This window comes from Pseudomonas sp. N040 (genome assembly GCF_015637705.1).
In the GTDB taxonomy this organism is placed as follows: domain Bacteria; phylum Pseudomonadota; class Gammaproteobacteria; order Pseudomonadales; family Pseudomonadaceae; genus Aquipseudomonas.
The window spans coordinates 457,287-512,321 of the sequence record NZ_JADOBE010000002.1; the positions used below are offsets into that span (position 1 = coordinate 457,287).

Consider the following 55,035-nt stretch of genomic DNA (forward strand, 5'->3'; position numbering starts at 1 on the left):
CAGCCGACGATGAGGATCCACGAACCCAGCGCGAGGAATGGAATGTTCGATGGCGCGAAGGCCACCAGGCGCCCTTCGCGGTAACGGCCATCGCGCCGGCCGAGCAGGATCACCGCGCCCAGCGCCAGCCAGCCGCCCATCGCATGCACCACCACCGAGCCGGCGAAGTCATGGAAGGCAAAGCCGAAACGCCCGGTCAGCCAGGCCTGGAAGCCGAAGTTGCCGTTCCAGATCAGCCCCTCGAAGAACGGGTAGACGAACGCCACCAGCAACAGCGTGGCGCAGACTTGCGGACCGAAGCGTGCACGCTCGGCAATCCCGCCGGAAATGATCGCCGGGATCGCCGCGGCAAAGGTCAGCAGGAAGAAGAACTTGACCAGCGCATAGCCATTGCCGGCGGTCAGCACCGCCGCCGGTTCGAGGAAGGTCACCCCGTAGGCGATCCAGTAGCCGATGAAGAAATACGCCAGGGTCGAGACGGCGAAGTCGGTCAGAATCTTTGACAGCGCATTGACCTGATTCTTGTGACGCACCGTACCCACTTCAAGGAAGGCAAACCCGGCATGCATGGCCAGCACCATGATGGCGCCGAGCAGGATAAACAGGGTATTGGAGCTGTGGACCAGGGTTTCCACGGCACTATTGAGGTTTTCCATCGCTATGCAGGACTCCGGCTGTCTGGAAATGCACCAAATTTGATCGCGACTCAAGCGAAACGCACCAACGAGAAGCATGAAGGTCGCGAATGAGCAGATTGCATGCGGTATCAAACGCAGCCAAAGCACTGCGAGCAATCCGAACAACAAAATAACCGCTTTATTATCAAATACTTAAGCAACAACGGTGGTTACTGTTTGCGCTGCCGACGCCCCAAATCAGGGCGGCCGGCACGCAAACGCACCACGACACTGCAAGCCCCGTACCAGTCCGCCCGGCCGCGGCCCTGTCTGCCGTGCCCCGGCTGTGTTCCAATCGGCAGTACTGGCCAACCTGCTGACGAGAGCCCCACCCTTGGACTGGCAAACCCTGCTTACCCGCGAACGCCTCGGCAAATCCGTGCACAGCCCGGAAGAGCTGGGCCGCAGCCCGTTCCACAAGGATCACGACCGGATCATCTTCTCCGGCGCCTTCCGCCGCTTGGGGCGCAAGACCCAGGTGCATCCGGTGTCGAGCAACGACCACATCCACACGCGCCTGACCCACTCGCTGGAGGTCAGCTGTGTCGGCCGCTCGCTGGGCATGCGGGTTGGCGAAACCCTGCGCGACGACCTGCCGGACTGGTGCAGCTCGGCCGACCTAGGGGTGATCGTGCAGTCGGCCTGCCTGGCCCACGACATCGGCAACCCGCCGTTCGGCCATTCCGGCGAGGATGCCATCCGCCACTGGTTCACGCAGGCCGCCGACAAGGGCTGGCTGGATGACATGAGTGACGCCGAACGCGGCGACTTTCTCAGCTTCGAGGGCAATGCCCAGGGCTTTCGCGTGCTCACCCAGCTGGAATACCACCAGTTCGATGGCGGCACCCGGCTGACCTACGCGACCCTCGGCACCTACCTGAAATACCCCTGGACCGCCCGCCACGCCGACGCGCTGGGCTACAAGAAGCACAAGTTCGGCTGCTACCAGAGCGAACTGCCGCTGCTCGAGCAGATCGCCCGCAAGCTGCAACTGCCGCTGCTCGAGGCGCAACGCTGGGCGCGCCATCCGCTGGTGTACCTGATGGAGGCGGCGGACGACATCTGCTACGGCCTGATCGACCTGGAGGACGGCCTGGAAATGGAGCTGCTCGACTACCCCGAGGTCGAGGCCCTGCTGCTCGACCTGGTCGGAGACGACCTGCCCGAGACCTATCGCCAGCTCGGCCCGCAGGACTCGCGCCGGCGCAAGCTGGCAATCCTGCGCGGCAAGGCCATCGAGCACCTGACCAATGCCGCCGCCGAAGCCTTCGTCGAGCAGCAGGCCAGCCTGTTGCGCGGCGACCTGCGCGGCGACCTGGTCGAGCACATGCACGGCCCGGCGCAGCGCTGCGTGCAGCAGGCCAAGGGCCTGGCGCGGGAAAAGATCTTCCAGGACAAGCGCAAGACCCTGCACGAGATCGGCGCCTACACCACCCTGGAAATCCTGCTGAACAACTTCTGCGGTGCGGCGCTGGAGCAGCACGGCGGGCGCACCCCCTCGTTCAAGAACCAGCGCATCCTCGACCTGCTCGGCAACAGCGCACCGGACCCGCAGTGGCCGCTGTACCGCTCCTTCCTGCGCATGATCGACTTCATCGCCGGCATGACCGACAGCTACGCCACCGAGATGGCCCGCGAAATGACCGGGCGTTCGAGTCCGGTGTGAGCCAGCCCGGCCTGCATGCAAAAAGGCCCGAACTCGCACGAGTCCGGGCCTTTTTTGCGGCGCAGCCATTCAGCTGCAGCGGATGCTGCGACCGCGAATCAGGCCTGGTTGATGGCGTTGTCCGGGTACCAGACGTCCATCAGCGGACTGATTTCGAAGCTGCTCAGCTCGCTGCGGCCTTTCAGCCAGGCCTCGACGGCGGCGCGCTGTTCGGCGCTGACCGAGCCGCGCTTGCCCAGGCAAACGAAACCGTAGTCATCGCCACCCACGTAGCCCAGGCCGTTGTCGGCGACCATGTCGATGAACTGGTCGAGGAACTCTTCGATGGCCTCATCACTCAGATCATCGGGATAGTTGAGGTTGAGCTCGAAGCCCAGCTCCTGGAATTCATCGACACAGAGTTTCTTGCGCAGACGGCGGGAGCGATTGGTAGCCATGGAAATTTCCTCTTGGATGCTGGATTCAACGATCAGGCCGGCACTTTACCAGCTTCGCTGCCCGCCTGCCCGCCGCGCTTGCCGCTAAATGTGTAGACGACAGGCAGGCCAGCCCGGAAGTCTTGGGGCATAATGCGCGCCTTTTATTGAACCACCCAGCGGGAATCCATCCTCGTGAACAGCCTTTTCAACCTCTCCAGCCTTGCCCGCCCCCTGCGCCATCTGGCCCTGGTCTGCCTGCTGCTGCCCCTTGCCCTGCCGGCCAGCGCCAAGGAAAGCAGCACCCTGCCCGCCAGCGTGCAGAAGGCCTTGAGCGCCAACAAGATTGGCCGCGACTCGCTGGGCGTGATGCTGGTACCCATGAACGGCGGCGCCACCTCGACCGTGATCAACCCCGACACGCCGATGAACCCGGCCTCGACCATGAAACTGATCACCACCTGGGCGGCGCTGGAACTGCTCGGCCCGACCTATCAGTGGAAAACCGAGTTCTACAGCGACGGCGTACTGCGCGACGGCGTGCTCAACGGCAACCTGTACCTGAAGGGTGGCGGCGATCCCAAGCTGAACATGGAAAAACTCTGGCTGCTGATGCGCGACCTGCGGGCCAACGGCGTGCACCAGATCACCGGCGACCTGGTGCTGGATCGCAGCTACCTGATCCAGCCCGTCCAGCCCGAGTTCAAGGACGATGGCGGCGACAAGAACAAAACCTTCCTGGTCGGCCCGGATTCGCTGCTGGTCAATCTGAAGGCGGTGCGTTTCATTGCCCGTGCCGATTCGGGCAAGGTCGAGGTGGCGGTCGAGCCGCCGATTGCCAATATCCGCATCGACAACCGCGTCAAGCTGCTGAAGGCGGCCAAGTGCCCGGGCTGGCCGGACGTGCGCTACAACCCGGTCAGCGAGTTCGACGGCATCACGGTGATCGTCAGCGGCAAGCTGAATGCCGGCTGCAGCTCGCAGACCTATATCTCGTTGTTCGATCATCCCGCTTATGCCGCCGGTGCGGTACGCGCGATCTGGCAGGAACTGGGCGGCAAGATCCTCGGCAAGGATCGCCTCGGCGAGGTGCCGAAGCAGGCGCGCCTGCTGGTCCGCGCCTATTCGCCGGACCTGGTCGAGATCATTCGCGACATCAACAAGTACAGCAACAACACCATGGCCCAGCAGCTGTTCCTCAGCATCGGCGCGCAATTTCGCAGCGGCGCCGACCGCGACGACGCCCAGGCGGCGCAGCGGGTGATCAAGCAGCTCATGACGCGCAAGGGCATCACGCCCTCGGCGCTGGTGATGGAAAACGGCTCCGGCCTGTCGCGCAACGAACGCATCTCGGCGCGCGAGATGTCGCAGGTGCTGCAGGCGGCCTGGAACGGCCCCTACGCAGCGGAGTTCGCTTCCTCCCTGCCGCTGGTGGGGATGGACGGCACCATGCGCAAGCGCCTGCGCAATACCGCCCTGCGCGGCCAGGCGCATATCAAGACCGGCACCCTGAATACCGTGCGCGCGATTGCCGGCTTCAGCCGTGACCGCAAGGGCCAGACCTGGGCCGTGGTGGCGCTGCTCAACGACCCGCGACCGTGGGGCGCCTCGGCGATTCTCGACCAGTTCCTGATCGACCTGTACAACCAGCCGAAGTAGCCGTGGGCTGGCGGGGCGGCTTTCGCAACATCTCTGGATAACGACGGGTGTTGTTGAGCTGGCTCCGAGCAAGCGTGCCGCGCTTTCTCGGCACGGAACACAGTTTTTCACCCCGCCGGGCGCAACCAATACGCTGAGCCAACCGCGATAAGCAGCCCGGCACTGGCCAATTTAACGGAAGCGGATTGCCAATCCCTGGCTAACGAACCCTCTCTACCCGCAACTCAGCCCTTGGCCGCCTTCTCGCGCATGCGCGTGGCCATCTGCGCCATCTCGTCGTACAGCGCCTGCGGATTCTGCTGCTTGAGCTTCCAGGCCATACGCCCCTGCTCGTGCGGCAGGATCATGAACTCGCCGGCCGCCACCTGCTGGAAAATGTAATCGGCAATGAACTCGGCATTGATCGGCGAGGACTCCAGCAGCTTGCCGACCTGCGCTTTCATCTGCTGGTTCGGCCCGTGGAAGGAATCCATCAGGTTGGTCTGGAAGAATGACGGGCAGACCACATGCACGCCAATCTGCTCCTGGCGCAGCTCCGCCAGCAGGCTTTCCGAGAGGGCCACCACCCCGGCCTTGGCCACGTTGTAGTTGCTCATTGCCGGGCCCTGCATCAGCGCGGCCATCGAGGCGATGTTGATGATCTTGCCGTGGCTCTTCTGCAACAGCGGCAGGAAGGCCTTGCAGCCCTTGACCACGCCCATCAGGTTGATCGAGATCTGCCAGTCCCAGTCTTCCAGGGTCAGGTCGCTGAAGAAGCCACCGGAGGCGACACCGGCATTGTTGACGATCACGTCGATACCGCCCAGACGCTCTTCACAGGCCTGGGCAAAGGCGGTCAGCTGGCTGTAGTCGCGCACATCGCAGCGCAGGGTGAAACCGTCGCCGCCGACTTCACGCACCAGCCTGAGGGTTTCCGCCAGCCCGGCATCGTTGACATCCGACAGCGCCAGCTGCCAGCCCTCGCGCGCCCAGCGCAAGGCAATTTCGCGGCCCAGGCCGGAGCCTGCGCCTGTGATCATGATGCGGTTTTGCATGGTGGTTCTGCCTCGGGTCACGGAATGATGGGCAGAGTGTAATCAAGGACGGTGGCGCACCGAGGGATCATCAGGCTGCTGAATGCCCGCGGCTAAGCCATGGGTACCAGGATGTGCTGGGCGGCTAGTGCATTGCCTGCGTCCATTAGCGCAGCCGCTGACACTGGTCTACTGTAGAGCGGCCACCTCCCCGCACCTCAATGACGCCAGACAAGTTGCACACTTTGCGTGGGCAACTGCTAAAGGAGCAAACAATGAACGACGCCGACCGGGTCAAATACCTGCGCATCGCCCTGATTGCCGTAGGGCTTACCTTCACGTTCGGCATCTGGCCGCTGACCATCATCTGGCCCTCAGGCTGGTCGTGGCATGCCGAAGGGCGGTCGTACTACCTCGAGATGATTCTCGCCGTGTACGCCACCCTGGGAATTTTCCTGCTGCTCGCCGCCCGCAACCCTCTGGCCAACCGCAGCCTGATCTGGTTTACCGTCTGGTCAAGCATTGTCCACGCCGCCGTCATGACGGTGCAATCGTTCGACGGCGGCCACAATATGGGACATCTATGGGGTGACGTGCTGGCGCTGTTCGGCGTGGCGGCGGTGCTTGCACTGCTGATGCCGCGCGCCAACCCGGCGACGTAACTGACTGCACCATCAGTCCGGCGTGTAGTCGAACTTCTGTCCGCCGATCGAGGCTTCGTACATCAGGCCACCCTTGGCCAGGGTGAACACCACCATGTCGTTGACCCAGCGCGCCACGCCCTTGGTCTCTCCCGCACCGGCCGAAGCACCCGTCGTGCCGGCTCCGGCGCTGGCACCGTAGGTCAGGGCGACAGCGGTGGCGTCGGCGCCGAACTCGAAGCCACCCTTGGTGAAGGTGTCGTAGGCAGCCTTGGTCTTGAACAGGATCAACTGGCTGTAGACCTGGCCGCCAAGTTGCAGGCCGATGGTCACCTGGCCCATGTCGACGCTGCCCTTGCGCGCGCCGCCGGCATACACGCAACCTTCGCCATAGGCGCCGCCCAGGCCGATGCCGGCCTTGCCAATCGTTGGCAGTACGGCCATGCCATAGGACTCGGCGATGAATTTGCTGGTATCACCCAGGCCCTTGAACTGCTTGAGGGTGGCCTGGCACTCCTCGTTGCTGGCGGCAAAACCCGCCGAGGCAAACGTGACGGCGAGCAGCAACCCGCAGATGTGGATGAATTGCTTGAGCATGACAACCTCCTGCAAGGACTGGACGAATGATCACCGCAGCGATCGACGGTGAGCTTCTGGCTGCAGCAGCACTTGCCAGAAAAGGATAGCAGAGGCAGCTCTGGCGCAACTGCAGTGGCGGCAGACTGCGCCGGACTTTGTGGCAACCCCGGGGCTCGGCCCCGGACCGTCTGCCCAGCAGGCGCTGCCCGGAGCAGGTGCCATCCCGCGCGGTTGGCGCCTTACTTCAACAAGCGTGTGTCGAGTACTGCCGAACTGCGCCCCAGGATATTTTCACTGATGTCGATGAAATCCTTGGTACTGGCTGTTTCCAGGCGCATCAGGCCGCGGGTGACATCGTCCAGCGAGCGCTGGTTGCCGGTCTGCTCGCGGATCTCCTGGTCGAGTTCCTGCAGCAGCAGGACAGCGCGGGCGGTGACTGGCCCGGAGGAGCTGGATCCACGCAGCGTTTTGACGCCCTTGGACCAGGTCTGCAGCTTGCTGCGGATCGCCTGATAGCGGTATTCGCTCATGCCCCCGGCGCGGCGCACCAGTTCGATGGCATAGAACTCGGCGAGGCCTTCGCTGATCCAGTCACTGTTGTCACGGTCACGGATCCGGGTAAACACGTGGGTCAGCTCGTGCACCAGCGAACTGGTGCCGTTCTCGCTGACCAGCGGGCGGGCGGCATGCATGAACAGGGAGTTGGGCGCGGACAGGCCGCCACGCCACATCGGATCATTGGCGCCGACCACCAGCAGCTTGGCCGGTTGGCGCTGAAACGCCTCCTGCGCCTGCGGCCAGACGAAGCTCAGCAGGGTGAGGATATCCATGCGCCGCATGCCTTCGCCGATCGGTGCGGCAACGCTGACACTGGCATCACCCAGCTGGTCGCGGCGACTGCCGATCTTGCCGGCGATGATCCAGCCGGTCGGACGGTCGAACTTGCGTGACGGGTTGTTGATGCGGAAGCGGTTCTTGCCTACCCGCGGCCAGCCGGTTTCCACGCTTTTCCAGGTGGGCGGCAGTTCAAATTGCAGGTAGGTCTGCAGTTCGATGGTGCTTTCATGAACCACTTTCGCACTGGGAATCAGGTCGTCGCCGCGCAACAGCGCCCAGTCGGGAGTGATGCGCGCGTCGAAGCGGCCATTGTCGCGCGGATGATCGATCTTCACCCGGTAGCTCAACGCACCCTTGCCCGTGCCCTTGCCCGGGGTCCACAACATCTGGCCGGCCTGTTCGCTGAGCGTGCCGGTGCCTTTGAAATCGCTGTAGTAACCCTTGTCACCGAGATCGAACAGCAGGCTGATGAGCGCCGCGTTCTCGGCCAGGCGCAGGCTTACTGCCGCCTCGCCGCTTTGCGGCAGGAAACTCACCTGGTACTCCAGGGTGACGCGCTGCTTCTTCTCGGCCAGGGCCGGATTGGCGAGGACGCTCAGGGCGAGCAGCAGCAGGGTCAGGCTTCGGAACAAAGGCATGGGCACGGCCTCAGGCAGAAAAATTCAAGTGGGCTGGATGATACGCCGTCAGGCAACATTCAGCCGGCGCGGAAGATCAGATGTTCTTCCCAGTCATCCTCGGCCACGCTGTCCTCGCTGAGCATGCGCCCGGCCTGGGAAATGCCGGCAGCGTGCACCGCCTGGCGGTCGCCGCAAACCAGATGGTGCCAGGGCGGCAGGTCAACGCCCTCGCTGACCAGCCGGTAGGCGCAGGTCGGCGGCAGCCAGCGGAACTCTTCGGCCTGCCCCGGACTGAGCTGGATGCAGTCCGGCACGAACTGCCGCCGGTCCGGGTAGTTGGTGCAGCGACAGGTCTCGCGATCCAGCAGTTTGCAGGCAATCCGCGTGTAGTAGACGCTGCCGTCATCCTCGTCCTCGAGCTTCTGCAGGCAGCACAGGCCGCAGCCGTCGCACAGCGACTCCCACTCGTCCTGATCCAGCTCGGCGAGGGTCTTGCGCTTCCAGAAGGGTTCGACCTTGGCGGCCATGGTTGCTTACCTCGTTAGCGGCGGGGGCTCACAATTCGCATTGTCCAGCAGGTGCCCGCCCTACAGCGGGTCGTTGCGGCGCAGCAGTTCTTCCGGCAGGTGCTCGATGTACTCGTCCTCGGCCGGCGGCATCTGCAGGTGGTAGCCCTGGGCCTCGAGGTTTTCCAGGACCTTGTGGATGTCTTCCTGAGCCAGCTTGCGCTGCGGGCTGAGGACCAGGTCAAAGGCATGCCGGGGCGTGCCAAACACCGTCAGCAGCGCTTCCGGCACCCGCTTGAGGGCATCTTCCTTGAGCACATACAGGTACATGCCGTTCTTGCGCGAGCTGTGATAGATCGAACAGATTCGTTTCATTGTGCCTCTCCCGCCAGTGCGCCCAGCAGCGCCTGGCCCATCAGTTCCCTCCGCCAGCCGCGCAAGCCCTCAGGCAAGCGATAGGGGCCATGCGGATAGCCGCTTTTGAGCAATTGCTCCAGGTGTTTCTTGCGCAGCATCAGCTCGACCACCATGCCCTGCCGCTCGGCTTCCGCCTGGCCCACCGCACGCAGTTTCTTCAGCAGGTTGCTGGCATCCGCCGGCAAGGGTTCGGGCAGCGGCTCTGGCCAGTCTGCCACCGGAATCTGCCCGGCCGCCTTGATCAGCCGCAGCAGGGTTTCGCCATCCTGGCGCACCGTCCGCGGATGCATGTCCTCGATCTTCGCCAGGTCGGCCAGGTTGTCCGGCTGGGTGCGCGCCAGCGGCCACAGCGAGTGTTCGCGGATCACCCGGTTGCGCGCCTGGTTGCGCTGGCGCGCCTGGCGCTCGCGCCAGGCATACAGTTCGCGCAGCACGGCGAGCTGCTGGCGGGACAGCTTCCAGCCCAGCTTGGACTCGCGATACAGCTCTTCGGGCACGACTTCACGGCGCAGGTTGACGATCTGCTCGGCGCCATCCTCCAGCAGCCAGGCCAGCTTGCGCGCGTCGAGCCTGGGCGCCAGAGCGCGGTAAACCTCGGCCAGGTGGATGACATCGGCGGCGGCATACTGCACCTGCAGCTCGCTCAGCGGACGCTGCAGCCAGTCGGAGCGGGTAGCGTCCTTGGGCAGGTCGATGTTCAGCAGCGCCATCACCAGGCGCGAGTAGCCCATGGAAAACCCGAGGTTCAGGTAACCGGCGGCCAGCTGGGTATCGAACAGCGGCGCCGGCAGGCTGCCGGTGAGGTGCTGGAACACTTCGAGGTCTTCGCTGCAGGCGTGCAGCACCTTGACCACGGCCGGGTCTTGCAGCAGTGCGGCAAACGGCGCCCAGTCGGAAATTTCCAGCGGGTCGATCAGGAAGGCACGCTCACCGTCACCGATCTGGATCAGGCCGGCGATCGGGTAGAAGGTGTCGACCCGGGTGAACTCGGTATCCACCGCGACGAACGGCAATTGCCGCCAGGCCGCGCAGTGCCGGGCCAGACTGTCGTTGTCAAGGATCCAGTGTATGTCGATCGGCAAGGGGCTCTCCTCAAAGTGGCCGGCAGTATATCGCGCCCGAGGCCATTGCCGGGCATTGCGGCCTGTCGACTTGTCGGCAGGTACGTGCCGCTCTTATGCTGCCGCCACACCATTGCCATCCTCGAGGAACTCCATGAAAAAGCTGCTGGGTCTGCTGCTGGTCCTGTTTGCCGGCGTTGCCGCGTTTCTTGCACTGACACCCAGCCGGATCGATCCGCTGGCCTGGGATGCGCCCAAGGCCCCGGCGCTGACCGGCGTGATGGAACCCAACGACACGCTGATGAAGGCCGAACTGCTCGGCAAGGGCCAGTTGCATGGCCCGGAAGACACCGCGGTGGATGCCCGGGGCCGGGTCTACGGCAGCCAGCAGGACGGGCGCATCGCGCGCATTGCCGCCGACGGCAGCGTAGAGACTTTCGCCGACACCGGGGGTCGCCCGCTGGGCATGGACTTCGATGCCAGCGGCAACCTGATCGTCGCCGATGCCTCCAAGGGCCTGCTGAGCATCGACCCGCAAGGCCAGATCCGCGTGCTCAGCACGCAAGCCGGCGGTGTGCCGTTCAAGTTCACCGATGACCTGGACATCGCCAGCGACGGGCGCATCTATTTCTCCGATGCCTCGGACAAGTTCGACCAGCCGGACTACATGCTCGACCTGCTCGAGGCACGCCCGCATGGCCGCCTGTTGCGCTATGACCCGGCCAGCGGCCAGACCGAGGTGCTGCTCGACGACCTCTACTTCGCCAATGGCGTGGCGCTGTCGCAGCACGAGGACTTCGTGCTGGTCAACGAGACCTACCGCTACCGCATCACCCGCTACTGGCTCAAGGGCGAGCGCGCCGGCAGCCACGAAGTGTTCATCGACAATCTGCCGGGGATGCCGGACAACCTGCAGGGCGACCGCGCCGGCACCTTCTGGGTGGCCCTGCCCTCGCCGCGCAAGGATGACGCCGACCTGCTGCACCGCTACCCCTGGCTGAAGGCGCAGATCAGCAAGCTGCCACGCGCGTTCTGGCCAAAGGCGACGCCCTACGGGCTGGTGATTGCCATCGACGAGAACGGCCGGATCATCCGCAGCCTGCATGACAGCAGCGCCACCCACCTGCGCATGATCACCTCGGCCAAACCGGTGGGCGAGTACCTCTACCTGGGCAGCCTGGAAAACGACCGCATCGGCAAGTTGAAGATCCACTGAGGCCGCACCTGGCGGCTCATGCAAGCTGGCAGGCAGCTTCCAGCAGGGCCATGAAGCGCACCGCGGCGGGACTCTGGGTGCGACCGGCGGGTCGCGCCAGGCCCCACTGGCTCAATATCGCCAGGCTGTCGGCGAGCTCCGCCGGCAACAGCGGCTTGAGGTCCACCAGCAGGCCCTGCTCCACCTCGCGGGCCACCGCAATCACCAGGTTGATCAGGATCAGGTCGGATTCCAGGGTCAACCGGCGCAGCATGCCCATGCTGTTGCACTCGATGGCCAGCAGGTTTTCCCGCTGCCGGACGGGGTCGATCAGGCTCGCCATCTGCGGGGCAATCCGGGTCGGCAGTGGCGGGCCGGCGAATTCAAAGGCAGCCAGCCGCTCCCGGCTTACCGGACCCTGCAGCAGCGGGTGACCCGCCCGGCAGAACAACGAGCCTTCACGCGGCAGCAAGCGGGTGATTTCCAGCCCAGGCTGGGCATCCAGCTCCGACACATCGGAGATCAGGAAATCGATGCGCTCGTGCAGCAGGTCATCCACCAGCGAACTCCAGTGACCAACCTGGAAAGTCAACTTCACCTGCGGGTACTGCCGGTGAAAGGCCTGGGCGACATCCGGCAGGATGCTTGCCGCCTGGGTCAGGCCGGCACCGACACGCACCTCACCGCCGACCCCGGTCTCGAGAAAGCGGATTTCACGATCCAGGTCGCTGGCCTCGGCGAGGATCCGCCGCCCGCGCTCGATGATGCGCAGGCCGACAGCGGTGGGCTGCACCGAACGGCGGGTGCGGTCGAAGAACGGCACGCCGGCCAACGCTTCGGCCGTCTGGATGCTGCGGCTGAAGGCCGACTGCGTCAGGTGCGCACGCTCTGCCGCGCGACTAAAGTTCAATTCGTCGGCCAGCAACAGCACGTGTTCGAGATGACGCAGGTCCATGGCTGAATACCTTATGTACAGAATGCATTATTAAGAGTTAAAAAATGCATTTTGCGACTTTTTTACCCGCGCGCATACTGCCCGCCACGTCCGATTTCCCCTGCCGGAGTAGCCCATGAACGGAGCCCAATCGCTGATCAAGACCCTCGCCAACTGCGGGGTCGACATGTGTTTCGCCAATCCCGGCACCTCGGAAATGCACTTTGTCGCGGCGCTTGATTCGGTGCCGGAAATGCGCGCCGTGCTGTGCCTGTTCGAGGGCGTGGTAACTGGCGCCGCCGATGGCTACGGGCGCATCGCCGGCAAGCCGGCAGCCACCCTGCTGCACCTCGGGCCGGGCCTGGCCAACGGGCTGGCCAACCTGCACAACGCCCGCCGCGCCAATACGCCGATCGTCAACATCGTTGGCGATCACGCCACCTACCATCTGCAATACGACGCCCTGCTGACCTCGGACATCGTCGGTTTCGCCCGTCCCGTTTCCAGCTGGATCCTCGAGTCGAAGAGCGCCCAGAGCGTCGCCAGCGACGCCGCCCGCACCGTGCAGGCCGCCCGCTCGGCACCCGGCGGGGTAGCGACCCTGATCCTGCCGGCGGATACCGCCTGGAACGAGGCCGAGCGCGCCGCGCCAATGCTGCCGGACATCGGCCCGGCGGCGGTCAGCCGGGAAGCCATCGAGGAGACTGCCAGGCTGCTCGGCAACGGCAAGAAAACCGCCCTGCTGCTGCGTGGCAATGCCTTGCACGGCGCCGGCCTGGAAGCCGCCGGACGGGTGCAGGCCAAGACTGGCGCACGGCTGTTCTGCGACACTTTTGCGCCGCACGTCGAGCTCGGCGCCGGGCGCGTGCCGGTGGAGCGCATCCCTTATTTCGCCGAGCAGATCGTCGCCTTCCTGACCGACATCGAGCAGATCATCCTGGTCGGCGCCAAGCCACCGGTGTCGTTCTTCGCCTACCCCGGCAAGCCCAGCTGGTGCGCCCCGGAAAGCTGCCAGTTCAGCCATCTGGCGCATCCGCACGAAGACGGCGCCGCAGCCCTGGCCAGCCTGGCCGACGCGGTGGATGCACCGGCACGATCACCAATCCGGGTGCCGCTGCAGCTGGATGGCCTGCCCAGTGGTCCGCTGAATGCCATCAGCGCGGCGCAAATCATTGCCGAACTGACCCCGGAGGACGTCATCTATGCCGATGAGGGCAACACTTCCAGCATGCCGCTGCTGCTGACCCTCGCCCGCGCCCGCCCGCACACCCACCTGCCCTTGACCGGCGGCTCGATCGGCCAGGGTCTGCCCTTGGCGGTCGGTGCAGCGCTGGCTGCCCCCGGGCGCAAGGTGGTCTGCCCACACGGCGATGGCGGCGCGGCTTACACCATGCAGGCACTGTGGAGCATGGCGCGGGAAAACCTCGACATCACCGTGGTGATCTATGCCAACCGCTCCTATGCCATTCTCAACATCGAACTGCAACGGGTCGGCGCCACGGGTGCCGGAGCCAAGGCCCTGTCGATGCTCGACCTGCACAATCCGGAAATGAACTGGGTGAAGATCGCCGAAGGCCTGGGCGTCGAAGCCAGCCGCGCGACCACCTGTGCGGAGTTCGCCAGCCAGTACGGGGCCGCCATGCAGCAGAAAGGCCCGCGACTGATCGAAGTGATGATCTGAGGAGAGACAGTCCATGAATATCGCTGAAGAGTTGCGCGCACTGGTCGGCCCGAGCGGCGTGCTGGAGGCGGCCGATGTCGCCACCCGTTCAGCCGGTGTCTGGCGTGCGGACAATCTCAAGGCCGCCGCGCTGGTGCGCCCGTGCAGCACTGCGGAAGTGGCCAAGGTCCTGCAGTGGTGTCACACGCACAAGGTCGCCGTGGTTACTCAGGGCGGCCTCACCGGGCTGGTGCACGGGGCCGATGCGCAATCGCACGAGCTGATCCTGTCGCTCGAGCGCATGCGCAACATCGAGGTCATCGACCCGTTGCAGCGCACCGCCACGGTCCAGGCCGGTGTTACCCTGCAAACCCTGCAGGAAGCAGTCGAGCAGCACGGCCTGGCCTTCCCGCTGGATCTCGGCGCGCGCGGCACGGCCACCCTGGGCGGCAACGCGGCCACCAATGCCGGGGGCAACCGTGTCATCCGCTACGGCATGACCCGCGACATGGTGCTCGGTTTGGAGGTAGTGCTCGCCGATGGCAGCGTGGTGTCATCGCTGAACACACTGCTGAAGAACAACACCGGCTACGACCTCAAGCAGCTGTTCATAGGCTCCGAAGGCACCCTGGGGGTAATCACCCGCCTGGTGCTGCGTCTGCGCGAAAAGCCGACCACCCGAAACATGGCCCTGGTCGGTCTGGACAGCTTTGCCAATGTGGCGCACTTTCTCAAACACATGGATCGCTCCCTGGGTGGCACGCTCTCGGCCTTCGAAGTGATGTGGCAGAGCTTCTACCGCCTGGTCACCAGTCCCCCGGCCAAAGGCAAGCCGCCGATCGCCCAGGACTACCCTTTCTATGCCCTGGTCGAGAGCCAGGGGGCGGATAGCGCGCTGGATAGCCAGCGCTTCAATGCGGCGCTGGAGTCTGCCTTCGAGGCCGGAATCCTCGCCGATGCCGCCATCTCCCAGTCGGAAGCCGACTGCCATGCCTTCTGGTCGCTGCGTGATGACGTCGAACAGGTCATGCACCTGGGTGCGCCGATCGTCTTCGACATCTCGCTGCCCATCGCCGAGATGGAAACCTTCGCGGCCGGGCTGAAATCCGCCCTGCCAGGCCTGCTCGGCAAGCACCAGCTGTTCATCTTCGGCCATCTCGGCGACGGTAACCTGCATGTCGCCGTGGTGGTCGAGCCGCAGGCTTACCTGACCGCCCGCCCCGTGGTGGAAGCCCAGGTCTACGGCGCACTCGCGGCCTTCCGTGGTTCGGTCTCGGCCGAGCATGGCATCGGCCTGGAGAAAAAGCCCTATCTGTCGGTCAGCCGCAGCGACAGCGAACTGGCCCTGATGCGCACCCTCAAGCAGGCACTGGATCCGCTCAACCTGCTCAATCCAGGCAAGATCATCTAAGCCGAGGAGAATCCGATGGGACGGACCTTGAACCTGCTGCCCGCCACTGCGCTGGATTACCGGCGGCTGGCGGAGGCCCGGCTGCCGCGCTTCCTGTTCGACTACATCGATGGCGGCGCCAACGACGAGCGCACCCTGGCCAGCAATGTCGACGACTTTGCCAAGGTGCTGATTCGCCAGCGCGTGCTGTGCAATGTCGACCATCTGGACACCTCGACCAGCATTGCCGGTTGCCCGGCAAGCATGCCGCTGGTGCTGGCGCCGGTTGGCATGGCCGGGCTGTTCGGTCGCCGCGGCGAGGTGCAGGGGGTTCGCGCCGCCAACAAGGCGGGCATTCCGTTCACCCTGTCGACCGTCGGTATCTGTCCGCTCGACGAGATCCAGGCCGCCGCCAGCGCGCCGTTCTGGTTCCAGCTGTACATGATCCGTGACCGCGGAGTGATCCGCGACCTGCTCGACCGGGCCATGGCCAGCGGCTGCGACACCCTGCTGTTCACCGTCGACCTGCCGATGCCTGGCATGCGCCACCGCGACACGCGCAACGGCATGCTCGGCAGCGGCATGAAAAGCGCACTCGGCAAGGCCTGGCAACTGGGGACGCGCCCTGGCTGGGTCTGGGATGTCGGCATCAACGGCAAGCCCCATTCCTTTGGTAACCTGGCCCACGTGGTGCCCGACCCTACCGACCTGGCGGCGTTCGGCAGCTGGATCAACCAGCAGTTCGATACCTCGGTGACCTGGAAGGACATCGAATGGCTGCGCGGCATCTGGAAAGGCAAGCTGCTGCTCAAGGGCATCCAGGAAGTGGCGGATGCGCGCAGCGCGCTGGACGTGGGCGCTGATGGCCTGGTGGTGTCCAACCACGGCGGGCGCCAGCTCGACGGCGTGGCCTCGAGCATCGCGAAATTGCCGGCGATTGCCGAGGCGGTCGGTGAGCGCCTGGAAGTGCTGATGGATGGCGGCGTGCGCAGCGGCGTGGATGTGTTCAAGGCCGTTGCCCTCGGCGCCCGCGCCGTGCTGATCGGCCGCCCGTGGGTCTGGGCCATGGCCGGCGCCGGCGAACAGGGCCTCGGCGACCTGCTGGCGACCTTCAAGCGCGAGCTGGAAATTGCCATGGCCCTCTCCGGTGTGACGCGGATCGAGCAGATCAGCCGCGCCAATATCGACAGCATGCCCTGGTAACTGGCCGGACAACCTGTTACACCAGCCAGCCCAAGCACCGCACAGCAGATGTATCCCCAAAAAGGAGCAATCGATGCAGATTCCCTCCATGCAAGACCAAGTCAGCCCGGAAGAATGGCAACTGCGTGTCGATCTGGCCGCACTGTACCGCCTGACCGCCCTGTATGGCTGGACCGATCTGGTGTTCACCCATATCAGCGTGCGCATCCCCGGTCCGGAACATCATTTCCTGATCAACCCCTACGGCATGCTGTTCGATGAAATCACCGCCTCCTCGCTGATCAAGGTCGACCAGCATTGCAACAAGCAGCATGACAGCCCGTTCCCGGTGAACCCGGCCGGCTTCACCATCCACAGCTGCATCCATGCCGGACGCGAAGACGTCAGCTGCGTGATGCATACCCACACCCGCGCCGGGGTGGCGGTGAGCGCGCAGAAAGGCGGGGTGCTGCCGATTTCCCAGCAGTCGACCCTGGTGCTGTCCTCGCTGGCCTACCACGACTACGAGGGCATCGCCCTGCGCGAGGACGAGCAGCCGCGCCTGCAGCACGACCTCGGCGACAAGACCTTCCTGATGCTGCGCAACCACGGCCTGCTGGTGGTCGGCAAGACCATCGCCGACACCTTCCTGGCCATGTATGTGTTCGAAAGCACCTGCCAGATCCAGATCACCGCCCAAGCAGCCGGCGACCTGCTGTACATCTCCCCGGGCATCCAGGGTGACACCCAAAAAGTCATGGCACAGGTGACCAGCGGCATGGGTGGGCAGATTGCCTGGCCGGCGCTGCTGCGCAAGCTGGACCGGATCGACCCGGGCTTCCGCAACTGAGCTGCAGAATTTTCTGCCGCACACAGCAAAACGCCCGATGCACTGCACCGGGCGTTCTGATCAATCAAGGGAAGCGGGCCGACCAGGGTCAGCCCGAATTCCTCATGCGACTACTCAGGCCTGAGCAGGAGCAGCCGGCTTGGCGGCAACCACAGCGGCCGGCTTGGCAGCAGCCTTGACCGCAGGCGCGGCAGCCACTTTCACGGCAGGCTTGGCAGCAGCCTTGACCGCAGGCTTGGCAGCCACTTTTGCCTGAACCTTGACGGCGGCCTTCTCGACAACCTTGGCGTCTGCCTTGATGGTCTTGCGGGCAGTTGCTTCCAGCTTGTTGATCTGCTTGGTTGCAGTGGCTTCGAGCTTGTTGAAGTTCTTGGTCACAGTGCTCTTGACGTTCTTCAGCTGCGAGTTGACCGCCTTGGTCTGCTCGTCAACCAGCTTCTTGCCCTTCTTCTCCAGGCCTTCACCGGCCTTGACCAGATCCTTGAAGATCGTGGTGCCAGTCTTGACGACTTCCTTGTAAGCCTTGCTGCGCTGCTGCTCGGTAGTGTTAACTACGCCCAAGCCAGCCAGGTAAAGGTTGCGCGAGTAATCCTTGGCGCTGGTCAATGCTTTCTTGACGTCCTGCTTAAGGGCTTTAACGTCTTTCTTGGCGGCTTTAACTTGCTTGGTAGCGGTTGCTTTGATAGTCATGGTGAACCTCGGTTCTTGCGTTAATGAAACTTGTGCCATCTCTCAGGCTTGAATCGAAGGCTACCGAGCAAAATTAGAAAACGCATACTAGACAGCAATGTTTTTTATCCGCGCCTGATTTTCGCCACCGGCGGGACCAGCAAAAAGACGCTTCCGGCCTTGTTCAAGGCGCAGGATTTCGACAAGCCAGAATGGCTGGCGCGCTGCAGGCAGCGCGCGGGCACCTCCACGCAGCCATTGTCGATCAGGAGTCAGAACCAGCCTTTCACTGTGCTGACCAGGCTGCCAATGACCACCAGCGACTTCAGCTTGAACAACTCCCAGCTATCGCCGGGTTGCGGCTCGGCCGCCCCGCAGCGCGGATCGGAGCGCTGCAGCGCTCCGGTCATGGCATGGGTCACCGGGATCGGCTCGCAGCCATGTCCCTGTTCACAGATGAAATCCCACGGCTGGCGGGCTGGCGCATGGCAGCCAAAGCAGTTCTTGCCAAACCGATTGTTCACTTCGGCAAAGCCGCGGGTGCTGATTTTCGAACCACTTGCCGAGACTTCCAGCTCGAAGAATTCCCAGTCGCCGGTCACCGGACTGAAGCCCGGATCACGCTTGACCATCACTTCGGTCGGCACCAGCTGTACCACCGAGCCCGTCGGATAGACCGCCCCCTGCGGGGCATTGGCGGCGGCCAGCGTGCCTTGCAGATTGCCGGCCAGGTTGTCTACGTAGAAATGCCGCACCGGCGTCATCTCGCGCATGCAGCGAAAGCTGGTCTCATCCAGCTTGAACGATGAGGCTGTTTCCGCTGCCTGCAGGGTGACTGCGACCGGCAGGGCCAGCAGCAGAGTGGCAAACAGCAGGTGGGTTAGCGAGCGGGGCTTCATGGGCAGACTCCTGATCCAGGCGGTAATGACGGGTGGAAAGCGGGCAACCAGTCCCGAACTCGAACGCAGTCTGGTTCCTCCCCCCTTGCAGCGCCACCCATATAACTGTTGCGTATGCCGCCAAATCGGCTGCGTCACAGGCGCGCCGTTGCAGGTCGCTGACGCAGACAGTCTCAGCGTTCGGCCAACAGCACGCCGAAGTCATCGATCAGGCCCTGCGCCCGCGCCACCGCAGCGCGCTTCTGCTCGCTCGTGCCTTGAGCCGTGAGCGCCACGATCAGGCGCATCGCATGTTCGCGCGATTGATCGATCCGGGCCTGGCGCTGGGCCGAGCGATCACGCTCGAAACCGCGAATGTACTGCTGCAGGCGCGCCTGCAGCAGTTCGCGACTGGGTTGTTGGGCCACGGCATAGTCGACCAGGGCGAGCATTTCCTGCTGGCGAATCAACCGCTCCGCGTACCAGAACCGGCTGTCCACCGGCCAGTCGGCACTGGCCACGCGCAGCAACGCCAGCTGTTGTGCATCCAGCTCGCCAAACCAGTCCTCGAACTGCTCCAGCAGCAGTTGGTAACGCCGCTGGCGCTCGTCGCCGGCCAGGTACTCGGCGCGGAAATCGGCATTGCTCTGCTCCAGCTGCGTGCGCAGATAGCTTACCTGCGCAGGATTCAGGCTGAGCAGCAACTCGCTCAGCATGGGCGTGGCCTGCAGGGCGGTGCGCTCCAGCGAGGCACGCATGAAGGCATTCATCCCGGCCAGTTGCTCGAGGGTCAGTTGCCCCAGCATGAATTGCTGGGCCCCGGCCAGTTCGCGGGCATAGGCCGGCAGTTCGTTTTGCCGGTGCCAGGCGAACAGGCTTTGCAACCCTGCGGCGGCTTGCCGCTCCTGCTCTGCGGTCAGGTCAAGGTAGCTGTCGAGGTAATACAGGCTGAAGGTGTCGGCGTAGTTGTAGGCGATCTGCAGGTTGCTGCAGGCGCTGCCGCCCAGCAGCAGGCTGGCGATCAGCAGCAGTCGCGCGAGTCGCTTGTGAATAGACATGCCTGGCAGCCCTCCCCCGCGACATGACACTGGCGAGCAGCGAGGCTGGTCGACCAGAATGCACCGCGGAAGATCATTCTGCACCGCACCATGGACTGCTGCAAAGGTCTGCTGGCTCCGACGGGCGGATTCGCCCTCGACAACTAGTCGAGCATGCCTTGCATCTGCTGGCGTACCTGCGCCATCAGGCTGTCGAGCTGTTCCGCGCGGTACTGGCCGGCATCGATCGGCGTGCCGATCCGCAGCTGCACCGGCTGCCCCAGGTTCAGACGGAAGCTGCGCGCCGGCAGCACGTGGTGAATACCGCGAATCGCCACCGGCACGATGATCGCGCCGGTATCCAGCGCCAGGTGGAAGCAGCCTTTCTTGAACGGCAGCAGGCGACCATCCGGCGAGCGGGTGCCTTCCGGAGCCGCCCACAGCACGATGCCGCTTTCCATCATCTGGCGCGCGCGCTGCAGGTCGGCCAGCGCGCGCTCGCGGTTATGCCGGTCAATCGAGGGAAACTCCGCCGCCTGCATCGCCGCACCGAGCAGCGGGATGCGGAACAGCTCCTGCTTGGCCAGCATGCGGATCGAGCCGGGCAAGCCGACGAAGCTCACCGGAATGTCGAAGTGGCTGGAGTGGCTGCAGAGGATCAGGTAGCGCCGGCCATCGCCGAACTCGGGAAAAGTCCCGTGTACGCTGAACTGCATGCGCACCAGATGCAGCAGGCGCGCCGACCAGGCCCGCGTGTAGTAGTCGACCCGGGCCCGATCCAGGCGGCCCAGCGCCGAACGCACGATCACCTTGAGGCTGTACAGGGCGGTCACCAGCACGGCCGCCAGGATCACCCCGAGCGTGCGAATCCGCGTGGCACTATAGGCAAGGGGTTGCAGGCTCGACAGCATGGCAATGACTCCGGGAAAACGCTTCGCCAGATGGAAGTTATGCACTCGGATCGATGAAAATCCAGCGCCATGGCCTCTATGATGCAAACTTGCCCCCACACGACACAGGATGCCCCATGCCCATCGCCCAACTGCTCACCCCCGCGCAACTGGCAGAACGCCTGCAGGATCCGCGACTGGTGATTCTCGACTGCCGCTTCGCCCTCGACGATCCGGCGCAGGGCCAGCGCAGCTATGCCGCCGGGCACATTCCCGGCGCACGCTTTGCCGACCTGGAGCGTGACTTCTCCGGACCGGTGCAGCCGGGGATCAGCGGCCGCCATCCGCTACCGGCAGTCGACCGCCTGCTCGGCACCCTGCGCCAGTGGGGTGTCAACAATGACTCCAGCATCGTGCTCTACGATGACGGCCCCGGCGCCTTTGCCGCCCGCGCCTGGTGGCTGCTGGCCTGGCTGGGCAAGCGCAGCGACGTTTACCTGCTGGATGGTGGCTGGCAGGCCTGGTGCGCCGCGGGACTGCCCCGGAGCACGGCGCAGCCGGCACCCGCGGCCGGACAGTTCGAGGGCGCCGCCGATGCGCAGCTGCTGGTGGATGCACAAGGCCTGGTGGCGCGCCTGGGCAGTCCGCACCTGACCCTGCTGGATGCCCGCAGCCTGCCGCGCTTTCGTGGCGACGTGGAGCCCATCGACCCGGTTGCCGGGCACATCCCCGGGGCACGCTGCGCCGCCTTCACCGACAACCTGGATGCCGAGGGGCGCTTCCGCAGCCGCGAAGAACTGCGCCAGCGCTTCGCTGGCCTGCTGGCCGGACGCAGCCCGGCAAGCCTGGTGGCCTACTGCGGCTCCGGAGTAACCGCCTGCCACAACCTGTTCGCCCTGTGCCTGGCCGGATACGACCTGGCCCCGCTGTATGCCGGCTCCTGGAGCGAGTGGATCACCGACCCTCAGCGTCCGGTGGCGACCGGCGACTGAACCTGGCTCAGTCCAGCCGGTAGCGGGCCAGTTCCTGCGCCGAGAGCACGCGCATGTGCGCCGGGGCAATCGCTTGCATGTCCTGCGCCAGGCTGCCGGGAATCTGCATTTCGCGGAAATAGGCGGCCGGGCTGATGCTGGCGGGGCTGCCCGCCACGCCGGCCCGGGCGGAGTCGCCATTGGCAAAATACGGCCGGTGGATGCCGACATGGCCGCGCACCGTCTTGTCACGCCCGGCCGCCAGCAGGTAGACACAGCTGCCCTGGCAAATCCCGCTGGCCGGCACCAGCGCATCGAAGCCCGCCTCGCGCAGCAAGCGCCCCATCCTGATGGCCTCCGGGCGGCTGCCGCCGATGCTGTCGAGCAGCACGATCTTCTGCGCATACTGGCCGGGATGCTCAACCAGGCCCTTGAGCAGCACTTCATAATCACCCGGGGCAATGTCCTCGGATACCCTGGCCGCCAGGATCAGGCCGGCGCGCTTGTGCTGCACGGCCTGGACCTCCACCTTGGCCATGCCTGCCAGCGGGCAGAGCAGCGCGGCACAGAGGGTGGCGGTTTGAACAACGCGAGTGATCATGGGGCAGCGGCAACCTTGCAGCAGGAATCGACAGGGCGCAGAAGATAACCGCAAACCGGCCCGCCAGGCGACAACCCTGTTCGTTTATTGATCAGTTCGGGAATCAAATGGCGCCGCATGCGCCACGCCGGATGCGCATAAGCAGCTAACCTGATCCGCACTGGCCCCAGCTCACTGACAACAACCACACGCTGAAGGAACCACCCCATGCCCGCCACCCTCTCCCGCCGCGCGCCCCGCCGTTTCTGGGGCTGGGGCAATGCCGACAGTGTGCTCGACGCGCGCGAGCAGGCCATCACCCAGTTGCTGCTGGCGCGCATCGGCACAGCGCAGGCCGAGCGTCCCGAACCACGGATCGAGGAGTTCAGCATGCCGGCCCCACGCATCAGCGCGCCGCCGGCGCTGGCTGCACAGTTCTCCGCCAGCCCGCTGGACCGCCTCAACCACAGCAGCGGCAAGAGCTACGCCGACTGCGCGCGCATGTGGTTGCGCCAGGCACCGACACCCCCGGACTGGGTGGCCTTTCCGGAGGATGAACAGGCGGTGATCGACATCCTCGACTGGGCCCAGGCACAGAATGTCGCGGTGATTCCCTACGGCGGCGGCAGCAGCGTCTGCGGAGGGGTGGAAGCGGCGGTCGGCGACGGCTACGCCGGCACGGTATCCCTCGACCTGGAACGCCTGAACCGGGTTCTGGAGGTCGACCCGCTCAGTCGCGCCGCGCGCATCCAGGCCGGCGCGCTGGGCCCGGAACTGGCCGCGCAACTCAAGCCGCACGGGCTGGCCCTGCGCCACTTCCCGCAAAGCTTCGAGTTTTCCTCGCTCGGTGGCTGGATCGCCACCCGCGCCGGCGGCCATTACGCCACGCAGTACACCCACATCGACGATTTCGTCGAGTCCACCCGTCTGGTCACCCCCTGCGGCGTGATCCAGACCCGCCGCCTGCCGGGCTCTGGCGCCGGCCCGGCACCCGACCGCCTGGTGCTCGGCTCCGAGGGCAGCCTGGGGGTGCTCACCGAAGCCTGGATGCGCCTGCAGCTACCGCCACGCTTTCGCGCCTCCGCCTCGGTGCAATTCAGCGATTACCCGCGGGCCGTCGAGTGTGTGCGGGCGCTGGCGCAATCGGGACTGAACCCGAGCAACTGTCGCCTGCTCGATCCGCAGGAAACCCTGTTTGCCGGCGTCGGCACTGGCAGCGCGTCGATGCTGGTGCTCGGCTTCGAGTCGGCCGACCACCCGCTGCAGGCCTGGATGGGCCGCGCGCTGGAGCTGGTGGGCGAATTCGGCGGCAGCTATGACCAGGCGGCCGTCGCCCGCTCGATGGCCGAGGAGCACAGCGACGTGCATCGCCAGGGCGCCGCCGGCGCCTGGCGCGACGCCTTCCTGCGCATGCCCTACTGGCGCGACCCGGGCGTGGGGCTGGGGGTGATCATGGACACCGTGGAATCGGCAGTCACCTGGGACCGCTTTGCCGAGTTCTATGCCGGGGTGAAACGCGACATCGCCAGGGCCATCAAGCAGGCCACCGGCCAGGACGTGCTGCTCTCCTGCCGCATGACGCACCTCTACCCGGACGGTCCGGCGCCCTATTTCACCTTCGCCACCCGCAGCGCCGACGGCAGCGTGGCCAGCGCACTGGCGGCCTGGCGCGAGATCAAGCAGGCGGCGAACGAGGCCCTGGTGGCACACGGCGGCACCATCACCCATCACCACGCCGTCGGCCGCGACCACCGCAGCGGCTACGAGCGCGAGGTTGACCCGCTGTTCCGGCGGATGCTGGCTGCAGCCAAGCACACGGTGGACCCGCAAGGCATTCTCAACCCTGGCGTACTGTTCGACCCGTGCGGACGTGCGCTCGGGCTTACCGGCGCCCTGCTGCCCTAGTGACCGGTGTGGCTAGTTCAATTAGTCAATTTAGGCGTCTCAGGCTCTGATACTGCGCTACGGCTTCTCGCCGCAGCCCTGCTATGACTCGTCGCGGCGCCTTGTCTCAGAACCTCAGTCATCCGAACTTGAGTTGACCAACAGGCCGTACAGGCCACTAGCAGGCGGCTGCGCCGGGCGCGAGCACGTCACCTGTCGCGCTCGGGATAGATTCCGGCCAGGCGCGCAATCAGGATCGCGACGAACAGGGTGCCGCAGATTTGCTGCAGATTGGCCAGGGCCCGGGTAGCCGGATGCAGCGGCACGAAATCACCGAAGCCGGTGGTGGTCAGCGTGGTGAAGCTGAAGTAGATCAGCTCCGGCACCGGCAGCTCCGCCTGCACCACGCCATGCAGGGCGAACGCGCCGGGGTGAAAGTGCTGGGAGAGGCCATAGAAATACATCCACAGCATGCCCAGCAGCATGTAGGCGGCACCGGCGCCGAACAGCTTGTCGGCACTCATCACGTCCGTGCTGAACACGTAGCGCAGCAGGTACATCAGGGTCGTCGCGTAAAACAGGGCACCGAACGACCATGACCAGACCAGGTAATGCTTCGCGCCGAGCAGCAAGCCGGCAACCTGCAGCCCGAGTATCGGCAGGGTGAACAACAGGGCGATGACGAAAGACTGGCGGGTGCGCCCGACGGCGGCAATTGCCGCCACCAGATTCAGCACGTTGAACAGGTTGATCAGAATTTTCTGGCTTACCGTCGAGCTATCCAGCACCGGGATCACGGCAATGAACAGCAGCAGGGAGGCGAACAGGTAAATGCTGCGCATCCGGTAGATCCAGCCCACCCGCTGGCGCCAGAGTTCAATCATCACCACAAGCTTCTCCCGATCCGCCTTTGCACGAGCCATGCAGAATACAGAGCCCTCCTGCGGCTGGCCAAACTTTTGCTCGCGCTTGCACTGTCTGCGGCCTCATCCCGGCCAGGAACCGGGCGATGCCGTCGATTGCTCAGTCTCAGGCGCTCGCCAGATGCTCAAGCCAGCGCGCCAGCAAGGGCTCCAGGCGCTCGAGTGGCTGGTAGCCATTGGTCAGCAGCGCGCTCATGCCGCCCCGCTGGGCCAGCAGGGTTGGAAAACCGCTGATCCCCAGATCCTGGACCCAGTTGAAGTCACTCTGGGTGGCGCTATGCGCAGCCTGGCCGTCGAAGGCATCGGCAAACCGTGTTTCCGCCAGGCCCGCCCGTGCAGCCAGGCGCCGCAGCTCGGCCGCCTGGCTGACATCGCGCCCCTCGCAGTAGAACGCCTGCTGGATCAACCGCGCCAGCGGCCAGGCCTTTTGCGGGTCCAGCTGGCGCGCAGCGACCAACGCCCGGCAGGCCGGCTCGGTGTCGTAGATCAACCCCGCCGGCAAGCCGCGATCAACGTCAAACGCCTGCCCGGTACTGGCCTGCACCGCCTGCCAATGTCCGAGAATCCGCGTCCGCCCGGCTTCAGTCAGCACCTCGCGCTCGCGGCGCAAGCCGCCCACCACCAGCTGCAGCGTCACCCCGGACTGGCCGGCCCGGGTGGCCAGTGCGTCAATCACCGGGGCAAAGCCCCAGCACCAGGAACACATGGGATCCATCACATACAGCAGGCGTGCACTCATCTGCTCTTTCCCGGCGTGCCTGGCCAATGCGTCCGACCGGCCAGGGGTTGAGTGGTTGGGGGTTACGCGTCGTAGTTGCGACCCAGCGGGTGCGGCTGGTTGCGCGCCTTGGCCAGTTCGATCTGCTTCTGCCGTTCGCGGGCACCGGCACGGGTTTTCTCGCTCAGGCTGTTCCAGCAGTGCGGGCAGCTGATGCCGGCGACGTAATGCATGGAAAGCCGGTCGGCGGCGGAAATCGGTGTACGGCAGGCGTGGCACTGGTCGAAATCACCTTCGCTGAGGTCATGGCGCACAGTCACCCGGTTATCGAACACGAAGCAGTCGCCATGCCAGCGGGTCTGCTCCTGCGGCACTTCCTCGAGGTACTTGAGGATGCCGCCCTTGAGGTGGAACACCTCGGCAAAGCCCTGACCGAGCATGTAGCTGGAGGCCTTTTCGCAGCGAATGCCGCCGGTGCAGAACATGGCGACCTTCTTGTGCTTCTGCGGGTCGAAATGCGCCTTGATGTAGTCGGGGAACTCGCGGAACGAGGCGGTCTTGGGGTCGATGGCGCCGGCGAAGGTACCGATCGCCACCTCGTAGTCGTTGCGCGTATCGATCAGCAGGACCTCCGGGTCGTCGACCAGCGCGTTCCAGTCGCGCGGCTCGACATAGGTGCCGACCTGCAGGTTGGGGTTCACGCCGGGCACGCCGAGGGTGACGATTTCCTTCTTCAGCTTGACCTTGGTGCGGTAGAACGGCTGCTCCTCACAGGTGGATTCCTTGTGGTCGACATCCGCCAGGCGCGGGTCGCGTCGAAACCAGTCAAACAGCGCATCGATCGCCGCCCGGCTGCCGGATACCGTGCCGTTGATGCCCTCTTCGGCCAGCAGCAGGGTGCCCTTGATGCCATTGTCGAGCATGACCTGCAGCAGCGGCTCGCGCAGCGCCACATAGTCCGCCAGGGTGACGAACTTGTAGAGCGCCGCCACCACGATTTTTTCACTCATGCATGCCTCCAGTGGTCACCCGCGCAAGGGGCGGACCGGGGGTTAAACAACGGCGCCGGCAAATGCCGGCGCCGTCGGGGTACAGGCGACAACCGAATCAGCCAGGAGCCTGATCGTGCTTGCTGCCGCCCCGGCAGGTCGGCGAAGCCGGCGCAGCGCCCTGCTGCGCCCACTCTTCCGGGGTATAGGTGTGTAGCGCCAGTGCATGCACCTGCCCCATCAGCTCACCGAGCACGGCATACACCCGCTGGTGACGCTTGACCGCGTTCAGGCCGGCAAACTGCGCACTGACCACGACTGCCTTGAAATGGGTTTCCAGGCCGCGACTGTGCAGGTGGCTTTCGTCGAGAACCTCGAGACTGTCCGGCTGCAGGGCCGCCAGGGCGTCATGGATGCGCTGCTGCATGCTCATGTTCAGGGCTTCTTCGCTGCCAGTTCCTTGCTCATCTGCTCAAGCAACTGGTTCACCTGGGGCACCACCGGCTCCAGCCGGGTCTGGGTCATTTTCATCGATTCGCTGAACAGCGCCGGCATCTGCTTGAGCACTTTCTGGCCCAGCGGCGACTGGTAGAAGGCAATCAGCTCCTTGAGCTCGGCCTCGCTGAAACCGCCGGTGTAGAGCTTGACCATCTCGGGCTCGAGCTTGTCCCAGCCAACGGCCTTGTCCAGGGTGGCATCGGCCTTGGCCTGATAGCTCTCGAGCACGGCTTTTTTGCTTTCCGGGGCCTGCGCTTCGGCAAAACGCTGGGCAAACATCTGGTTGACCTGCCCGTACCATGGGGAAGCAATCTGGTCGGCATTCACCAATTTCAGCAACTGCTTGGCCGCCGCAGCATGACTGGCAGCATCCGCCATGGCCTGGGTACTGATCAGGGTCAGCAGGAGTGCAGCAAAAACAGCACGAACATTGAGCATGATGAATCCTTGAGGGGTAATCGGCGCCGGCCTTTCCGGGTGGCGTATTCTGCGCCCTCCCCGCCTGCCACTCAAGCCGCCAGCGACAACCTGTCATGACCACCGTCCTGTTTCACCCGCATTCGCCGGCCGGGGCTTGGGAGCCTGCCGGACTTGACCGCCAGTAGCGAGGGAATGACCGGTTTGAGGCAGTTTTGGGGGTCTTTTGAGGCGAATAGCCATTCTATTTAACGAACAAGAGCGCAAAAAATGACCAAACCCGGCTGTTCCCGCAGTAGGGCAGCGTTAAGTCCGCCAGGCTCCTAGACTCAGGATAAGGGCATGACGGGAGCAGCGTGATGAAGCGTATCGAAACTGACGCAATGGGCTCGGTGGAAGTTGCAGGCGACGTTTACTGGGGCGCCCAGACCCAGCGCTCGCTGGTCAATTTCGCCATCGGCCAGGAACGCATGCCGCTGGCAGTGATACACGCTCTGGCGCTGATCAAGAAAGCCGCGGCGCGGGTGAACCGGCGTTACGGTGACCTGCCGACCGAGCTTGCAGGCCTGATCGAACAGGCTGCCGACGAGGTGCTGGGCGGCGTCCACGACGACCAGTTTCCGCTGGTGGTCTGGCAAACCGGCAGCGGCACCCAGAGCAACATGAACGTCAACGAGGTGATCGCCGGCCGCGCCAATGAACTGGCCGGCAGCGGCCGCGGCGGCAAGCGCCCGGTGCATCCGAATGATCACGTCAACCTGGCGCAAAGCTCCAATGACTGCTTCCCGACGGCCATGCACATTGCCGCAGCCACCACCGTCGAGCGCGACCTGCTGCCGGCCCTGCTGGCCCTGCGCGATGGGCTGCAGCAGCAGGCACGGCGGCATGCCGCGCTGGTCAAGATCGGCCGCACGCACCTGATGGACGCCACGCCGATCACCTTCGGCCAGGAACTCTCGGCGTTCGTCAGCCAACTGGACATGGCTGCCAGCGCCATCCGCCAGAGCCTGCCGCAGGTGCTGCAGCTGGCGCAGGGCGGTACCGCGGTGGGTACCGGGCTGAATGCGCCGGAGGGCTTTGCCGAGGCCATGGCCGCGGAACTGGCGGCGCTCAGCGGCCTGCCGTTCCGCCCGGCGCCCGACAAGTTTGCCGCCCTCGCCGGCCACGAGCCACTGCTGCTGCTCGGCGGCGCCCTGAAGACGCTGGCCTGCACCCTGATGAAACTGGCCAACGACCTGCGCCTGCTGGCCTCCGGCCCACGCGCCGGCTTCGCCGAAGTACGCCTGCCGGCCAACGAGCCGGGCAGCTCGATCATGCCTGGCAAGGTCAACCCGACCCAGTGCGAGGCCTTGTCGATGCTGGCCTGCCAGGTGATGGGCAACGACCTGACGATCAGCATGGCCGCCAGCCTGGGGCAGTTGCAGCTCAATGTGTTCAAGCCGGTAATCGTGTTCAACCTGCTGCAATCCATCCAGTTGCTGGCCGATGGTTGCCGCAACTTCCAGCAACACTGCGTGGCCGGACTTGAGCCCGATGCTGCACGCATGGCCGAATCCCTGCAGCGCAGCCTGATGCTGGTGACGGCGCTGACCCCGCACATCGGCTACGACAAGGCCGCACAGATCGCCAAGAAGGCCTACAGTGAAGACTCGTCGCTTCGCGAAGCGGCGCTGGCACTCGGCTACCTGTCCGGCGAGGCGTTCGATCAGTGGGTGCGCCCGGAGGACATGCTCAAGCCGCACGGGCGCAGCTGAGCACCGCGACTACCGCCCTGGCGCGGCGCAGGTCCGGCGGCACAACCGATACGCAGGTCTCACTTTGAAGAAATGGCGACGGCCGGACAGGCATGCTGTTGCAACAAGCCTCTTTCAGAGGTAACACGAAACCACAGAAGAATACTAAACTGCTGCGCCATGGGTAGCGCATGCCTAGCGAGCCTGCAAAAGCCCGCCAACTGCGCCACGCTGCGGCCCGCCCCCCATTAGAATTATTAAAAAGAGGACTGCCATGAGCACCGAAACCATCAGGACGTTCAATTCCTTTGCCGAGTTCTACCCCTTCTATCTGCAGGAGCACAGCAATGACACCTGTCGCCGCCTGCACTATGTCGGCAGCCTGCTGGTGCTGGCGATCCTCGCCTATGCACTGCTCACGCAGCAGTGGATCTGGCTGCTGGCCTTACCGTTCGCAGGCTACGGTTTCGCCTGGGTCGGGCATTTCTTCTTCGAGAAGAACAAGCCCGCCAGCTTCAAGTACCCTTTCTACAGCCTGCTGGGCGACTGGGTAATGCTCAAGGATGCCTTCACCGGGCGCATACGCTTCTAACCCGGCCCGTCGACGACCCGACCCGGTTTACCCGCAGGACTGCACACAGGCTGCGGGCCCTACACCTTCGCAAATGCCTCTCGATGAGAGGCAGGCACAACCACGGTACTTCTCACTGACATGGCACTTGGCACTTCGACATTGATCAATTCGCACGCAAACCAGCTACTGCGCGAATATTATTCGCGGATTCTCGCCTACCTGAGTGCTGCTGCCGCGATTGCGGCCGGCACCTACATGCATCACTTCAGCTATACGATCCTGTGGATGGTGCCCTATGCGCTGATCTATCCGCACCTGGCGCAGGTGCTCAGCCGGGGCTTGCGCAACAAGTACCCCCTGGAAGTCAGCCTGGCCCTGACCCTGCTCGACGCCGTGAATACCGGGCTGGCCATCGCCCTGATCGATTACGCTGCGGTTCCCGGCCTGATGATGCTGCTGACCCTGTGCTTTATCGCCATGATCATCGGCGGCCTGCGGCAAATGCTGCTGGTACTGTTGGTCAGCGGCGCCTGCGCCGGCCTGCTCGGCCTGGCTCTCGGCAATCCACCGCAACTGGCGGTGCCGACCACGGTATCGATCGTCAGTATCCTCTTCTCCGCCTTCTTCATCTGCCTGATCGCCCACTTCATTTACCAGCAGGGGTTGCATCTGCGCGCCGCCCGCAACGAACTCAAGCGCGAGCAGGAAAAAGCCGCCCGCCTCGCCCGCAACCTGGCCAAGTACCTCTCGCCGCAGGTATGGGAATCGATCTTCAGCGGCAAGAAGACGGTTCGTCTGGAAACCCAGCGCAAGAAGCTCAGCGTATTCTTTTCCGACATCCAGGGTTTCACCGAGCTGACCGAGGAAATGGAAGCCGAAGCACTGACCGAACTGCTGAACAATTACCTCAACGAAATGTCGAAGATCGCCCTCAAGTTCGGCGGCACCATCGACAAGTTCATTGGCGACAGCGTGATGGTGTTCTTCGGCGACCCCAATACCCAGGGCGCGAAAAAAGATGCCGTGGCCGCAGTCTCCATGGCCATCGCCATGCGCAAGCACATGAAGGTGCTGCGCCAGCAGTGGCGGGCCCGCGGCATCACCAAGCCGCTGGAAATCCGCATGGGAATCAACACCGGCTTTTGTACCGTGGGCAACTTTGGCGCCGATACCCGCATGGACTACACCATTATCGGCCGCGAAGTGAACCTGGCCAGCCGCCTGGAAAGCAACTCCGAGGCCGGGGAAATCCTCATCTCCCACGAGACCTACTCGCTGGTCAAGGATGTGATCATGTGCCGTGACAAGGGTCAGGCCAGCGTCAAGGGTTTCAGCCGGCCGGTACAGGTCTATCAGGTGGTGGATTTCCGCCGCGACCTGGGCGCCACCTCCAGCTACCTCGAGCACGAACTGCCCGGCTTCTCCATGTACCTGGATACCAACAGCATCCAGAACTTTGACAAGGATCGGGTGATCCAGGCACTGAACCAGGCCGCCGAGCAGCTGCGCGACAAGATCATCCGCTAGCAGTTTGGCAGCGGCCGCGTCAGGCCTGGGGCCTGTCGTTGTGGCCCAGATCGCGCCCCGGATCGATCAGGTCACGCACCCGCTGCTTGAGTACCCTGGCCTCGGGAAAGCCGCCGTCGGCCTTGCGCTCCCATATCTGCCGGCCATTGCAGGTAATGCGGAACACCCCGCCGGTGGCCGGCACCAGTGCGACCCGCTGCAGATCGTCGGGAAAGCTGCTGAGCAGCTCCTGCGCCAGCCAGGCGGCACGCAGCAACCATTGGCACTGCGTGCAATAGGTGATGTCGATTACCGCCTTGTCCGGCATGGCACTGCCCTCCTTGCGCCAGATCCATCAACGACAACGCCGCCAGGACTGACCCGGCGGCGCTGGCTCAACCCCGACAATCAGGCGATGCGCGCAAGAATCGCACGGGCTTCCTGACGCTGCCGGTCATCACCGTCGCTGATGAGTTGATTGAGGATAGCGCAGGCACTCGGCAGATCGCCCTGATCGATGTAGGCCAGGGCCATGTTCAGCCGGGAAAGGCTCTGCGGATGGCTGGCCAGATGATCGAGATTGCGCCCCAGGTGCCGGTGATCCTCGCCGAACGGATCGCTGGAAGCATGCTCGGGCGCAGGCGCGGACATGGCCTTGGACTGCAAGTTGGCAAACGTGTCCAGGGCCTCGGGCACGGCGGATATGTCGTTGACCTCCGGCAGCTCCAGCTGGCCGAACAGGCTATCGTCATCGAACATCGGCGGCTGAGCGGTTGCCGCCGATTCAAGCGCACCGACCACCCCCCAATCGGTATCCAGGGGCAACGGGTCCAGGTTCAGCGGCAGATCATCCAGCACGTCATTGCCGGCCTGTGGCGTGACCGCCTGATCAGGCTTGGCCAGCGGATCGTGCAGAAGATCTTCCGCCTTGCCGGCTGCCAGCTCGGGATGGGCCGACTTGATGTGTGCGAGTCGCTCAGGATCGCCGGCATTGCTCAGCAGCAGCTGCTCATGCTCGGCAAAGGCCGCGCTGTCGCCCATCTTTGCCAGCAATTCCAGCAGGCGCAGACGGACATCGTTGCGTGCCGGCTGTTTCTCCAACGTACGCTGAAGTACCTCCCGCGCCTCATCCAGACGACCATAGGCCAGGTAGATGTTGGCGCCATCCAGCGCATCCGGCTGCGCAACGTTGACCGAATGGGATTCGCCGGCCTGAACGCCGGGATGCTCTGCCATCGGCTCGACTGGCGGGGCAACCCGGACACGTGCAGGTGTCATTGGCGTGGTTGAGCGGGTTTTCTGATAATCGGCGAAAATCCGCTCGGGCCCATCGTCTGGCTCGCGCCGGCGCCACCAGAGGATTCCGCCAGCCATGGCCGACAGCAGGCTGCCGCCCAGCAACCCCAGCAGCCAGCCGGGGATCCAGCCGAACGGGTTCTCGCCGACAGGCGCTGGCGTTTCACTCGGCACCGCCGCTGATGGTTGCGCGGCAACTGGCACGGACCCGGCGGGCGGCGCAGGCTGCACCAGGATCCGGGCCTGCAGGGCTTCAACCTGTTCATTCTTGCTGGCTACCTGTTGGCGCAGGCTTGCCAGCTGGCTGTGCAGCTCGTCGAGCTGTTGCTGCAACTGCAAGCGCTCCTGCTCCTGGGTAGCCAGCACCGCGTCCAGCTGCCGCTGCACACCGGCAACGCCTGCCGCATCCGCCAGCTGCCCGGCACCGGGCCCCACGACCGGCGCCGAGGGCGCCGGTGCGCTTGCTGCAAAGGGCGCAGCACTGGACGCAGCAGCGGCGCCACCCGCATGGCTGAGCTGGTCCGGCAGCAGCAGGGTTGCACCGGCAATCAGGCGCTCGCTATCACCACCGACAAACGCCTGCGGGTTCAATGCATGAATATCGGCCATCAATCGGGCCAGCTCGGCCTGGCCACCAGCGGCCTGCACGCGTTTGGCAATCTTCCACAAACTGTCACCGCGCAACACTCTGTAGGTATTGCCCTGCACGACTGCGGGCGGCGTACTGACTGCCGGCAACTGCATGCGCGAGGCCGGTGTCTCTGCGCGGCGCTGGAAACCGACCCCCTGCGGGCGATCGGCCAAGGCCTCCGGCGGATCGATCAGCAAGGTGTATTCACGCAGGACCCGGCCTGTCGGACGGGTCATCTCGACCACGAAGTTCAGGTAGGGCTCCCTGATCGGCTTGCTTGAAACTACCCGGATGACGCTCTTGCTGCCGCGCAGCAGCGTGGTAAAGCGCAAGTCGTCGAGAAACAGCGGACGCTCAACCCCGGCGCGCATGAAGGCGTCCGGCGAGGCCAGGGCAATGCGCATTTCCTGCTCGCTCAGATCGCCAACCTGAAGCAGTTCGATCTCCGCCTCAAGCGGCTGATTGAGCGCCGAATTGATGGTTATCTCGCCCAGACCAACCGCCGGCGCCATTCCCGAATAGAGAACCGAGCCTGAAGCGATCGACAGGATGATTTTACGAACCCGCGCCATACAACCTCCACACTATCCAGCGCAATCTGGCCGGACAAACACTTGCTCTGCGTTGCTTTCAGTCGTTTGAAGTCTGCTTGCCAGCAGATACTTTACTTGGTTCTTGCCTACCGCCCATCGGCAAACACCGCTAAACAACCACTCCAGCGGAGCCACCTGCAGGATAGCCCCAGGTCAAGTGGATTAGCCATCAACCCCCTGACGGAGAATTGGCGACAACCTGGAAACCCGTCAACAAATCGCCAGACCTGCGCATCAGCCACTGCCTGAACCGGTTCAACCCTGGATCAGGACCCGGCCGGCAAGAACCTTCGGACAACCGGTCTTCCCCGTCACCCTCAGGCCTCGAATTCAGCCTGCAAGGCCGCCCTGACACAGTGCAGCACGCCCTCGCTGACGCGCCCGGAAAACCCCGGGGCAATCGCGGCGACACTGGGCAGCTGCCCTTCGCCGTCGAGAAAAGCCTCCTGAATCTCGCCGAGCAACGCTTCCGGCAGGTCCAGCGCCTGCTCCAGCGACAGCTGCTGGCGGGCGATGGCCTCGGCCATCAGGCTGTAGACATTCTTTTCCGTGCACTTCAGCTGGCTGGCGATCTGCGCCGGGGTCATGCCCGCGCGGGCCAGGCTGACCAGCTCGTGGCGCAGGTCAACCACGGCCACGGGTGCAGCATCGCCGGCCGCCAGCACGGCCAGGAAGGCCTCGCCATAGCGCTCCAGCTTGCGCGCGCCGACACCGCTGACCCGGGCCATTTCGGCCAGGCTGGCGGGCTGCTGGCGCAGCATGTCCAGCAGGGTCGAGTCGGGAAAGATCACGTAAGGCGGCACGCTGTGCTCTTCCGCCAGCTTGCGCCGCAGGCTGCGCAGGGCTTCCCACTGCACGCGCTCGTCGCTGCGTACCAGCTGGCTGGCACTGCTCGAGGAGACCTTCGGCAACTTGCTGACCAGGTCCCGGCGCAACTGCAGGCTGACTTCACCGCGCAGCAACGGCCGGCACTTCTCGCTCAGGCGCAGGCCGCCATAGCCCTCCAGATCGACATCCGCCAGCCCGCGCGCCACCAGCTGGCGAAACAGCGAGCGCCACTCCGCCTCGCCCAGCGCCTTGCCGACCCCAAACACCGTCAGGTGCTGATGGCCCATGGTGCGCACCCGCTCGTTGTCGCGGCCGAGCAGGATATCCAGCAGGTGTCCGACGCCGTAGCGCTGGCCACTGCGGAAGATCGCCGAGAGCGCCTGGCGCGCCGGCTCGGTGGCATCCCAGGTCTGCACCCCGTCGACACAGTTGTCGCAATTGCCGCAGGGCTGGGGCATTTCCTCGTCAAAATACGCCAGCAGGGCCTGCCGCCGGCAACGGATCTCCTCGCACAGCGCCAGCATGGCCTCCAGCTTGTGCTGCTCGACCCGCTTGTGCCGTTCATCGCCTTCGGAGTTGTTCAGCATCTGCTTGAGCATCACCACATCCTGCAGCCCGTAGGCCATCCAGGCATCGGCAGGCAGGCCGTCACGACCGGCACGGCCGGTTTCCTGGTAATAGGCTTCCAGGGACTTGGGCAGGTCGAGGTGGGCGACGAAGCGCACGTTGGACTTGTCGATGCCCATGCCGAAGGCAATGGTGGCAACCATGATCAGCCCCTCCTCATTGAGGAAGCGCTTCTGATGCTGGGCGCGCAGGTCATTGTTCAGCCCGGCGTGATAGGGCAAGGCCGGGTAGCCCTGCTCGGCGAGAAACGCCGCGACTTCCTCGACCTTCTTGCGCGACAGGCAGTAGACAATCCCGGCATCGCCCTTGCGGTCGGCGAGGAATGCCAGCAACTGCTTGCGCGGCTGCTCCTTGGGCACGATGCGGTAGAAGATGTTCGGCCGGTCGAAACTCGCCAGAAAGCGCTCGGCCTGTTCCAGGTGCAGGCGCTGGACGATCTCTTCGCGGGTGCGCAGGTCGGCCGTGGCGGTCAGCGCAATCCGCGGCACCGCCGGAAACAGTTCGGCCAGCTGGCCCAGTTGCAGGTATTCGGGACGGAAATCGTGCCCCCACTGCGACACGCAATGCGCCTCGTCGATGGCAAACAGGGCAATCTGCAGGCCCTGCAGAAAGGCCAGCATGCGCGGCTGCACCAGGCGTTCCGGGGCCAGGTAGAGCAGCTTGATCTCGCCGCGGCGAATCCGCTCGGCCACCTCGCGCTGCTGACCGGCATCCATCGTCGAGTTCAGCGCCGCCGCCGCCACGCCCAGTTCGTCGAGGGTCGCCACCTGGTCATCCATCAGCGCAATCAGCGGCGACACCACCACTGTCAGGCCTTCGCGCAGCAGCGCGGGCACCTGGAAGCACAGCGACTTGCCACCGCCGGTGGGCATCAGCACCAGCGCGTCACCACCTCGCGCCACCCGCTCGATGATGGCCGCCTGCTTGCCACGAAAGGCATCGTAGCCAAACACCGCCTTGAGAACTTTTTGAGCCTGATCGAGCATGACAACTCCGTTTGCAGGCTGCGCAGTATACGTCAGCGCCGCGCGTCCCGGCATTACGCTGATCGGCTTCTGGCTGGCCGCTGGTTCGCCGCAGCGGTCATCCGGACACTAGCGCGGCTCGAGGAAATCGCGCTGCTCGGCAAACGCCTGGTAATACTTGTTCAGGCTGTTCACGTACGTGACCGGCTGCAGGCCGAGCTGCTCGGCGGCAACCCGTTCCACCTGAAAGAACCACTGGTTGGCATTCAGCCCGCGACGCCGGGCTTCGGCGCGCATGGCCTGGACCCGTTGCGGGCCAAGGTTGTACGCGGCCAGGGTGAAGGCCAGGCGTTCGCGTTCGGCGATCTGCGGGTTGGCAAAGTTGCGCCGCAACCTGGCCAGGTACCTGGCGGCGGCCTGCACGTTGTTGTCCAGCTGCTGGATATTCGAAACACCCACCGAGCGCGCCGCTGCCGGAGTGATCTGCATCAGTCCGAGGGGGCCGCCCTTGCCGCGCGCGGCCGGATTCAGGCTGGACTCCTTGTACGCCAGCGCGGCCAGCAGCAGCCAGTCGAACTGCTGCGCGCCGGCATGCCGCTGCAATACCGGCCGGAGTTTTTCCAGGCGGCGCTGGTCGGCGGCCGACAGCGGGTTGCGCACCTTGTACTGGCCGCGATAGGCGCGCTGGAAGGCCGCATCGGCCGAGGCCGGCGGACTGTAGTTGCGCAGGAAGAAATTGGCGCTGGCGAGCAGGATTGGCGCCTCGCGCCGGACCATCCAGACCCAGTCGGACGACGTGTCGAGCACCAGCTGGCGGTCGATGCGCAGCCCCGGCAGCACCCTGGCCCAGCGCTCGGCCAGCGGCAGGTCAACCACCGCCAGCCGGTATATGCCTGCCGCCACCATCTCCAGCACGTCCTCGCTGGCCAGGCTGGAATCGGCCCATTCGATCATCAGCGGTGGTTGCCGCTGCTCGCGCAACTGCTGGTTGAGCCGCAGGATTGCCGGCAGCGCCGCACTCCCGGCCGGCAGAACCAGCATGCGCCCGGCGAGCTCTTCGACATGCTGATAGCGGCGCTGTCCCTGGCGCGTGACAACCACCATGGGCACCTGCGGGATGATCGGCTGGGTGGCCAGCAGATCGCCCACGGCGGACACATCCAGGGTTTCCCCGGGCACCAGCAGGTCGCCCTCGCCGCGCTGCATGGCCGCCAGCAGCTGTTCCTTGGGCAACGGGATGACCTTCAGCGTGACGGGCCGCGTGGTGCCACCGCGCGGCTGGTTGAGAAACTGCAGGAAGGCCTCCAGGCGCAGGTTCTCGCTGCCGGTCGGTTGCCCGCGTACGCTTGCATAGGTATTGCGACTCTGGTTGACCAGCACCCGCAACTCGCCGCTGTCGCGAATCTGCGCCAGGTCACGCGGCGCCTTGGCGGCAACCTGCGGTTCCACCGGGTCCGCCAGCCGGGCAGCGGCCGGCAGCGACAGGCAGAGCAAGGCAAGCAGTAACAGCAGTGGCCGCATGGCAATCCGCTCCGAAACAATGCGCTGACAACACAAGGATGGGCGCGCAGGGTCGCACAGCCATTGCCGGGTCACCAGCCCGGGGCGCCCGGATCATTGCGCAAGCCAATGTAATCATTGCTTTTTTGCACCAGCCAGCGGTTTGCTATGCTGCGCCTCCCGCCCGGCGAGAACCGACCATGCAGCTGATCGATATCGGCGTGAACCTGACGCACCCCAGCCTGGCCCGTGAGGCTGCGGCACTCCTCGAAAGAGCCTATGCCGCCGGCGTGGTGCAACTGATCCTGACCGGCACCGACCTGCAGGACAGCCGGCAGGCCCTGGAGCTGCGCGCCCAGCTGGATCCCGCCGGCCAGCGCCTGTTCAGCACCGCCGGCGTCCACCCGCACCAGGCCAGTGACTGGAACAGCAGCGTGGCCGCCGATCTGGGCGAGCTGCTCAGGCAGCCCGGGGTATGCGCCGTGGGCGAATGCGGGCTGGACTTCAACCGTGATTTCGCACCGCGCGCGCAGCAGGAAAAAGCCCTCGAGGCACAGCTGGAGCTGGCCGTCGAACTGGGCATGCCGGTGTTCCTGCATGAGCGCGATGCCAGCGCACGCCTGCTGGCGATCCTGCGGCCGTTCCGCGACCGCCTGCCGGCCGCCGTGGTGCACTGTTTCACCGGCGACAAGCCCGCCCTCTACGGCTACCTCGACCTGGACCTGCACATCGGCATCACCGGCTGGATCTGCGACGAGCGCCGCGGCACCCACCTGCACCCGCTGGTCGGACAGATCCCGCAAGGCCGCCTGCTGCTGGAAAGCGATGCGCCCTACCTGCTGCCGCGTACGCTGCGGCCGAAGCCGAAGAACGGGCAGAACGAGCCAGCCTATCTGCCGCTGGTCCTGCAGGAAGTGGCGCGGAATCGCGGCGAAACGCCCGCCCAACTGGCCGCGCATACGACAGCCTGTGCGCGGCAACTGTTCGTCCTGCCCGACCTGCCAGATCAACAGGGCACCGGGCAGCCATAGCCTCAGCCGAACACCACCACGGTTTGCCGGCTGATCGCCACCAGTTCGCCGGAAGGCGCCCACAACGACGCAGCAATGTGCCCGTAACCATCCTGGGCATGCTCGATCAGCGCGCGGTACTGGCACCAGTCGGCACTGTGCATGGCCGGTGCCGGCTGCATGAACTCGATGGTCCAGGTCAGCGAACTGCCCGGGGCAAAACTGCTCAGGTGCGGCAGCACCGCCGGCGGCCAGGCATCCACCAGGGCCAGCAGATGGGCCTCGCTCAACACCTCGTCGAGTGACTCGTCGCGCAGGCGCACCCAGCCGCTCATTTCCCGCGACGGATTGTTGCTGAAGGGCATGCCACCGACTGCCCAGCGCATCGCCAGGTGCTGGATCAGCTCGGGAGTCAGGCCCTTGAGGTAAGGCAGTTCCGGGCATTCGGCGACGGGCCTGATCTGCGGGGCGCGCTCGCCGGTGACGCTGATCTGCGAGGTCCGCGCCGCCCCAAAGCTGCCCTGTACCAGCGCGGCAATCTGGCCATCCTGCACGGCGCGGCCGAGCACCTGGCTGACGGCACGCCCTTCGCGCAGCACCTCGGCTTCGAAACTCACCGGTACCTCCGGCGCCACCGGGCCGACGAAGGTGATCGCCAGCGAGCGCAGCGGCCGGCCATCTGGCACCCGCAGGCGCATGGCTTCATAGACCAGTGCGGCGACCAGACCGCCAAAGCTCGCGCGGCCATTGGCCCAACTGGCGGGGATGAGCACCTGCGCCGGATTGGCGTGCAGTGCTTGCAGCAATTGGGGAAAAGTCATTGGCGGCTCCCGTGCAGTCAGGCCGCCGATGATAAGGGATGCCTGGACCTTTGCGGCCGGAATCGCGGCAGAATAAGCCGGGGAAATAACCAGCTATCCGCCTGGCGGTTCAGCCTTGCTGGCGCGAGAAACGCTGCAGCAGGCTTGCCGCGCGGTTCGCCGCGGCCTCTGCATGCGCCTGCCAGGCGGCGCGGCAGCACTCGAGGCGGGCATCCTGGCGGATGCTGCCAAGCCAGTGCTGGCAGTCATTCCAGTCGCCCAGAGCCTGCTGCATCTCTTGCAGCAGCTTCTGCTGGTCCGAGCTGAGCCGGCTCAACCCGGGGTAGACCGCACAACCATAGCGCAGTCGTTTGACCCGCAGGCGCAAGGCATGCAGGTCATCCCCCGCAGCGTGCAGGGAGCGCGGCAGCTTGCGCAGGTCGCGGCGGAACTGGCGGCGGATGCGCTGGCGCAGGCCGCGCAGGTAGCCTTCACGACCCGCCAGGCGCCATATCCGTGGAAAACCATCGAGCAGTTCGAGCAGCTGCGCCAGCTCGGGGCAACCCAGCAGTTGCTCGATTGCCGGCTGCAGCCCCTGCCTGCGCTCGGCTGCAGCGGCGGACAAACCCTGCCGCTCAAGCTCGGCGACGAACACCTGCAGCTCGCGCAGCGCGTTGCTGCGCCGGCCCAGCGCGGCAGCCGCCGGTTCCAGCAGATCGATCAGCGGCAACCCGCGCAACGGGCGCAGCAGGCTGCGCAGGGTCCGCAGGCAGATCCGCTGGTCATGCAGCGCTTCGGCATCACTGGCATCGGCCAGCCGCGCATGGCAGCTGCGCAGACGGATATCCAGCATCTCGATGCGTACCAGCAGGGTCTCGGCAAAGCGCTTCATGGTTGCTCCGGAGGTCGCGTGAAGCGCCACGGCAGGGCCCGGCGCAACGCACGCAGGGCCTGGCGCAACAGCAACAGATCGGCCTGTTGCCCAGCATAGTACTGGGCTTCCCAGCGGCACAGAAAATCCTCGATCAGCGCAGCCTGGGCCGGCAGCTGGCGTGCGGCGCGCGCCGCGAAGTCGCGCGGCCCCTCGCCGGTGGCACGGCGCAGGCCGTGCCGGGCCAGCAAGTGCTCGAAGCGCCGGAACTGCCGCTGCTGCGGTGCACGACGGCCCCGCCAGGGCTTGAACAACCACAGCCCCAGCAGGCCGAGCAGCGCCCCGCCGCCACCGACCAGAGCGATGGCCAGGCGCCCGGCGCGCACCTCGCCGAACCAGCGCCGCAGCAGATCCACCTGCGCAGCGGACTGGTAGCCCAGTACCCAGCGCTGCCAGCCGTAATTGATGCTGTCCCAGCCCATGCGCAGGTTGTTCAGCCAGGCCAGGTGCCGGTAGCGCAATGGCGAAAACGGCGAGTCCTCGAGAAAACTGCCCTCGCCGCGCAAGGCCTCTTCCAGACCCTGCTCGATCCGCTCGGGTGCCACCTGGAAGGTTGGATCGACGCTCTGCCAGCCCGTGCCAGGCTGCCAGTATTCGACCCAGGCATGCGCATCGAACTGGTGCACCGAGATATAGTTGCCCGCCGGATTGACCTCTCCGCCCTGGTATCCCGCCACCAGCCGCGCCGGGATGCCGGCCGCCCGCAGCAGGTAGGTCATGGCCCCGGCGTAGTGCGCGCAGAAGCCGCTGCGCGTGTCGAACAGAAAGCCGTCCACGCTGTCGCGCCCGACAGGCGGCGGCCGCAACGTGTAGAAGAATGGCTGGCGATTGAAGTGTTGCAGCACTGCCTGCACCAGCGCAGCGGTCTGCGGATGTTGCTGGTGCAATTCGGCTGCCCAGGCCCGCGTACGCGGATCGCCGCTGGCCGGCAGGCGCAGGTTGCGCTGCAGGCTGGCGGCAGTCGCCTCAGGCTCGCGCACGGCCTGCGGCCACGACTCGACCTGATACAACAGGCTGCGCTCGACCGGTACCGCCGCCTGCAGGCTGAAATCGCTCAACTGCCGCGCGCCGGGCAAGTCGGTCTGGGCCACGTCCAGGCCGAACAGCCACTGCCGCTCGCTCGGCTGCATGACCAGGCTGTAGCGCCAGGGCTCGCCCTGCGGCTGCCATGCCGGCCGGGGCGCCAGCGTAGCGGCCGGGGACTGCGACCAGCGCCGGCCATCGAAACGTTCCATGGTCAGCGCGCGCCAGTAGAGTTGGCCGCGCGCCGGCAGCGGACCGTTGAAGCTGGCACGGAAGACCAGCGCGGCGGAACGACTCAGCTCGGCGATATCGCCCGGCGCCATGCTGTCGGAGAGCCCCGACACGCCCCTGCCGTTCAGCGAGGGCATGCTCCACAACGGCTCGATCCGCGGGAAAAACACGAACAGCAGCAGCATCAGCGGCAACGCCTGCAGCAGCATGCCCGCCGCCAGGCGCAGGGTGGCCAGCGGCTGCTCGGCGAACAGCGACTGCTGCAGCCCGATCAGCGCGGCCAGCAGGGCACACACGGGCAACAGGCTGTAGGCCGCCAGCAGCATGCTGTCATCGAACAGGTAGGCGGTGACCACGGTAAAGAAGCCGAGGAAGATCAGCACCAGCGCATCCCGCCGGCTGCGCATCTCCACCAGCTTGAGAATGAAGGCGGCGACCAGCAGGGCCGTGCCGGCTTCCACACCGATCAGGCTGCCACGCGAAAAGAACACGCCAAACCCGGCCAGCAGCATCAGCAGGGCCTTGACCCAGGCATTCGGGTAACCGGCGCGCATGCGAAAAACCTGCAGGCGCCAGCCGGCGCAGAACAGCCACAGGCCGATGATCCAGGGCGGCAGATGGCCCAGGTGCGGGATGATCACCAGCACTTGGGCGACCAGCAGCCAGATCAGGCTGATCCGCGGAATCGGCTGCAGGCTGCTCATGCCGGCAAGCCGTGCAACGCCAGCGCCTGCAAACAGGCATCGCGGTGGGCCACCCCGCTGTCGAGGGCAATTTCCCGGCCGGGCAGGCGCAGGCCGAAGGGCTGCTGGCTTTCGCTGAGCCGCAGCACCCAGTAGCAGAGCAGTGACAGGCGGGTTTCCACATCGCCCTCCAGCGCCTGCAGGTCGAGCCAGCGTTCGCGACCGGCCAGGCTGACGAAGTCTTTCACCAGCAGCCCCTGGCCGCGGGAAAACGCCTTCCAGTGCAGGCGCGTCTGCGCATCGCCGGGCTGAAAGCTGCGCAGCCCCTGAAAATCATCGGCACCCTGGGCGCTGGCGCGGGCACCTGCATCTTCCAGCGCAGCGCCGCCGCCGGCGCTGAAGGGCAAGGCGCCCGGCAGCGGCTGCGGATAGACCAGCGCCGCCTGCTCCAGATCGACCCAGCTCCAGGCCATCAGCAAGCCCAGGGGAAACTGGCTTTCGACGCGCAGGCGCTGCGGACGCAACCAGCCGCGCCGGTTGGCCGGGAGATTCAGCGCGCACTCGGCGATGCCTTGCGCAGGCACATCCAGCAGCTGCGCCGGCGCCGGTGGCCAGCCGAGCGCCAGGGCCTGATGCGGATGCTCTGCAGCCAGCAGGCGGATGCGGAACGCCGCCTGCTCGCCGGCAAACACCGGCGCGCACCCACCGGCCTGCAGGGTCAGGCCGGCCAGATTGCGGTAGGTGTGCAGAATGGCCACGACAAACACCGCGAGCAGAAAGAAGGTCAGGCCGTAGGCCAGGCTGTTCTGGTAATTGATCCCGACCAGCAGCATCAGCGCCAGCGCACCACCAAAGGCGGCGCCGCTGCGACTGGGAATGATGAAGATGCGCCGCTGATCCAGACGCACACTGGTCGCTGGCGGAATGCGCCGGTGCAGCCAGCGTTGCCAGCGCGACCGGTACCAGTTGACCAGGCTCAAAGCACCGGCACCTCGCGCAGCAGCCACTGCACCAGCGAACCGGCATCATGCCCGGTCGGATCGGTCCGCTCGCGCAGGCGATGGCCTACCACGGCAGGCAGTACGGCCTGCACATCTTCGGGAATCACGTAATCCCGTCCGGCCAGCAGCGCCCAGGCCCGCGCCGCCGCCAGCAGCGCCAGGCTGGCGCGCGGCGACAGGCCCCAGGCAAACTGCGCCTGGCTGCGCGTGGCCTCAACCAGACGCAGCACATACTCGAGCAAGGCATCGCTGGCGCGAATGTTCGGCACCGCGGCCTGCAGCGCGGCCAGCGCCGCATGATCGAGCACCGGTTGCAGTTGCGGCAGCAGCTCGCGACGCGCCTGCCCCTGCAGCAGGGCCTTCTCGGCGAGCCGCGCCGGATAACCAAGCGACAGGCGCATCAGAAAGCGGTCCAGTTGCGACTCCGGCAGGGCGAAGGTACCGCCCTGGCTGACCGGATTCTGCGTGGCGATCACGAAGAACGGCTGCGGCAGCGGCCGGGTAGCACCCTCGATGGTCACCTGCCCTTCCTCCATGGCCTCAAGCAGCGCGCTCTGGCTCTTCGGGGTGGCGCGATTGATCTCGTCGGCCAGCACCAGTTCGGCAAAGATCGGCCCAGGATGAAAGACGAACTGGCTGGTATCGCGATTGAACACCGAGGTACCGAGAATGTCGCCGGGCAACAGGTCGGAAGTGAACTGGATGCGCTGGTAACTCAGCCCCAGCACCCTAGCCAGCGCGTGACTGAGGGTGGTCTTGCCCATCCCCGGCAGGTCTTCGATCAGCAGGTGGCCACGCGCCAGCAGGCAGGTCAGCGCCAGGCGGACCTGCGGCTCCTTGCCGAGCACGACACGGTTCACTGCCTGCAGGCAGTCTTCCAAAGGCTTGAGCATCCGCGGTCTCCTTGATTGGACTGCCGATGCTACTGGGCTTGGCGCAGCGCGCATAGCCGCCGGCTCGCTTTGCCGGCCAGCGAAACGCCGACCTATACTTTAAGCGCATTTTCCTAACCGAGGAGTGGCAACCATGCGCGCAATGCAAACAATCAAACTACTGGGCGGCCTGCTGGTACTGGGCGGGCTGGCGGGTTGCCAGAGCAACCAGCAATTTCTGGAGCAGAATCAGGCTGCCGCGATGAAGACCACCATGGCCCGTGCGGCATTCGACCTGAACTGCCCGGATGCCCAGTCAACCCTGATTTCCAGCAAGGTCAGCCAGCCCCTCTCGGCGTGGGGTTACGAGCGCACCGAATACACCATTGGCGTGCGCGGCTGCGGCAAGCAGGCGGTCTATATCACCTGGTGCCTGAATCCGGACACCTGCAACGCGATCAACGATTCCAACTCGGCGCTGACCAACCCCTGAGAGCTGGCAGGCAATCGCGGCTGCAGGGGACCGTCAACGCCCGGCGCGGGACTCACTGATGTAGAAACGCGCCTTCTTGGCTGAATCCAGGCAGCCACCATAGGATTCCATTGCCTGGTCGGCCTTGGCCGCCGTCAGAAACACCAGCGCCTGCGAATAACTGACTCCACCGGCCATGCCTTCCGCCTTGGCCACATCCAGCTCCTTCCAGGCCGTGCTCAACTCGCTGTCGCAGGCACTCTTGCCCGAGCCGCTGCTGGCGCATCCAGCGAGCAACAGCAGGCTGCCCAGGGTAACCATGATGACTTTGTTCATTGCTTGCGCTCCGTTTCTGAATGTTCTGAAATGCCTCTGGCCCTGGCCCCGTGGGCGATCCAGTCGTTGATCAGGCTGAAGGCCACCGCCAGCAGTACCGGGCCAAGGAACAGGCCCATGAAACCGAACGCCAGCAAGCCGCCGAACACACCGAACAGCACCACCACCAGCGGCAGGTTGCCGCCACGACTGATCAGGTAGGGCTTGAGAATATTGTCCACGCCGCTGACGACAAAGGTACCCCACGCCGCCAGGAAGATCGCCAGGCCGTAGCTGCCATGGTAGGCGAGCCAGGCGCAGATAGGTATCCACAACAGTGGCGGCCCCATCGGAATCAGACTCAGGCCGAAGGTCAGGATGCCCAGCAGCACCGCGCCGGGGACACCGACGATGAGAAAGCCGATCAGCGCCAGGATCGCTTGTGCGGCGGCCGTACCGATCACCCCGTTGACCACCCGCTGCACGGTACCGGCGATCAGCTGCCGGTAGTGCGCCGCCCGCTCGCCAATCAGTCGTTCCAGCGCATGCTCGAAGAGCAGGGCCAACCGCGGACCATCGCGGTAGAAGAAGAACACCAGCACCAGGCTGAGCACCAGCTCGATCACCCCGCCACCAATCTGCGCACTGCGCGCCAGCACCCAGTTGCCCATCTCGCCCAGATAGGGCTTGAGCCCGGCAAACAGGGCGGCGCCCTGCTGGTCGATGCTGATCCAGATCTCGCTCAGGCGCTGGCCCACCAGCGGCAAGCCGGGCAGCCAGGCCGGCGGTGGTGGCAAGCCGTCGGCCTGCAGGCTTCTGAGCAGTTCCTCGGCATCCCGTACATGGCTGGCCAGGTTGAAGCCCAGCCAGGTCAGCGGCACCGCCACCAGCAGCATCCAGCCAGCAGTCAGGAGCGCCGCCGCCGCCGTTTCGCGGCCATTCAGCCAGCGCGTCAGCAGGCGCATCAGCGGCCAGCTGGCGAAAGCCAGCACCGCCGCCCAGAACAGCGCCGACCAGAATGGCGCCAACACCCACAGGCTGGCGGCCAGCAGGCCGAGCATGAGAATCTGCACCAGCAGGCGATCGTTATCCACAGACGGAACTCCCGGGCTTACCGCTCAGTAAGGCGTTTATCGCCGAATCTCCAGTTGCAAGCCAGCCGCAGTACTGTCACCCGGCAGCAGGCGACTCGCATTTATGCCCTGACCCAGCAATGCCTCGCGCCAAGCTGCGGCGCCTGCACCGCTGAGGGTTACCGGCAAGGTGCTGTCCAGCTTGAGGGTGCGCGCCAGGACCTCGACCCAGCGGGCATCCGGCACCTGCGGCAGGCCGGGCAGGCGCAACACTGCGCTGCTCTTCAGCTCGCGCAGCAGGGTGGCCGGCGTCGGCAGCAGCTCGGCAATCGAGCTGCTCGAGTCGAGTTGTTCGACGTGCAGGTAGGCGCGGCGGTTGCCCCGGGTAATCCCGTACAGCGCCAGCAGGCTGTTGTGCCGTGGCGACGCCAGGCGCACCAGCAGATAGGCTTGCTGGTCGTCCGGGCCATAGAGTTGCGCGTTGCCGAAGATCGCGTTGGCCCACTGGCTGCTGGAGCCACAATCGCGCCCCTCGCACCAGTACAAGGGCTCGGCGCCTCCGGCCAGCAAGGCCTTGCGCGCCGCGCTGAAGGCCTCCGAGGCCGCGTGCCCGGCAGGCAACTGATAGGTCAAGGCGGTCAACAGGCCGGCGACCTCGACCGGCTGCTCGATCCGCAGCTGGTTGCTGATGCGGCGGATCGCGCTTTGCGGGTAGGTGCGTTCTGCGTCGGGGGTGCTGACCGAGTAGACGATCTGCGCATGGGGGAAGCGCGGCAGGACCGGCAAATCCTGGCTGCCAGGCTGATCGGCGGCCAGCACCAGGTTGCTGAACAACAGCAGACTGATAAGCAGTTTGGTCATTTTGGCGACTATCGGGTCAATATGCTTTGGGCGCTTTTCAGGACCTGCTCGGGAGCCGGGTCACGCTGCGGAACCAGCAGCCCGCGCTGCACCGCCGGGCGCTCGCCGACCAGCCGCAGCCAGCGTTGCAGATGTTCCAGGCCATCCACCTCGACACCCGCCCACGCATGGATGCGCACCCACGGATAGCTGGCGATATCGGCAATGCTGTAGTCCCCGGCCAGGTATTCGACCTCACCCAGGCGGGTGTCCAGCACTTCGTAGAGACGGCGGGTTTCATGCTGGTAGCGGGCAATCGGGCCTGGCAGCTTTTCCGGGTAATAGCGGAAGAACACGTTGGCCTGGCCCTGCATCGGTCCGATGCCACCCATCTGGAACATCAGCCACTGGATCACGCGGGAGCGGCCCTTGGGGTCCTGTGGCAGCAGCTGGCCGGTCTTTTCGGCCAGATAGATCAGAATGGCGCCGGATTCGAACACGGCAAAATCGTCATTGTCCCGGTCGACGATGGCCGGAATCCGCCCATTGGGATTGATCTTCAGGTACGCCGGGGCCTTCTGTTCCTGCTTGTCGAAGGACAAGACATGCGCCGCGTAGGGCAGGTTCAGCTCTTCCAGCAGGATGGATACCTTGTGGCCATTGGGGGTGGCGGCGGTGTACAGGTCGATCATGGTCAAGCTCCTCTGAGGCTGCCCAGACTCCGCAGATCACCAGGGCAAGTCAAGCGCCGGCAAAGAACGGATTGAAACAGTCTGCGACAGCCTGCGCCCCCGCCTCGTCATCCAGATGCAGGTGATGCCCGCCAGCGCGGGTGTGCACCTGAAATGGCAAGCCTTGCAGCAGGGCTTGAATGCCCGGCTCGTGCGCCAGCATGCCCTGCTCGGCAAGGACCAGGCTGACCGGGCAGCGAATCTGCTGCAGAAAGGCCTGGGCATGCGCTCGGGTCAGGCGGATCGGCGAGGCCAGCGTCAGGCGGCTGTCGCTGCGCCAAGTATAGCCGCCGGCAACCGGCATCAGTCCGCGCTGCGCCAGCCGCTCGGCGGCCTCGCGGGTGACCGAACCGACGCCCTTCATGCGCGCGGCCACGGCCTGCTCGACCTCGGCGTACACCGGCTTTTTCTTGCCCGCCAGAGCCAGTTGCGCGCGCAGGGCCTCACCGAGCTTTACCGGGGCCTGCTCGGCCTCGCCGGTGTAGGGCGTCAGGCCATCGATCAGCGCCAGCCGCTCGACCCGCTCGGGCATCGCGGCGGCCAGCAGCACCGCGACGATCGCGCCCATCGAATGGCCCAGCAGGGAAAACCGCTCCCAACCCATGGCCTGCGCCACCAGCAGCACATCCAGCCCGTTGTCCCAGAGCAGGTAGCTGGCGCCGGCCGGCCGATGCGCCGAATAGCCATGCCCGGCGAAATCCAGCGCCAGGATGCGCAAGCCCGGCAACAGGGGCGCCAGCCGGCTGAACGTCGCCGCATTGTCCAGCCAGCCATGCAGGGCAATCACCGGCTGCCCGTCTTCAGGACCGTACAGGTGCGCAGCCATTTCGATATGCGGCAGATTCAAGCGGATCTCTTCAACCTGGACAGTCATGACTTCTCCTGCGCGGCGCCCTGGCCCCAGCGCTGTATCAGTGAAAGCAGCAACTCGGCGGTGGCCTGCGGTTGCTCCAGCGGAAACATGTGGCCGCCCGCCACGGTCAGATACTCGCCCTGTGGCAGGCGCCTGACCTGCCTGGCATGGTACGGCCTGACCACCCGGCTGTGGCGCCCGCGCACCAGGGCCAGCGGCAACTGCAGTTGCTGCGGACGGCCCGGGCTGGCATGTGGTGCATTGCGATAGATGCTGACTTCCACCGCCGGATCGAAGCGCAGGCGCAGGTCGCTACCGGCGGGCACCAGCGCGTGCTCGACATAGGCATCCAGGCAAGCGGGATCGAAATAGCGAAACAGGGATTTCCCGGCAAAGTAATCGCGAGCCTCGCGGCGATCGGTAAAGCGTTCGCGCCGCCCCAGGGTACGCCCGGCCGGAGTGATGCGGTCCATCAGCTCGAAGCGCTTGGCCATGCGCAGCAACAGGCACTCGGCCCAGCCGAGCAGGGGCGAGTCGAGCAGCACCAGGCCGCGATACAGTTGCGGCTGGCGTAGCGCCGCATGGTAGTGCAGCACACCGCCCAGCGAATGCCCGACACCCCAGACCGGCCCGTCGAGCTGCTGCAGGTGATGAATCAGCTCATCGACCAGGCTTTCCCAGTTTTCCCCCACCGGAAAGCGCGGGTCATGGGCGTGCTGCACCAGCGAATGAATCCGGTAGCCGGGCTGCAGCGCGCTGAACAGCTTGCTGTAGGTCGCCGAGGGAAAGCCGTTGGCGTGGGCAAAGAAAATCGCTTGCGACATGTCCGTCCAGAATCTGCAGTTGCCGGGAAAAGCCGCAGCGAACCAGCCCGCACGGCAGTGAGGCTGTCAGCCGAGCGCTGGCGCGTTCTCGCCCAGCGGCACCACCGCCACGGTCAGCCGCGAGATGCAACTGGTCTTGCCGTCCTCGCCACTCAGGCGGATATCCCAGACGTGCGTGGTGCGCCCCAGATGCACCGGTCGGGCCACGGCAGTGACCCGGCCACTGCGCAGGCCACGCAGGTGGTTGGCATTGACCTCCAGACCGACGCAGTAAAACCGCGCGGTATCGATACACAGCGCGCTGGCCATCGAGCCCAGTGACTCGGCCAGCACCACCGAGGCACCGCCATGCAGCAAGCCATACGGCTGATGCGTGCGCGCATCGACCGGCATGCTGGCGCTGACCGAGTCATCGGTGAACGCCTCGAAGCGAATATCCAGCAGCTCCGAAATGGTGTTCTTCTGCATTGCATTGACCCGTTGCAGGTCGGGTGTTTCACGCCATATCGCCATCAGTCAGTCCTGTTCATGCCAGAGCACTGCATCGCAGCGCTGCAGCCAATCCTCGAAGTGCGCGCCGTAGGCGCTCTCGATCACCGCGCGCTTGATCTTCAGGGTGGGGGTCAGGAAGCCATTCTCAACCGCCCAGACATCCTTGACCAGCACGACCCCGCGGATCTGCTCATGTTTGTCCAGTTCGCCGTTGATCCGTGTCACCAGCGCCTTGAGGTTGGCTTCAAGTTCGGCACGTCCATTATTGGCCGCCGCTGCCCGTGCCGTGGCCGACAGCACGCAGATCGCCAGGGGTTGCACCATGCCCTCGCCGACCACGCAGATCTGCTCCAGGCGGGTATCCACGGCCATGCGATTTTCAATCGGCGCCGGCGCGACGAACTTGCCCTTGCTGGTCTTGAAGATTTCCTTGATGCGCCCGGTCAGGCGCAGATTGCCTTCCTCGTCCTGCTCACCCTTGTCACCGGTGCGCAGCGCGCCATCCAGCGTGAGTGCCTCGGCGGTCTTTTCCGGCTCCTTGAAATAGCCCTGCATGGTCGCCTCGCTGCGCACCAGCACTTCGCCTTCGGCACTGATGCGCACCTCGACGCCGGGACAATTCTGGCCGATCCAGCCCGGCTTGACCTTGCCCGGCCGGCACACGTGGGAGTAACCGCAGTTCTCGGTCATGCCATACACCTCGAGCAATTCGAGGCCCAGCCGGCGGTACCAGTCGAATAGCGCCGGCGGTGTCGGTGCAGCGCCGGACAGGGCGAAACGCACTGCGTCCAGACCAAGACCGGCAAGCACCTTGCGCCCGACCAGGCGCCCGATCACGGGCAGACTCAGGAGGAAATCCAGGCGCCTGGCGGGCATCTTCGCCAGCACGCCCATCTGGAACTTGGTCCAGATCCGCGGTACCGCGAACAGCACGGTGGGCCTGGCCCGGCGGATATCCTCGACAAAGGTGTCCAGGCTGTCAGCAAAGAAGATTTCCAGCCCGCCGTACAGCGAGGACATCTCGACAAAGCTGCGCTCCGCCACGTGGCACAGCGGCAGGTAGGACAGCACCCGGTCGGTTTCCTGAACGGCAAACATCTCCCGGCCGTTGCTGGCGGCAAAGGCGAAGTTGCTGAAATTGTGCATGACGCCTTTCGGCATGCCGGTGGTGCCGGAGGTATAGATGATGGTGGCCAACTGATCGGCGGCCGGCAGCGGATTGTCACGGATCGGCGTGGAGGCCTGCAGGTCGCTCCAGAGCAGATCGAACTTGCCTTCCGGGCGCAGCGGCAAACCCACGCAAGGCACGCCATCGGGGATCCCCGGAGCCATCGCCGGCCAGTCATCCAGCTTGCCGATGAAGGCTACCCGGGCCTCGGAATGCTGCATGATCTGGCGAACCGACTCGGCGGTCAGGTTGGGGTACAGCGGGACCGACACCATGCCGGCCATCCAGATGGCCAGATCGGCGATGATCCAGTGCGCGCAGTTCTTCGAAATGATGGCAACGCGGCTGCCCTGCTCGATATCGAGGCCTCGCAGCCAGTTGGCGGCGCGGCGTGCCTGCTCGCCCACCTCGGACCAGCTGAGCTCCTCGATGCTGCCATCGGCAAGCGGCTGAACCATGTAGCGCTTGTTCGGATGACGCGCCTCGCGCTCGTAGAAAACTTCCAGCGGCAACTGATATGCACTCAAACCACACCTCCCCATCCGACACTGTATTTGCCAACCAAGCACTTGCTTGGTCAACTATTCCACAGACGATTGGTCGAGGCAAGGCAGCGGCGACATTCAGCGGCTGGATAGCAGAATTACCGTGGGCTGAACTGCCCGCACAGCCGCATGCCACCCGCCAGAGGCAGTTCCCCCTCCAGTTCGGCAAGGCCGGCAGTCACCATCGGCAGCGGTTGCTGGCGGTGACCATGCTCCAACCTGCCAGCCAGCTCGCCAACCAGCGGCTGGTGACTGACCAGCAGGATATCGCTTTCGGGACGTGCCGCCAGTTGCGCCAGCACCTCGCGCACACTGCTGTCCGGGGTCAGCCAGGGCACGATTTCCACGGCCGGGGCGTTCGCCAGCGCCTCGTGCACCAGTTCGGCCGTCTGCCGTGCACGGATGTACGGGCTGCAGAGGATGGCCTGCAAAGGCTGGCCAATCAGCCGGGCAGCACTGTGCAGGACTTCCTGCCGGCCATGCGCGGTCAAGCAGCGCTGTGCATCACTGCTGGCATGTGCTTCGGCCTGGCCGTGCCGCAGCAACCAGAGTTTCATGGCCCTGGCGTCCGCGCCGCAGCCTCTGGCGCAGCGGGTGGCTGCGGCGCCGGCCAATCGGCAAACGGCCAGGGCTTTTCCTCGCTGTTGAAGGAGCCGAAGCGGCCAATCTGCGCCAGGTACTGGCTCAGGCTGTCACCAAACTCCAGCAGCGCGGGATTGGGCGCGCCCTGGAAAATGCGGCAGCACAGCTGCCCAATCACCACCATGGCCAGCAGAATTTCGGCAACCTGCCAGGCCAGCGTGAAGGCCAGCATCCAGACCATCCGCAGCACCAGCGACTCGCGCTCCAGCAGTTCATTGACATCACGCATGGGTAACTACTCCGGTGAAAAAAGCATCAGAACCCGCTGGTGGAGATGAAGTCGACATCCGTCTTCGGTTCGCCGCGCATCAGCGCCCCGATCACCTGCTCGAGCGTCCTGCCCTCGAACAGGATCGCATGCAGGCCGGCCACCAGTGGCATATAGACCTCCAGCTGCTCGGCACGCGCCTTGAGCACCTTGATCGTGTTGACCCCCTCGGCCACCTCGCCCAACCGGCTGACCGCCTCTTCCAGACTGAGTCCTTCGCCTAGCGCATAACCCACCTGATAGTTGCGGCTTTTCGGCGATGAGCAGGTAACGATCAGATCGCCCACCCCGGACAGGCCGAGAAAGGTCATCGGATTGGCCCCCAGCTTGACGGCAAAGCGGGTCATCTCGGCCAATGCCCGGGTGATCAGCATGCTGCGGGTGTTCTCGCCCATCCCCAGTGCCGCGGCCATGCCGGCCATGATGGCGTAGACATTCTTCAGCGCGCCACCCAGTTCCACGCCAAACCGGTCGCTACTGGCGTAGACCCGGAACGTGCGGCCGTGCAGCACCCGCTGGACTTCCCGGCACAGCTCTTCGTCCTCACTGGCCACCACCGTGGCGGTCAGGGCATGTTCGGCAATCTCGCGTGCCAGGTTGGGGCCGGAGATGACCCCGATACGCGCCTGCGGTGCGATATCCCGCAGAATCTCGCTCATCAGCTTGAAGGTGTTGGCCTCGATACCCTTGGTGGTACTGACCAGCAACTTGCCCGCGAGCTGGCTGGCGAATGGCTGCAGGGCCGCGCGCAGGGCCGTCGACGGCAGGGCAACGAAGATCAGCGTGCTTTCGGCAATGGTTTTCCCCAGGTCGCAGACCGGTTCCACCAGCTCGTGGATCTTCACGCCCTTGAGGTAGCGCGGATTCTCCCGATTCTGCCGAATTGACGCCGCCTGTTGCGGATCGCGCATCCACAGCCTGACCACCTGGCCATTCTCGGCCAGCAGATTGGCGATGGCGCTGCCGAAACTTCCACCACCGAGTACCGCAACGGGTTGCCTTGTTGTCATGTTTTATCCGAAGTGTTCTAAGCGCATTGGAGTAAGCACATTATAGGGACGATGCAGGCGAGAACCAGCACTCGCCTGCCGCATTTGCCTTGCCTGGCAACCGGCTGCAGGCCAGCTGGCCTGAAACAAATTTTGCCCGGTCAGCCGCGCCGGCACAGGGCAAATGCTCGCCGATGAGTGCTAAAGTAGCCAGGGCAACTGCGTAGACAAGCACCATTGATTGACTGTGACTCGCGGGGCGCAGCCTCTGTCCAAGCACAGGTTGGCAGCAGAAGCCGCCTAACTGCCCGGCACAAGCTGGCCAGATTCAATACCGCAGCCCTCCTCCGAGGGGTGCAGAGGAGTACGAATGAGCAGACAAAACGCCTACAACCGGGAAGACCTCCTTCGCTGCAGTCGCGGCGAGCTTTTTGGCCCTGGCAATGCACAGCTTCCAGCACCCAACATGCTGATGATCGACCGGATTGCCCATATCAGCGATACGGGCGGCAAGTTTGGCAAGGGCGAAATCGTCGCGGAACTCGATATCAATCCCGATCTGTGGTTTTTTGGCTGCCATTTCATCGGCGACCCGGTCATGCCGGGCTGCCTCGGCCTCGATGCCATGTGGCAGCTGGTCGGCTTCTACCTGGGCTGGCAGGGCAATCCTGGAAAAGGCCGCGCACTGGGTTCGGGTGAAGTTAAATTCTTCGGCCAGATCCTGCCAACCGCCAAGAAGATCACCTATAACATCCACATCAAGCGCACCATCAACCGTTCGCTGATTCTCGGCATCGCCGATGGCACCGTGAGTGTCGATGGCCGTGAAATCTACAGCGCCGAAGGCCTGCGAGTCGGCCTTTTCACCTCTACTGACAGCTTCTGAAGGACCTCACTATGCGTCGCGTCGTGATTACCGGTATCGGCATTGTTTCCTGCCTTGGCAATGACAAGGAAAGCGTCTCTGCAAGCTTGCGCGCCTGTCGCCCAGGCATCCGCTTCAATCCGTCCTACGCCGAGATGGGGCTGCGCAGCCAGGTGTCCGGCTCGGTCGATCTCAACCTCGAAGAGCTGATTGATCGCAAGGTCTATCGCTTCATGGGCAATGCGGCGGCTTATGCCTATCTGGCCATGCAGCAGGCAATCACCGATGCTGGTCTGTCCCTCGAGGAAATCTCCGATCCGCGCGTCGGGCTGGTCGCCGGATCCGGTGGCGCCTCGACGATCAATCAGCTGGAGTCGTTTGACATCCTGCGCGAAAA

General features: G+C 65.0%; 56 protein-coding genes (2 of these 56 running past the window's edge). 17 read left to right on the top strand and 39 right to left on the bottom strand.

Going from position 1 to position 55,035, the window contains the following annotated elements:
* Positions 1 to 656, bottom strand: partial view of an ammonium transporter gene (locus tag ISX93_RS05000; RefSeq protein ID WP_219840989.1) — the 5' portion only. Its footprint begins 553 nt before the window's first position; 656 of the gene's 1,209 nt are visible here — the first part of the coding sequence; its start codon is at positions 654 to 656; its stop codon lies off the left edge, out of view.
* 355 nt (positions 657 to 1,011) lie between these two features.
* Between ISX93_RS05000 and ISX93_RS05005 the strand changes: the two genes are divergently transcribed.
* Entirely contained in the window at positions 1,012 to 2,343 is a 1,332-nt protein-coding gene (locus ISX93_RS05005; protein ID WP_195777602.1) for a deoxyguanosinetriphosphate triphosphohydrolase, read from the top strand.
* Positions 2,344 to 2,441: 98 nt separating this feature from the next.
* Here ISX93_RS05005 and ISX93_RS05010 read toward each other — a convergent pair whose 3' ends face one another.
* Positions 2,442 to 2,780 carry a YggL family protein gene (locus tag ISX93_RS05010; RefSeq protein WP_195777603.1) on the bottom strand — a complete coding sequence of 113 codons (339 nt, stop codon included), beginning with the start codon at positions 2,778 to 2,780 and terminating at the stop codon, positions 2,442 to 2,444.
* 174 nt (positions 2,781 to 2,954) lie between these two features.
* On the opposite strand from ISX93_RS05010, the gene dacB reads away from it, so the two are divergent.
* Positions 2,955 to 4,418: a D-alanyl-D-alanine carboxypeptidase/D-alanyl-D-alanine endopeptidase gene (gene dacB / locus ISX93_RS05015; RefSeq protein ID WP_195777604.1), complete on the top strand. Its 1,464-nt coding sequence runs from the start codon at positions 2,955 to 2,957 to the stop codon at positions 4,416 to 4,418.
* Positions 4,419 to 4,642: 224 nt separating this feature from the next.
* On the opposite strand, the gene ISX93_RS05020 is transcribed toward dacB, so the two are convergent.
* Complete coding sequence (locus ISX93_RS05020) at positions 4,643 to 5,452, bottom strand: SDR family oxidoreductase (protein WP_195777605.1); 810 nt, start codon at positions 5,450 to 5,452, stop codon at positions 4,643 to 4,645.
* Positions 5,453 to 5,706: 254 nt separating this feature from the next.
* Between ISX93_RS05020 and ISX93_RS05025 the strand changes: the two genes are divergently transcribed.
* Complete coding sequence (locus tag ISX93_RS05025; RefSeq protein ID WP_195777606.1) at positions 5,707 to 6,093, top strand: DUF6632 domain-containing protein; 387 nt, start codon at positions 5,707 to 5,709, stop codon at positions 6,091 to 6,093.
* A gap of 12 nt (positions 6,094 to 6,105) precedes the next feature.
* On the opposite strand, the gene ISX93_RS05030 is transcribed toward ISX93_RS05025, so the two are convergent.
* The 5 genes from ISX93_RS05030 to rnd form a co-directional block, all read right to left on the bottom strand.
* The gene (locus ISX93_RS05030; protein ID WP_195777607.1) at positions 6,106 to 6,669 is read right to left on the bottom strand and encodes a YSC84-related protein; all 564 of its coding nucleotides are present in this window, start codon (positions 6,667 to 6,669) and stop codon (positions 6,106 to 6,108) included.
* A 221-nt stretch (positions 6,670 to 6,890) separates the two neighbouring features.
* A complete protein-coding gene (locus ISX93_RS05035; RefSeq protein ID WP_195777608.1) occupies positions 6,891 to 8,126 on the bottom strand; it encodes a hypothetical protein in 1,236 nt (411 codons plus the stop codon).
* Positions 8,127 to 8,185: 59 nt separating this feature from the next.
* Positions 8,186 to 8,635, bottom strand: a complete 450-nt coding sequence (locus ISX93_RS05040) for a YcgN family cysteine cluster protein (protein WP_195777609.1) — start codon at positions 8,633 to 8,635, stop codon at positions 8,186 to 8,188.
* Positions 8,636 to 8,695: 60 nt separating this feature from the next.
* On the bottom strand, positions 8,696 to 8,989 hold the full coding sequence (locus ISX93_RS05045; protein ID WP_195777610.1) for a YcgL domain-containing protein: 294 nt from the start codon (positions 8,987 to 8,989) through the stop codon (positions 8,696 to 8,698).
* On the bottom strand, positions 8,986 to 10,113 hold the full coding sequence (gene rnd / locus ISX93_RS05050; protein WP_195777611.1) for a ribonuclease D: 1,128 nt from the start codon (positions 10,111 to 10,113) through the stop codon (positions 8,986 to 8,988). Before rnd ends, ISX93_RS05045 begins: the two co-directional genes overlap by 4 nt.
* A 133-nt stretch (positions 10,114 to 10,246) precedes the next feature.
* On the opposite strand from rnd, the gene ISX93_RS05055 reads away from it, so the two are divergent.
* Positions 10,247 to 11,308, top strand: coding sequence for an SMP-30/gluconolactonase/LRE family protein (locus ISX93_RS05055; protein ID WP_195777612.1), 1,062 nt, complete (start codon positions 10,247 to 10,249; stop codon positions 11,306 to 11,308).
* Between the two features lie 16 nt (positions 11,309 to 11,324).
* Here the strand turns inward: ISX93_RS05055 and ISX93_RS05060 are convergent, their stop codons facing one another.
* Entirely contained in the window at positions 11,325 to 12,242 is a 918-nt protein-coding gene (locus ISX93_RS05060) for a LysR family transcriptional regulator (protein WP_195777613.1), read from the bottom strand.
* A gap of 115 nt (positions 12,243 to 12,357) precedes the next feature.
* On the opposite strand from ISX93_RS05060, the gene ISX93_RS05065 reads away from it, so the two are divergent.
* The 4 genes from ISX93_RS05065 (at position 12,358) to ISX93_RS05080 (ending at position 17,303) form a co-directional block, all read left to right on the top strand.
* Positions 12,358 to 13,902 carry an acetolactate synthase large subunit gene (locus ISX93_RS05065; protein ID WP_195777614.1) on the top strand — a complete coding sequence of 515 codons (1,545 nt, stop codon included), beginning with the start codon at positions 12,358 to 12,360 and terminating at the stop codon, positions 13,900 to 13,902.
* A gap of 13 nt (positions 13,903 to 13,915) precedes the next feature.
* On the top strand, positions 13,916 to 15,292 hold the full coding sequence (locus ISX93_RS05070; RefSeq protein WP_195777615.1) for an FAD-binding oxidoreductase: 1,377 nt from the start codon (positions 13,916 to 13,918) through the stop codon (positions 15,290 to 15,292).
* Between the two features lie 15 nt (positions 15,293 to 15,307).
* Positions 15,308 to 16,474, top strand: coding sequence for an L-lactate dehydrogenase (locus tag ISX93_RS05075; RefSeq protein ID WP_195777616.1), 1,167 nt, complete (start codon positions 15,308 to 15,310; stop codon positions 16,472 to 16,474).
* 73 nt (positions 16,475 to 16,547) lie between these two features.
* Positions 16,548 to 17,303 carry a class II aldolase/adducin family protein gene (locus ISX93_RS05080; protein ID WP_195777617.1) on the top strand — a complete coding sequence of 252 codons (756 nt, stop codon included), beginning with the start codon at positions 16,548 to 16,550 and terminating at the stop codon, positions 17,301 to 17,303.
* Positions 17,304 to 17,417: 114 nt separating this feature from the next.
* Here the strand turns inward: ISX93_RS05080 and ISX93_RS05085 are convergent, their stop codons facing one another.
* From ISX93_RS05085 to ISX93_RS05100, 4 genes are all read right to left on the bottom strand, one after another.
* Positions 17,418 to 17,993, bottom strand: a complete 576-nt coding sequence (locus tag ISX93_RS05085) for a phasin family protein (RefSeq protein ID WP_195777618.1) — start codon at positions 17,991 to 17,993, stop codon at positions 17,418 to 17,420.
* A gap of 251 nt (positions 17,994 to 18,244) precedes the next feature.
* Positions 18,245 to 18,871: a hypothetical protein gene (locus ISX93_RS05090; RefSeq protein ID WP_195777619.1), complete on the bottom strand. Its 627-nt coding sequence runs from the start codon at positions 18,869 to 18,871 to the stop codon at positions 18,245 to 18,247.
* A 173-nt stretch (positions 18,872 to 19,044) separates the two neighbouring features.
* Complete coding sequence (locus tag ISX93_RS05095; RefSeq protein WP_195777620.1) at positions 19,045 to 19,908, bottom strand: DUF6279 family lipoprotein; 864 nt, start codon at positions 19,906 to 19,908, stop codon at positions 19,045 to 19,047.
* A gap of 143 nt (positions 19,909 to 20,051) precedes the next feature.
* A complete protein-coding gene (locus ISX93_RS05100; protein ID WP_195777707.1) occupies positions 20,052 to 20,795 on the bottom strand; it encodes a lysophospholipid acyltransferase family protein in 744 nt (247 codons plus the stop codon).
* Positions 20,796 to 20,914: 119 nt separating this feature from the next.
* On the opposite strand from ISX93_RS05100, the gene ISX93_RS05105 reads away from it, so the two are divergent.
* The gene (locus ISX93_RS05105; RefSeq protein WP_195777621.1) at positions 20,915 to 21,769 is read left to right on the top strand and encodes a sulfurtransferase; all 855 of its coding nucleotides are present in this window, start codon (positions 20,915 to 20,917) and stop codon (positions 21,767 to 21,769) included.
* Between the two features lie 7 nt (positions 21,770 to 21,776).
* Here ISX93_RS05105 and ISX93_RS05110 read toward each other — a convergent pair whose 3' ends face one another.
* Positions 21,777 to 22,349: a hypothetical protein gene (locus ISX93_RS05110; RefSeq protein ID WP_195777622.1), complete on the bottom strand. Its 573-nt coding sequence runs from the start codon at positions 22,347 to 22,349 to the stop codon at positions 21,777 to 21,779.
* Between the two features lie 207 nt (positions 22,350 to 22,556).
* Between ISX93_RS05110 and ISX93_RS05115 the strand changes: the two genes are divergently transcribed.
* Positions 22,557 to 24,233 carry an FAD-binding oxidoreductase gene (locus ISX93_RS05115; protein ID WP_195777623.1) on the top strand — a complete coding sequence of 559 codons (1,677 nt, stop codon included), beginning with the start codon at positions 22,557 to 22,559 and terminating at the stop codon, positions 24,231 to 24,233.
* A gap of 188 nt (positions 24,234 to 24,421) precedes the next feature.
* Here ISX93_RS05115 and ISX93_RS05120 read toward each other — a convergent pair whose 3' ends face one another.
* The 5 genes from ISX93_RS05120 to ISX93_RS05140 form a co-directional block, all read right to left on the bottom strand.
* Positions 24,422 to 25,096: an ion channel gene (locus ISX93_RS05120; protein WP_195777624.1), complete on the bottom strand. Its 675-nt coding sequence runs from the start codon at positions 25,094 to 25,096 to the stop codon at positions 24,422 to 24,424.
* A gap of 145 nt (positions 25,097 to 25,241) precedes the next feature.
* Positions 25,242 to 25,874: a DsbA family protein gene (locus ISX93_RS05125; protein WP_195777625.1), complete on the bottom strand. Its 633-nt coding sequence runs from the start codon at positions 25,872 to 25,874 to the stop codon at positions 25,242 to 25,244.
* A gap of 62 nt (positions 25,875 to 25,936) precedes the next feature.
* A complete protein-coding gene (gene trhO, locus ISX93_RS05130; protein ID WP_195777626.1) occupies positions 25,937 to 26,863 on the bottom strand; it encodes an oxygen-dependent tRNA uridine(34) hydroxylase TrhO in 927 nt (308 codons plus the stop codon).
* Positions 26,864 to 26,960: 97 nt separating this feature from the next.
* Positions 26,961 to 27,275, bottom strand: coding sequence for a BolA family protein (locus tag ISX93_RS05135; protein WP_195777627.1), 315 nt, complete (start codon positions 27,273 to 27,275; stop codon positions 26,961 to 26,963).
* A gap of 2 nt (positions 27,276 to 27,277) precedes the next feature.
* Entirely contained in the window at positions 27,278 to 27,778 is a 501-nt protein-coding gene (locus ISX93_RS05140) for a DUF2059 domain-containing protein (RefSeq protein WP_195777628.1), read from the bottom strand.
* A gap of 338 nt (positions 27,779 to 28,116) precedes the next feature.
* On the opposite strand from ISX93_RS05140, the gene ISX93_RS05145 reads away from it, so the two are divergent.
* The 3 genes from ISX93_RS05145 (at position 28,117) to ISX93_RS05155 (ending at position 31,591) form a co-directional block, all read left to right on the top strand.
* Positions 28,117 to 29,511 (top strand): class II fumarate hydratase, encoded by a 1,395-nt coding sequence (locus ISX93_RS05145; RefSeq protein WP_195777629.1) that lies wholly within the window; start codon positions 28,117 to 28,119, stop codon positions 29,509 to 29,511.
* A 253-nt stretch (positions 29,512 to 29,764) separates the two neighbouring features.
* Positions 29,765 to 30,082, top strand: coding sequence for an Mpo1-like protein (locus tag ISX93_RS05150; protein WP_195777630.1), 318 nt, complete (start codon positions 29,765 to 29,767; stop codon positions 30,080 to 30,082).
* A 120-nt stretch (positions 30,083 to 30,202) separates the two neighbouring features.
* A complete protein-coding gene (locus tag ISX93_RS05155) occupies positions 30,203 to 31,591 on the top strand; it encodes an adenylate/guanylate cyclase domain-containing protein (protein WP_195777631.1) in 1,389 nt (462 codons plus the stop codon).
* A gap of 19 nt (positions 31,592 to 31,610) precedes the next feature.
* On the opposite strand, the gene ISX93_RS05160 is transcribed toward ISX93_RS05155, so the two are convergent.
* From ISX93_RS05160 to ISX93_RS05175, 4 genes are all read right to left on the bottom strand, one after another.
* Positions 31,611 to 31,898 (bottom strand): SelT/SelW/SelH family protein, encoded by a 288-nt coding sequence (locus ISX93_RS05160; RefSeq protein ID WP_195777632.1) that lies wholly within the window; start codon positions 31,896 to 31,898, stop codon positions 31,611 to 31,613.
* A gap of 80 nt (positions 31,899 to 31,978) precedes the next feature.
* Positions 31,979 to 34,069, bottom strand: a complete 2,091-nt coding sequence (locus tag ISX93_RS05165) for a FimV family protein (RefSeq protein WP_195777633.1) — start codon at positions 34,067 to 34,069, stop codon at positions 31,979 to 31,981.
* A gap of 338 nt (positions 34,070 to 34,407) precedes the next feature.
* Positions 34,408 to 36,531 carry a DNA helicase RecQ gene (recQ, locus tag ISX93_RS05170; protein WP_195777634.1) on the bottom strand — a complete coding sequence of 708 codons (2,124 nt, stop codon included), beginning with the start codon at positions 36,529 to 36,531 and terminating at the stop codon, positions 34,408 to 34,410.
* Positions 36,532 to 36,639: 108 nt separating this feature from the next.
* Entirely contained in the window at positions 36,640 to 38,031 is a 1,392-nt protein-coding gene (locus ISX93_RS05175) for a transglycosylase SLT domain-containing protein (protein ID WP_195777635.1), read from the bottom strand.
* A 179-nt stretch (positions 38,032 to 38,210) separates the two neighbouring features.
* Here ISX93_RS05175 and ISX93_RS05180 point away from each other — a divergent pair, with 179 nt between their 5' ends.
* Entirely contained in the window at positions 38,211 to 39,041 is an 831-nt protein-coding gene (locus ISX93_RS05180; RefSeq protein WP_195777636.1) for a TatD family hydrolase, read from the top strand.
* A 2-nt stretch (positions 39,042 to 39,043) separates the two neighbouring features.
* Here the strand turns inward: ISX93_RS05180 and ISX93_RS05185 are convergent, their stop codons facing one another.
* The 5 genes from ISX93_RS05185 to ISX93_RS05205 all read right to left on the bottom strand — a co-directional run bounded on the left by ISX93_RS05185 (position 39,044) and on the right by ISX93_RS05205 (position 44,582).
* Positions 39,044 to 39,841 carry an acyl-CoA thioesterase gene (locus tag ISX93_RS05185; RefSeq protein WP_195777637.1) on the bottom strand — a complete coding sequence of 266 codons (798 nt, stop codon included), beginning with the start codon at positions 39,839 to 39,841 and terminating at the stop codon, positions 39,044 to 39,046.
* 109 nt (positions 39,842 to 39,950) lie between these two features.
* A complete protein-coding gene (locus ISX93_RS05190; RefSeq protein ID WP_195777638.1) occupies positions 39,951 to 40,712 on the bottom strand; it encodes a CHAD domain-containing protein in 762 nt (253 codons plus the stop codon).
* Complete coding sequence (locus tag ISX93_RS05195; protein ID WP_195777639.1) at positions 40,709 to 42,709, bottom strand: transglutaminase TgpA family protein; 2,001 nt, start codon at positions 42,707 to 42,709, stop codon at positions 40,709 to 40,711. Before ISX93_RS05195 ends, ISX93_RS05190 begins: the two co-directional genes overlap by 4 nt.
* Positions 42,706 to 43,668: a DUF58 domain-containing protein gene (locus tag ISX93_RS05200; protein WP_374987649.1), complete on the bottom strand. Its 963-nt coding sequence runs from the start codon at positions 43,666 to 43,668 to the stop codon at positions 42,706 to 42,708. Before ISX93_RS05200 ends, ISX93_RS05195 begins: the two co-directional genes overlap by 4 nt.
* Positions 43,665 to 44,582: an AAA family ATPase gene (locus ISX93_RS05205; protein ID WP_195777641.1), complete on the bottom strand. Its 918-nt coding sequence runs from the start codon at positions 44,580 to 44,582 to the stop codon at positions 43,665 to 43,667. The genes ISX93_RS05200 and ISX93_RS05205 overlap by 4 nt, the downstream gene beginning before the upstream one ends.
* 133 nt (positions 44,583 to 44,715) lie before the next feature.
* On the opposite strand from ISX93_RS05205, the gene ISX93_RS05210 reads away from it, so the two are divergent.
* Positions 44,716 to 45,054, top strand: a complete 339-nt coding sequence (locus ISX93_RS05210; RefSeq protein WP_195777642.1) for a hypothetical protein — start codon at positions 44,716 to 44,718, stop codon at positions 45,052 to 45,054.
* 33 nt (positions 45,055 to 45,087) lie between these two features.
* On the opposite strand, the gene ISX93_RS05215 is transcribed toward ISX93_RS05210, so the two are convergent.
* From ISX93_RS05215 to ISX93_RS05265, 11 genes are all read right to left on the bottom strand, one after another.
* A complete protein-coding gene (locus ISX93_RS05215; RefSeq protein WP_229732071.1) occupies positions 45,088 to 45,354 on the bottom strand; it encodes a hypothetical protein in 267 nt (88 codons plus the stop codon).
* A gap of 11 nt (positions 45,355 to 45,365) precedes the next feature.
* Complete coding sequence (locus ISX93_RS05220; RefSeq protein ID WP_195777708.1) at positions 45,366 to 46,409, bottom strand: AI-2E family transporter; 1,044 nt, start codon at positions 46,407 to 46,409, stop codon at positions 45,366 to 45,368.
* 69 nt (positions 46,410 to 46,478) lie between these two features.
* Positions 46,479 to 47,282, bottom strand: a complete 804-nt coding sequence (locus ISX93_RS05225; RefSeq protein ID WP_195777644.1) for a DUF4892 domain-containing protein — start codon at positions 47,280 to 47,282, stop codon at positions 46,479 to 46,481.
* Between the two features lie 8 nt (positions 47,283 to 47,290).
* Entirely contained in the window at positions 47,291 to 47,953 is a 663-nt protein-coding gene (locus ISX93_RS05230) for a glutathione S-transferase family protein (RefSeq protein WP_195777645.1), read from the bottom strand.
* A 49-nt stretch (positions 47,954 to 48,002) separates the two neighbouring features.
* Positions 48,003 to 48,866, bottom strand: a complete 864-nt coding sequence (locus ISX93_RS05235; RefSeq protein WP_195777646.1) for an alpha/beta fold hydrolase — start codon at positions 48,864 to 48,866, stop codon at positions 48,003 to 48,005.
* On the bottom strand, positions 48,863 to 49,669 hold the full coding sequence (locus tag ISX93_RS05240; protein ID WP_195777647.1) for an alpha/beta fold hydrolase: 807 nt from the start codon (positions 49,667 to 49,669) through the stop codon (positions 48,863 to 48,865). Before ISX93_RS05240 ends, ISX93_RS05235 begins: the two co-directional genes overlap by 4 nt.
* Before the next feature lie 66 nt (positions 49,670 to 49,735).
* Positions 49,736 to 50,182 (bottom strand): hotdog fold thioesterase, encoded by a 447-nt coding sequence (locus ISX93_RS05245; RefSeq protein WP_195777648.1) that lies wholly within the window; start codon positions 50,180 to 50,182, stop codon positions 49,736 to 49,738.
* 3 nt (positions 50,183 to 50,185) lie between these two features.
* Positions 50,186 to 51,856 carry an AMP-binding protein gene (locus ISX93_RS05250; RefSeq protein WP_258166940.1) on the bottom strand — a complete coding sequence of 557 codons (1,671 nt, stop codon included), beginning with the start codon at positions 51,854 to 51,856 and terminating at the stop codon, positions 50,186 to 50,188.
* A 116-nt stretch (positions 51,857 to 51,972) separates the two neighbouring features.
* A complete protein-coding gene (sixA, locus tag ISX93_RS05255) occupies positions 51,973 to 52,431 on the bottom strand; it encodes a phosphohistidine phosphatase SixA (protein ID WP_195777650.1) in 459 nt (152 codons plus the stop codon).
* Positions 52,428 to 52,745, bottom strand: a complete 318-nt coding sequence (locus tag ISX93_RS05260; RefSeq protein WP_195777651.1) for a DUF4389 domain-containing protein — start codon at positions 52,743 to 52,745, stop codon at positions 52,428 to 52,430. Before ISX93_RS05260 ends, sixA begins: the two co-directional genes overlap by 4 nt.
* A 26-nt stretch (positions 52,746 to 52,771) precedes the next feature.
* Complete coding sequence (locus ISX93_RS05265) at positions 52,772 to 53,794, bottom strand: NAD(P)H-dependent glycerol-3-phosphate dehydrogenase (protein ID WP_195777652.1); 1,023 nt, start codon at positions 53,792 to 53,794, stop codon at positions 52,772 to 52,774.
* 349 nt (positions 53,795 to 54,143) lie between these two features.
* On the opposite strand from ISX93_RS05265, the gene fabA reads away from it, so the two are divergent.
* Both fabA and fabB read left to right on the top strand, forming a co-directional pair.
* On the top strand, positions 54,144 to 54,659 hold the full coding sequence (fabA, locus tag ISX93_RS05270; RefSeq protein ID WP_195777653.1) for a 3-hydroxyacyl-[acyl-carrier-protein] dehydratase FabA: 516 nt from the start codon (positions 54,144 to 54,146) through the stop codon (positions 54,657 to 54,659).
* An 11-nt stretch (positions 54,660 to 54,670) separates the two neighbouring features.
* Positions 54,671 to 55,035, top strand: partial view of a beta-ketoacyl-ACP synthase I gene (gene fabB / locus ISX93_RS05275; protein ID WP_195777654.1) — the 5' portion only. The gene runs 853 nt beyond the window's last position; only the first 365 of its 1,218 coding nucleotides appear in the window; the start codon lies at positions 54,671 to 54,673; its stop codon lies beyond the right edge, outside the window.

What these genes read in the sequence shown, in the direction of transcription:
- ISX93_RS05020 (WP_195777605.1), bottom strand. Translation starts at nt 5,452, where the DNA reads ATGCAAAACCGCATCATGATCACAGGCGCAGGCTCCGGCCTGGGCCGC.
- ISX93_RS05140 (WP_195777628.1), bottom strand. Translation starts at nt 27,778, where the DNA reads ATGCTCAATGTTCGTGCTGTTTTTGCTGCACTCCTGCTGACCCTGATC.
- ISX93_RS05150 (WP_195777630.1), top strand. Translation starts at nt 29,765, where the DNA reads ATGAGCACCGAAACCATCAGGACGTTCAATTCCTTTGCCGAGTTCTAC.
- ISX93_RS05235 (WP_195777646.1), bottom strand. Translation starts at nt 48,866, where the DNA reads ATGACTGTCCAGGTTGAAGAGATCCGCTTGAATCTGCCGCATATCGAA.
- ISX93_RS05115 (WP_195777623.1), top strand. Translation starts at nt 22,557, where the DNA reads ATGCCCGCCACCCTCTCCCGCCGCGCGCCCCGCCGTTTCTGGGGCTGG.
- ISX93_RS05110 (WP_195777622.1), bottom strand. Translation starts at nt 22,349, where the DNA reads ATGATCACTCGCGTTGTTCAAACCGCCACCCTCTGTGCCGCGCTGCTC.
- ISX93_RS05155 (WP_195777631.1), top strand. Translation starts at nt 30,203, where the DNA reads ATGGCACTTGGCACTTCGACATTGATCAATTCGCACGCAAACCAGCTA.
- ISX93_RS05040 (WP_195777609.1), bottom strand. Translation starts at nt 8,635, where the DNA reads ATGGCCGCCAAGGTCGAACCCTTCTGGAAGCGCAAGACCCTCGCCGAG.
- ISX93_RS05080 (WP_195777617.1), top strand. Translation starts at nt 16,548, where the DNA reads ATGCAGATTCCCTCCATGCAAGACCAAGTCAGCCCGGAAGAATGGCAA.
- ISX93_RS05165 (WP_195777633.1), bottom strand. Translation starts at nt 34,069, where the DNA reads ATGGCGCGGGTTCGTAAAATCATCCTGTCGATCGCTTCAGGCTCGGTT.
- ISX93_RS05085 (WP_195777618.1), bottom strand. Translation starts at nt 17,993, where the DNA reads ATGACTATCAAAGCAACCGCTACCAAGCAAGTTAAAGCCGCCAAGAAA.
- ISX93_RS05260 (WP_195777651.1), bottom strand. Translation starts at nt 52,745, where the DNA reads ATGCGTGATGTCAATGAACTGCTGGAGCGCGAGTCGCTGGTGCTGCGG.
- ISX93_RS05030 (WP_195777607.1), bottom strand. Translation starts at nt 6,669, where the DNA reads ATGCTCAAGCAATTCATCCACATCTGCGGGTTGCTGCTCGCCGTCACG.
- ISX93_RS05180 (WP_195777636.1), top strand. Translation starts at nt 38,211, where the DNA reads ATGCAGCTGATCGATATCGGCGTGAACCTGACGCACCCCAGCCTGGCC.
- ISX93_RS05025 (WP_195777606.1), top strand. Translation starts at nt 5,707, where the DNA reads ATGAACGACGCCGACCGGGTCAAATACCTGCGCATCGCCCTGATTGCC.
- ISX93_RS05105 (WP_195777621.1), top strand. Translation starts at nt 20,915, where the DNA reads ATGCCCATCGCCCAACTGCTCACCCCCGCGCAACTGGCAGAACGCCTG.
- sixA (WP_195777650.1), bottom strand. Translation starts at nt 52,431, where the DNA reads ATGAAACTCTGGTTGCTGCGGCACGGCCAGGCCGAAGCACATGCCAGC.
- ISX93_RS05220 (WP_195777708.1), bottom strand. Translation starts at nt 46,409, where the DNA reads ATGCTCGGCCTGCTGGCCGCCAGCCTGTGGGTGTTGGCGCCATTCTGG.
- ISX93_RS05060 (WP_195777613.1), bottom strand. Translation starts at nt 12,242, where the DNA reads ATGGACCTGCGTCATCTCGAACACGTGCTGTTGCTGGCCGACGAATTG.
- ISX93_RS05045 (WP_195777610.1), bottom strand. Translation starts at nt 8,989, where the DNA reads ATGAAACGAATCTGTTCGATCTATCACAGCTCGCGCAAGAACGGCATG.
- ISX93_RS05070 (WP_195777615.1), top strand. Translation starts at nt 13,916, where the DNA reads ATGAATATCGCTGAAGAGTTGCGCGCACTGGTCGGCCCGAGCGGCGTG.
- ISX93_RS05185 (WP_195777637.1), bottom strand. Translation starts at nt 39,841, where the DNA reads ATGACTTTTCCCCAATTGCTGCAAGCACTGCACGCCAATCCGGCGCAG.
- ISX93_RS05090 (WP_195777619.1), bottom strand. Translation starts at nt 18,871, where the DNA reads ATGAAGCCCCGCTCGCTAACCCACCTGCTGTTTGCCACTCTGCTGCTG.
- ISX93_RS05225 (WP_195777644.1), bottom strand. Translation starts at nt 47,282, where the DNA reads ATGACCAAACTGCTTATCAGTCTGCTGTTGTTCAGCAACCTGGTGCTG.
- trhO (WP_195777626.1), bottom strand. Translation starts at nt 26,863, where the DNA reads ATGAGTGAAAAAATCGTGGTGGCGGCGCTCTACAAGTTCGTCACCCTG.
- fabA (WP_195777653.1), top strand. Translation starts at nt 54,144, where the DNA reads ATGAGCAGACAAAACGCCTACAACCGGGAAGACCTCCTTCGCTGCAGT.
- ISX93_RS05055 (WP_195777612.1), top strand. Translation starts at nt 10,247, where the DNA reads ATGAAAAAGCTGCTGGGTCTGCTGCTGGTCCTGTTTGCCGGCGTTGCC.
- ISX93_RS05245 (WP_195777648.1), bottom strand. Translation starts at nt 50,182, where the DNA reads ATGGCGATATGGCGTGAAACACCCGACCTGCAACGGGTCAATGCAATG.
- ISX93_RS05095 (WP_195777620.1), bottom strand. Translation starts at nt 19,908, where the DNA reads ATGTCTATTCACAAGCGACTCGCGCGACTGCTGCTGATCGCCAGCCTG.
- ISX93_RS05120 (WP_195777624.1), bottom strand. Translation starts at nt 25,096, where the DNA reads ATGATTGAACTCTGGCGCCAGCGGGTGGGCTGGATCTACCGGATGCGC.
- ISX93_RS05240 (WP_195777647.1), bottom strand. Translation starts at nt 49,669, where the DNA reads ATGTCGCAAGCGATTTTCTTTGCCCACGCCAACGGCTTTCCCTCGGCG.
- ISX93_RS05205 (WP_195777641.1), bottom strand. Translation starts at nt 44,582, where the DNA reads ATGCTCAAGCCTTTGGAAGACTGCCTGCAGGCAGTGAACCGTGTCGTG.
- ISX93_RS05010 (WP_195777603.1), bottom strand. Translation starts at nt 2,780, where the DNA reads ATGGCTACCAATCGCTCCCGCCGTCTGCGCAAGAAACTCTGTGTCGAT.
- ISX93_RS05210 (WP_195777642.1), top strand. Translation starts at nt 44,716, where the DNA reads ATGCGCGCAATGCAAACAATCAAACTACTGGGCGGCCTGCTGGTACTG.
- ISX93_RS05195 (WP_195777639.1), bottom strand. Translation starts at nt 42,709, where the DNA reads ATGAGCAGCCTGCAGCCGATTCCGCGGATCAGCCTGATCTGGCTGCTG.
- ISX93_RS05265 (WP_195777652.1), bottom strand. Translation starts at nt 53,794, where the DNA reads ATGACAACAAGGCAACCCGTTGCGGTACTCGGTGGTGGAAGTTTCGGC.
- ISX93_RS05065 (WP_195777614.1), top strand. Translation starts at nt 12,358, where the DNA reads ATGAACGGAGCCCAATCGCTGATCAAGACCCTCGCCAACTGCGGGGTC.
- ISX93_RS05075 (WP_195777616.1), top strand. Translation starts at nt 15,308, where the DNA reads ATGGGACGGACCTTGAACCTGCTGCCCGCCACTGCGCTGGATTACCGG.
- ISX93_RS05230 (WP_195777645.1), bottom strand. Translation starts at nt 47,953, where the DNA reads ATGATCGACCTGTACACCGCCGCCACCCCCAATGGCCACAAGGTATCC.
- ISX93_RS05160 (WP_195777632.1), bottom strand. Translation starts at nt 31,898, where the DNA reads ATGCCGGACAAGGCGGTAATCGACATCACCTATTGCACGCAGTGCCAA.
- ISX93_RS05035 (WP_195777608.1), bottom strand. Translation starts at nt 8,126, where the DNA reads ATGCCTTTGTTCCGAAGCCTGACCCTGCTGCTGCTCGCCCTGAGCGTC.
- ISX93_RS05215 (WP_229732071.1), bottom strand. Translation starts at nt 45,354, where the DNA reads ATGGTTACCCTGGGCAGCCTGCTGTTGCTCGCTGGATGCGCCAGCAGC.
- ISX93_RS05190 (WP_195777638.1), bottom strand. Translation starts at nt 40,712, where the DNA reads ATGAAGCGCTTTGCCGAGACCCTGCTGGTACGCATCGAGATGCTGGAT.
- recQ (WP_195777634.1), bottom strand. Translation starts at nt 36,531, where the DNA reads ATGCTCGATCAGGCTCAAAAAGTTCTCAAGGCGGTGTTTGGCTACGAT.
- ISX93_RS05135 (WP_195777627.1), bottom strand. Translation starts at nt 27,275, where the DNA reads ATGAGCATGCAGCAGCGCATCCATGACGCCCTGGCGGCCCTGCAGCCG.
- ISX93_RS05125 (WP_195777625.1), bottom strand. Translation starts at nt 25,874, where the DNA reads ATGAGTGCACGCCTGCTGTATGTGATGGATCCCATGTGTTCCTGGTGC.
- ISX93_RS05145 (WP_195777629.1), top strand. Translation starts at nt 28,117, where the DNA reads ATGAAGCGTATCGAAACTGACGCAATGGGCTCGGTGGAAGTTGCAGGC.
- ISX93_RS05175 (WP_195777635.1), bottom strand. Translation starts at nt 38,031, where the DNA reads ATGCGGCCACTGCTGTTACTGCTTGCCTTGCTCTGCCTGTCGCTGCCG.